Raw genomic sequence first — 40,427 nt, 5'->3', positions numbered from 1 at the left:
CAAAAAATATTAACGGCTATTCATTTATTTAATTTTATTTCCAGTGTTACCTTGCTCACGATATGAAGAATGTCTGCGTTTACTTGCGGAACTATTTGGCTAATATTTATTAGCTTCTGAGGCGTGAGAAACCAAATCAATGGGATTGATGCTGTAATGTGATTTTGCGCCCGGCTGCTCTACTAAAACTATATTCATCAAGTTTATATAAAAAAGATGAATAAGATCGCGCAGAGTTTTGCTAATTATTAGTTATCTCAAGGAAAGCGAATAATGAAGAAAACAACATTATCTATCGCCATTGGTTTGTTGTTAGTGGCAAACACCGGTGTTGCAAAACCTAGAACAATGACGTTAGAACAGCGTCTGGAAATGCTTGAAAATCGTCTGGAAGCTGCGGAAAACCGCGCGACTCAGGCAGAGCGTAAAGTTCAGCAGCTTCAGGTTGAACAGGCCGCGGAAATTAAAGAAATTAAGGCCGCGCAAGGTAATACAGCGGTGAACGGGCAACAATCTACGGATGAAACCCGTAAAAATGTCACTATGCCGACGTTAAATCTTTCTGGCTATGGCGATATCAAATTCTACGGCGACGTGGAATTCAATATGGATGCGGAAAGTAAGCACGGTATGCTGGCCGCCACCAATGCAAGCTTAAGCAGTGACCCTACAAACGAACAGTGGAATATCAATGGTCGTGTAGCACTGGGCTTTGACGGCATTCGTAAAATGAATAACGGCTACTATGCCGGTTTCTCTGTCCAGCCGCTGGGTGATTTGAACGGTACGGTCAACCTTGATGATGCGATGTTCTACTTTGGCCAGGAAAATGACTGGAAAATCAAAGTGGGTCGCTTCGAAGCATACGATATGTTCCCGCTTAATCAGGATACCTTCGTAGAGCATTCCGGTAACACCGCGAATGACCTCTATGATGACGGTAGCGGCTATATCTATATGATGAAAGAAGGTCGCGGTCGTTCCGATGCGGGCGGTAACTTCTTGTTAAGTAAACAAGTTGATAACTGGTATTTCGAAGTGAACAGCCTTCTGGAAGATGGTACTTCCTTGTATCAGGATGGCGAATTCCACGGCCGTGATATGGAGCAGCAGAAAAACGTAATTTATCTGCGTCCCGTTATTGCTTACTCCCAGGATGAGTTCTCTATTTCTGCGGCAATGGAATCGAACGTCATTAATAATGCGTACGGTTACACCAACAGCAACGGTAAATTTATTGATCAGTCCGACCGTACCGGTTACGGCTTAACCATGACCTGGAACGGCCAGAAAACCGATCCGGAAAACGGAATTGTGGTTAACCTGAACACCGCGTATCTGGATGCCAATAACGAAAAAGACTTTACCGCGGCAGCAAACGCCTTGTGGAAAAACTTCGAACTCGGCTATATCTACGCGCATAACACTATCGATGATTATGCTGGCCTGATTAAGCATGACGACGACGACTGGATTTATAACGAAGGTACTTACGATATTCATACCATCCATGCTTCTTATTTGATTCCGGATGTAATGAATATGAAGAACTTCAATATTTACCTGGGCGCGTACTACTCTATGATTAACAGCGATAACGATAACGCGAAGAATCATACGGATAACGATGACCGCTACGGTGCTCGCGTTCGCTTCAAATATTACTTCTAAGGTTTATTCAAACCGACATCATAAAAAAGCCTGCATCGCAGGCTTTTTTATGTGAGAGAAATACTTAATCAAGATAAAAAACGTTTTTCAATTCTGCGCTTATCGGGCTGTTATCCGGATTAGCCGGCATAACCTCGGTCATGTACTTCCACCAACGCTGGCACACATCGGTGTTTGCCACTGCGTTCCAGCGCTCTTCTGATTCAATTTCTACTGTAGCGAACAGCAGGTTACGCTCTTTATCAAGATAAATGGCGTAATGGTGCGCACCGTGGGACTTTAGCGTGGCTTCCAGTTCCGGCCAGATAGGATTATGACGGCGCTGATACTCTTCATGCGCGTCGGCATGCACCTGCATCACAAAGGCTTTGCGGATCATAACGCCTCCAGATACAGCTCGCGAACTTCATCACGGCTGGCGGTACGCGGGTTGCACGGCGCGCAAGGGTCAGCCAACGCTTTGTCCAGCCAGCCTTCGATATCTACTTTCGTTACGCCCAGCTTGCTGAAACCTTCCGGAATACCTACGCGGGCGCTCAGTTTACGAATCGCGTTGATAGCTTCCATGCTGGCCGCTTCGTCGCTCATACCCTGGGTATTGACGCCCATGGCCTGCGCGACGCGTGCAAAACGCGCGACGGCGTTCGGGCGGTTAAAGTTTTCGATGATCGGCAGCAGGATGGCATTGCACACGCCGTGCGGCAGATTGTGCGTTGCGCCCGGTTGGTGCGCCAGTGCGTGTACCAGGCCAAGACCGGCGCTGTTGAACGCCATTCCTGCCAGATACTGACCAAACGCCATCTGCTCGCGGGCTTCCAGATTATGGCCCTCATCAACCGCTTTAGGCAGCCACAGGGTGATCAGACGAATGGCTTCCAGCGCGTTGGCGTCAGTTAGCGGATGTGCGCCAACGAAAACGTAAGCTTCAATCGCGTGGGTCAGCGCATCCATACCGGTGGCCGCGGTGACGGACGCCGGAATGTCCAGCATCACGCTGGCGTCATCTACGGCGATATCCGGAATAATGTTGGAATCGATAATGACTTCTTTCACCTGGCGCGCGGTATCGATGATCACTGCGTTGCTGGTCATCTCGGCGGCGGTGCCTGCGGTGGTGTTAATGGCAACCAGCGGCACGCCGGCATTGTTGACTTTGCCCACGCCGGAGTAAGCGGTAGATGGGCCAGGGTTGGCGGTCAGAATTTTGATCGCTTTAGCGGTGTCGATCGGGCTGCCGCCGCCAAAGGCGATGATGAAATCGCAGTTTGCGTCCTGATACGCCGCAAAGCCTTTTTGCACCAGTTCTTCGGTGGGGTTAGGAAACACCTCATCAAAAAGATGGTAAGACATATTCTGCGCATCGAGTGCGGTAAACAGGCTATCCAGCAGACCCAGCTTCACCAGTTGCCCGTCGGTGACCACCAGCGCTTTGCCCCACTGTTTGTTCGCAACAAGGTTGACCATATCGGCAATCGCGCCCGCGCCGTGCAGGCTGATTTTGGGAAGCGCCAACATAAAGCTCATGATATTTCTCCTTAAATTAAAAGCCCTATGTCCGGCGGCAACCGTTGTCGCCGGGCGTGAGCGGATAGGTTAGAGCGCGAGGGCGCTGGCGAGCGGGGTAACACCAAAGCGTTTGCCAAGCGCAATCAGCTCTTCACGCGTGATGGTCTGTTTCATGCCGCCCATGGAGTAGACTTTCACCAGCACTTCTGCGGATTTCTCGGCGGTATCGATCAAACCAAACGCCTCGTCCAGCGTCGGCCCGCTGCCGAATACTCCGTGGAACGGCCACAGCACCAGCGAGTGTTTCTGCATTTCCACAGCGGTCGCCTGGCCGATTTCGTCCGTGCCCGGCACCATCCACGGCAGAATGCCGACGCCGTCCGGGAACACCACCAGACATTCGGTGCTGCCTTCCCATAACTGGCGGGTGATCACGTCGGTGCGATTTTCCAGCACGTAGGTCAGGGCAATCAGGTTGGTGGCGTGGCAGTGCATGATCACGCGATCTTTACCGTTGGTTGCCTTGATGCGTTCGCAGTGCGACAGGAAGTGGGCTGGTAATTCAGACGTCGGCACCGCCTCATGGGATAAGCCCCACAGGATGTGATAGCCTGCGCCGTCGCTGTCCACTTTAACGACGCCGATGTTTGCGGCGGTATCGAGCTGAACGTTGCGGAAGAATTTCCCGGAGCCGGTGACGATGAACGGGGTGTTCGCCAGCAGCGGCATCGGCTGGCTGAGTGCGATATAGCGTGGTTCTTTGTGGAAATCAGCCTCGTAAGGAGCGATGTCGGCTTCGTCCAGACGTAGCGTCAGGTTACCGCCGTTACGTTCATCCCAGCCTTTCAGCCAGGCGTCAGAGGTGGCTTTGATCATGCCCTGGACGAACCAGGATTGAGTGATGGATTGCATAGTATTCGAGTTCCTGTTTGGGCGGTGCGGGGGTTACCCCTCACCCTAACCCTCTCCCACAGGGAGAGGGGATTGTCTGGTTTTGATTTCACCCTCTCCCTCAGGGAGAGGGCTGGGGTGAGGGTTGTTTACCCGCGTTTACTCAAAATATCTTTTTCATACGCGCGTACGTTCTCCAGCCACTGGCTGCCCGCAGGCGTGTCGTGGCGCTGGCAATACATTTCCCACACCGCCTGCCATGGCAGAGATTTCTGCTCTTCCAGCAGCGCCAGGCGTGCGGTGTAATCGCCATCCGCTTCCAGCTTACGCAGCTCATCGACGGGTTCGAGCAGGGCGCGCAGCAGGGCTTTCTTCATGTTGCGGGTACCGATAACCCACGCCGCGATGCGGTTGATGGAAGCATCGAAGAAGTCGAGGCCAATGTGTACGCGGTCGAACAGATCGTTGCGCACAATTTCGCTCGCGATGGCCTGAGTTTCGTCATCCAGCAGCACCACGTGGTCACTGTCCCAGCGCACCGGGCGGCTGACGTGCAGCAGCAGACGCGGAACGTACAACATGGCGGAGGAGATTTTGTCGGAGATCACTTCCGTCGGGTGGAAGTGGCCCGCATCCAGGCACAGCGCGGTCTGGCGGCTGGCGGCGTAGCCCATATAGAATTCGTTAGAGCCCACGGTGTAACTTTCTGCGCCAATACCGAACAGCTTGCTCTCCACCGCATCAATGTGGTGCGCCGGGTTCAGTTTTTCGCTAATGACTTCATCCAGTGCATTGAGCAGACGCTGGCGCGGCGCCAGGCGGTCGACGGTGATATCTTTCATGCCGTCCGGGATCCAGATATTCATCACCGACGGCGTGCCCAGTTGCTCACCGAAGTAAGCGGAGATGCGGCGGCTGGCCTTGCAGTGATCAATCCAGAACTGACGAATTTTTGCGTCCGGGTGGGAGAGGGTAAAACCATCGGCGCTCAGCGGATGCGAGAAGCAGGACGGGTTGAAATCGAGACCCAGTTGATTCGCTTTCGCCCATTCCACCCAGTTTTTAAAGTGCTCAGGTTTAATCTGATCGCGGGAAACCGGCGTCTCAGATTCGAGGTAAATGGCGTGCAGATTCAGACGTTTGGGCCCGGGTATCAGGCTCAGAGCCTGTTCCAGATCGGCACGTAGTTCAGTCGCGTTGCGCGCTTTTCCTGGGTAATTCCCTGTCGCCTGAATGCCGCCAGTCAGGTTGCCTTCCGGGTTTTCAAAACCGGCGACGTCATCGCCCTGCCAGCAGTGCATGGATACCGGTAGGCGATCGAGCTGACGCAGGGTCTCTTCGACGTCGATGCCAATGGCGGAATAACGCTGTTTCGCCAGTTCCCAGGCTTGTTCAAGTTGAGTGGTCATGCGCAAAGCTCCTTTGTCAGTCGTTTTTGCTGAAACTGCGCAACGTAGCGGGCAATTTCATTTTCAGGATGAGGGGTGAAGGTGGTCAGGCCGTAGTTGTCGGTCACCACCTGACGGAAATCATCAACGGTGCCCAGTTCTTCCAGCGTCATCAGCTGAACACCGATATTGCCGAGCGTGGAGGCCTCAATCGGGCCCGCCACCACCGTCACGCCGCAGGCGTCGGCACAAAGCTGGTTGAGTAAGTGGTTCTGGCAACCGCCACCGACAACATGCAGCTGGCTGAACGGTTTTCCGCGCAGGTGTGCCAGTTCGTGCAGAATGTCGGCGTAAAGCAGGGCAAGGCTGTCGAAAATACAGCGCGCCAGTTCGGCAGGGCGCTGCGGCACCGGCTGCGAGGTCTCGCGGCAGGCGGCCTGAATTTCAGCGCTCATGTTGTCCGGGTTAATAAAACGGTCTTCATTGGGGTTGATCAGGAAACGGCAGGCGCTGAGTTGTTCCGTTTCGGCAATCAATGCAGGCAGGTCAGTGATGTTCTGCTCTTTAATCACACGCTGAAGTAGCCACAGCCCCATGATGTTTTTCAGCACCCGATAACGCCCCTCTGCACCGCCTTCATTGGTGATATTGGCTGCCAGGGCATATTCGCTGGTGTATGGCGTAGTGCTTTCAAAGCCCATCAATGACCAGGTACCGGATGAGAGATAAGCGGCGTCTTTGTTCGCCAGCGGCGAAGCAATGACTGCGCTTGCCGTATCATGGCTCGCGACGGCCACCACCGGGATTTTGTTGCCCAGCGGGCAAATCCAGTGGCCAATCACGTTGCCAGGATGCGTTGGCGTTCCGAACCATTTCGGCGATGCGCCGGTCCAGTTCAGCAGGTCTTCATCCCAGTTATCAGTCTGAATATTGACCAACTGCGTGGTGGTGGCGTTGGTATATTCCCAGTTCATTTTGCCGGTCAGGCGATAGCTGAAGTAATCGGGGATCAGCAGGGCATGGGCCGCCTCGGCGGCGATTTCCGGCTGCTGTTCAACCAGCGCGCGTAGCTGATAGAGCGTATTAAACGGCAGGAACTGAATACCGCTGCGGCGATAGATTTGCGCTTTCCCGAGCTGTTCAATCGCCCGAGCCATCACACCGTCGGTGCGGCTATCACGGTAGGAGACCGGCAGGCCTAAGCGCTGACCGTCGCGATTAAGCAGAACGTAATCCACGCCCCAGGTGTCGATACCGATGCTGTCGATCAGGATGCCCTGTTCGCACACCTTGTTCAGGCCGATGCGGATCTCCGCCTCAAGCCCGTCGATATCCCAGGTATCAAATCCATCCTGTTTTTGCAGGCAGTTCACGAAACGGTGGATTTCGTGCAGAGAGAGTGTGTGTTGCCCGGTATCGTAGCGGGCAAGCATCACGCGTCCGCTGGATGCCCCTAAATCGACGGCCACACAATGGCGAAGAGTCATGGCTGGAGTCCTTCTTAATGTCATTGGACCCAGTCTAAGAAGCGCGTTCGAGCGTGACCTTCTCATCACTGACAGCAAAATGGACGGCTGGCAAGAAAGCAAAGGTAGACGTGAGAGAGCTCACAATTTCCGCCAATCGCCCCGTATTGCGCGGGTGTGACGCTCTCCGCAATTCCCGATCTTTCCCGGCCTTTCTTGAAAAAACGACCAGGTTTGCGCCCTTTGGTGTCGAAACTTTAAGGTGAGGTTAGCCACCCCCGATTACTATCCTGATAACTTTTCTCATTGAGTGGGGGCGTTATGACCGTATTGCACAGTGTGGATTTTTTCCGTTCAGGGCGATTACCTGTAGCGATTGAACCGCGACTTCCGCAGCCCGCTTTTCCTGAGCATCATCATGATTTTCATGAGATTGTGATTGTTGAGCAGGGGACCGGTATTCATGTTTTCAATGGTCAGCCGCATACTATTTGCGGGGGTACGGTCTGTTTTGTTCGCGATACGGATCGCCATCTTTATGAGCACACCGATAACCTTTGTCTGACCAATGTCCTTTATCGCTCGCCGGAAGCGTTCCAGTTTCTTTCCGGGCTCGATCAACTGCTGCCGCAAGAGAAAGAGGGTAATTATCCTTCCCACTGGCGCGTAAGCCAGAGCACCCTGCAACAGGTGCGCTTTATCCTCGAGCAAATGGCGCAGGTGGAGGACAACATGGATGCAGCAACGCTCGCCAACCGCGAAATTCTCTTTATGCAACTGCTGGTGTTGCTGCGTCGTGGAACCCAGGTTGCGGGCAGTGTTGATAACGACGCACGCCTGAACCAGTTGATGGCCTGGCTGGAAGATCATTTTGCGGAAGATGTCTGCTGGGAAGCGCTGGCCGAGCAGTTTTCGCTGTCGCTGCGCACGCTCCATCGCCAGCTTAAACACTCGACGGGCCTGACGCCGCAGCGTTATCTCAATCGCCTGCGTTTGATTAAGGCCCGCCATCTGCTGCGCCACAGCGACGAAAGCGTAACGGATATTGCCTACCACTGTGGCTTTGGCGACAGCAACCACTTTTCCACCCTGTTCCGCCGGGAATTCGACTGGTCACCGCGCGATATTCGCCAGGGCCGTGATGCCACCTTGCAGTAACGCGGCGGCTATCAACGTTTTTTCAGCGTAGAACTGCGACAATAGTGCGTTATAAGTCGTGAGGTATGGCTGTGTCGGGTCACTTAGTTCTGCGAAAAGAGGAATTCTTTGCTCGCCCCGGGCAAGCGGTGGCGGTCGCCGATCGTTATCCGCAAAACGTCTTTGCGGAGCATACTCATGAATTTTGCGAGCTGGTGCTGGTCTGGCGCGGAAACGGCCTGCATATGCTCAACGATCGCCCATATCGCATTACGCGGGGCGATCTCTTCTACATTCGCGCGGAAGATAAACACTCCTACGCCTCGGTTAACGATCTGGTTTTACAGAATATTATCTACTGCCCCGAGCGGCTGAAGCTTAATCTGGACTGGCAAAACTACCTGCCTGGACTGAACGGCAGCGCCTGGACGCCGCACTGGCGCATTGGCAGCAACGGAATGACCCAGACGCGGCAAATTATCACTCAACTGGAGCATGAAAGCCGTAAAGATGAACCGCTGGCGAATGAAATGGCCGAGTTGCTTTTTGCCCAACTGGCGGTCTCTTTCAAACGTTATCGCTACGCTACCGATAATCTGGAAGCGACGCAAAGCGAAGCATTGCTCGACCGATTGCTGAGTGCGCTTGCCGGAAGCCTGAATCGTCCTTTTTCTCTCGATCTGTTTTGTTCGCAGGAAGGTTGTAGCGAACGTGCGCTGCGTCAGCAGTTTCGCCAACAGACGGGCATGACGGTGAATCACTATCTGCGCCAGCTGCGTATCTGCCACGCGCAGTATTTGTTGCAGCATACCGATTTAATGATCGGAGAGGTGGCGATGCAGTGCGGTTTTGAGGACAGTAACTACTTTTCGGTGGTGTTTAATCGTGAAGTGGGGATGACGCCTGGTCAGTGGCGTCATCGCACCGGAGTGGTTGCCTGATTAACTCGCCATACCCAGCCCAACAATATTCGCCGCGATGATAATCACCACGCAGCCGACGCTCAGCACGCCGACCGGACGGCGACCGGCATTGGCCCACTCTTTCAGCACCAGACCAACCAGACCACCGCACAGCACGTAGAAGCTCATGTGCAGCATCCAACTGATGTATTCATACTGCGCCGGAATTTTGGCGTGGCCCCAGGCGTAGAAGAAGAACTGCAAATACCACATCAGGCCGCCCAACGCGGAGAGCAGTACGTTGGTGATGATCAGCGGTTTTGCCAGCGAGAAGTCCGCTTTTACTGACAATGTTTTCACTTTTGCCAGACGAATAAAGCAGAAACCGAGGTTAATCAGCGCGCCACCGCCCATGATAACGACATAGCTAGGCAGTGCGACGTAGAGGGGGTCAACGCCCAGCGCAGCCGCCGCTTCGTGCATCGGTTTTGCAGCACTCATCGCGAATGACATTCCCGCTGAGAAGATGCCGCACATCACCGCCAGCAACAGCCCTTTCTTGAGGTTAAAGTCTTCCGCTTTAATGCCCATGTTGCGCTCTTTCAACTGGCCCGCGCGGGTGACGATGCCCACGCCGATCAGCGCAACCAGCACGCCCAGCAGCGTCATGCGGCCGCCTTTGGTGTTGATCAGCACATCAAAGTTACCGTTCAGAATCGGCGTCATTAGCGTGCCGACAATCAGCGTAATGCCAATCGCAATCCCAATGCCCATCGACATGCCGAGATAGCGCATCGTCAGGCCATAGTTGATATTGCCGATGCCCCACATCGCGCCGAAGAGAAAGACCGGCATCAGGGTTGAGGCGCTAAATGAGCCGTAGTAGGCCCAGAAATTGGGTAACAGCAGGGCACTGATTGTCCAGGGGAGAATAAGCCACGATACGGTGCCGCCAACGGACCACATCGTCTCCCAGGACCAGTGTTTGACCTTCTTGAAGGGGGCATAGAAACAGGCTGCACTGGCTGCGCCTATCAAATGCCAGAAAATGCCCATCATAATCGCATTATTCATTATTGTTTCCTCAACGGGTTGTTGTTGGTTCAGGCTTCCTGCCAACTCGTTGAGCTTAAAAAGTATGCGATTTATTAACCTTCCATTAATTGCCACCGTGAATCAAATAATGACCATCAGAGCAATGTCGTGGTGAGTGGCTTCACACTTTTACATTCTGCGTAAAAAGCCAGGCGGTTGTGCCTTTCACATTGATAGGCAAGGTATTTCTGGCTTGTAAGCCTCGTAAAATCAGGCACATAACAGAAAGTTATAACCTTATAAAAACTACGGCATTGATAATCATTTTCAATATCATTTAATTAACTATAATGAACCAACTGCTTACGCGGCGTTAACACTTTGCCGCCCGACAATAATGGAGAAGATTATGAGCTATACCCTGCCATCACTGCCTTATGCATACGATGCCCTGGAACCGCACTTCGATAAGCAGACGATGGAAATCCATCACACTAAACACCACCAGACCTACGTGAATAATGCGAATACCGCGCTGGAAAGCCTGCCGGAGTTCGCTTCCCTGTCTGCTGAAGAACTGATCACCAAACTGGACCAGATCCCGGCTGAGAAAAGAACCTTCCTGCGTAACAACGCCGGCGGCCACGCTAACCACAGCCTGTTCTGGAAAGGCCTGAAAAAAGGCACCACCCTGCAGGGTGACCTGAAAGCAGCTATCGAGCGCGATTTCGGTTCCGTTGACAAATTCAAAGAAGAATTCGAAAAAGCGGCTGCGACCCGTTTCGGTTCCGGTTGGGCATGGCTGGTGCTGAAAGGCGACAAACTGGCTGTTGTTTCTACCGCTAACCAGGATTCCCCGCTGATGGGTGAAGCTATCTCTGGCGCATCCGGCTTCCCAATTGTGGGCCTGGACGTTTGGGAACACGCTTACTACCTGAAATTCCAGAACCGCCGCCCGGACTACATCAAAGAGTTCTGGAACGTTGTGAACTGGGACGAAGCTGCTGCACGTTTCGCAGCTAAAAAATAAGTTTGTATCCATAGCCTTGCCGTAAGGTGAGGTATGAAAGCCCCCGCAGGGTTAGGCTGCGGGGGCTTTTTTTATTTAACGTCTGACTGTTAGGGCGGTGCTTTTAAAAATATGCCTGTGTTAGTTTTATGGATTCAGATTGCGCTAACATATTTTTAGCATGTTTGCCTTTGTCAGAATGCCATAGATTATTAGTACATGGCACTCCAGCCAGGATAATCGCTAATTGCATCGCTAATAGCTAAATAGCGAGATTATATTTGTGTTGGTAATGGCTAATATTTATTAACTCACTAACTGAATAATTGTAAGAAAACCTTTTTATTCATTTGCTTACATTCTTTTTTGCCGGATAATACATTCATTCAAAAGTCTATTTTTATTATTTTCTTTATTTTATGAATATATTTTTCATAAATTTATTGCGTATTTTTGAATTTGCGCTCAAATTTAATTAAAAAATCACAATGATATTGAATCATTTTTATATGGATATTAACGTTAGCGACAGTGCCTATGGCATATGTTGATATTAATTAATATGGATATTATTTTATGAAAAAAGCGCTTCTTCTTTTGTTGCCTCTGGTTACCACCAGCGCCCATGCGGTCTATGTTGATGTTCGTCATGAGTTTCTTGATGATAGTAAAGCAAATTATGACCGTGCTTATATATCTCATCGATTTGGTAACGGTTTCGGTTTTGCCATTGAAGCTATTTCAAAATCAGGCGGCGACGATACCGATCGTCCATTCAATGATATGGAAGTACAGGGTAATGAATATACGGTAAGTTATCAGTTCAAAACTGGAGACGTTGCATGGCAACCGGGTTTTGTACTCGAAGCGGGTAATGGCTACTCAACATACAAGCCCTATTTGCGAGCAACCTGGACATTAAATGAAAGCTGGTGGGTAGGTGCGCGTTACCGTTTTGAATATGTACGTCGCTCTTCTGATGATCGCGATGATGATAAAATAAATCGTATGGATGTCTGGGCTGGATATAAATGGAATAATTTTGACTGGACTCTGGAAGGGATTTACAAGAAAGCTAATAAGTATGATCAGTTTGATAATGGTAAGGATAACTACGAATTCAATTTCAGAACGGCTTACCTGATAGGCCAATGGTCTCCGTTTGTTGAAGTTGGTAACGTTTCTGTAAGAAGCACTAGTGATGAGCGCCAAACACGTTTCCGTGTTGGTGTCGGTTATACGTTTTAATCATTAATTCCTCTGCCTTTGCTTTTCTTTTGTCGGTTATCCTTACGGATAACCGATTTTTTTTTACATCCCCCTCTTTCATACGAGAAAGAGGGGGAATGTTTTACATAACACCGAGCAGACGCGGCAGGAATAACGTTAACTCAGGCAGATAGGTAATCAGTAAAAGTACACTGATGATCGCCATATAAAAAGGCATCAACGGTTTTAAAACTTCTTCTACTTTAACCTTGCCGACACTTGCGCCAACGTATAACCCACTGCCGACAGGAGGAGTGATTGTACCAATTGCCAGGTTATAGATCATGATGATGCCAAAATGCACGGGATCAACACCCAGTTTAACCATTATTGGCAGTAAAATAGGGGTGAATATCAGAATTGCAGGGCCAATGTCCATAAATGCGCCGATAATTAACAAAAATACCGTAATCACCAGCAAAATGAGCGCCTTGCTGTCAGAAATGCTCAGAATCATTTCGCTCAGCGCGGTGGGAATATTGGTTATCGACATCGAGAATGACATTGCGGAGGACGTGGCCAAAAGAAACATAATGATACCCGTCATCACGGTTGTCTGAATAAATACAGACGGCATATCCTTTATTTTCAGTGTCTTATAGCATATCAATGTCAGGAAAAGGGTATAGACGACGGCAATAGCAGAGGCCTCAATGGCCGTAAATATACCTTTTACGATGCCACCCACGATAATCACGATCAATAGCAGGCTCGGGACTGCTTCGAGGGTTACCTTAAGCGCCATTCCTTTTTGCAGCGCAAAAAAGACGCGATAATTATGTCGCTTTGCCACAAACCAGGTGACGAGCATGCAGCCTACCCCCCACAGTACGCCAGCGACCATTCCTCCTGCAAATAGTGCTGCAATGGATGTACCGCCACTGGCCAGTGCATACAGAATAAAGGCTGTGGTCGGGGGAATGAGCATGCCGGTAGGAGCAGAAGCAATGTTAACGGCGGCAGCAAAGCTGCGGCTGTATCCTTCTTTTGCACTCATCGGTACCAGCACGCCGCCAATCGATGTTGATGCTGCAATTGCTGAGCCGGAAATAGCACCGAACATCATATTACCGACGATGTTAGTGTAAGACAGTGCGCCGGGCAGGCGGCCGGTAAACAGTTTGGCAAAATTGACCAGTCGGGTAGCTATCCCCCCACTGTTCATTATCACACCAGATAAAACAAAGAAGGGGACAGCCAGAAGAGCAAAGCTATCGAGGCTGGAGAACATTTTTTGCGCGGTCGCAAACATTGAAATATCGAACGGCAGCGCCAGCATCATCGTGCAGGTAGAGGCGATTACGATACAAATACCAATTGGCGCTCCCATTGCCAGGAGCACAACAAATACGCCAATCAGAGTCAGTGAGGCTGAAATAGGATCAATCATGTCATTTCTCCGCATGCTGTGAGTAAGGAGAGGAGAGGGCTTTTAGCGCATCGATAATGTTCATTACGCTGTAAATGATGATGAGCACTCCCGCAATCGGTAGTGCGTAATAGACTTGCCCCATCGGAATCCCTAATGCGGGCGAAACCTGTAGCATTGATATGGATGAAATTTTCAGACCGCCGATAATTAAAATCCAAACGGAGAATGCAACGAACGTTAGCTGTAGAATGATCAGCCAAATACTACGCAACCGTGGCGATACTTTGTCGACGAGGATGGTCAAGCTGATATGTTGTTGTTTACCCGCGACATAGGCCATCCCCAGCATGGAAATCCAGACCAGTGAGAAGCGCAGAAGTTCTTCGGTAATGGTACTGGGCTGGCCAACAATGTAACGACTGATAACCTGCCAGCACGAGACCGCGACCATCATTGCCAGCACCAGACAGCAAACCACCTCCAGTACACGGTCAAGCCACTTCCTTATTAATTCCATTTTTTTCCCTTACGTGTCAGTGTTTAGCCGCTTGTATTTTTTGATAGAGTGCATCCAGTTCAGGGCGGTTTTTCAAACTGGCATAAATAGGTTGCACTGCCTGCTGGAACGGCTTGATATCAATATCAAAAAATTCAACATTGAAGTCTTTAATGGCCTGCTGTCTTGTCTTTTCGATTTCGGCATCCCACGCTGATTTCTCAAATGCAATCGATGCCTTAACTGCGTCTTTAACAATTTGCTGCTGCTCTGGCGTCAGTTTTTCTAGTGTCAGCGAGCTCATCACCAAAATATCGGGAATGCGAGTATGCATGTCATAGGTATAGAACCTGGCGACTTCGCCATGTCTGGCAATGGTCAACGCAAACTCGTTATTTTCAGCACCATCGAGAATGCCTTGTTGAAGCGAGGTATAGACTTCCGCCTGGCTCATGGCGATTGGCGATGCGCCTAGCAGCTTTAACGTCCGTATTGCCGTTTCGCTTTGCATTACGCGGATCTTTTTACCTTTAAGGTCTGCGATGCTGCGCACGGGCGCTTTGCTCATATAAAAATTACGTGCGCCGGAATCGTACCAACCGATGCCGATAAACCCTTGCGCCTCAGTCGATTGATAAACTGATGTCATGACCTCAGGGTTATCCATCACTTTGTAATATTCATCACGGTCTGCAAAAAGATAGGGAAGGGAGAAAACGCCGTACATCGGGGAAAAGCTTTCCATCAGTCCTGATGACACTTTGGTGATGTCCACCACGCCAACCTGTGTCAGCTCAACCAGTTCGCGTTCACCTCCCAGCTGCCCGTCGGGGAAATACATCACTTTGATTTCACCGTGCGTTTTTTCTTCTATCTGGTCACCAAGATAGCGAAGTGCGTCTTTCACGGGCTGACTATTTTCTGCATAAGCAAGACGTAGCACCGTTCCTGCATGGGATATCGCGGGGAGTGAAAGGCAGCACATCAATAGTATTTTGACTGTCCGTAGTAATTTCATAGGGCCCTCAACGTTATGTAGTTTCGCCGCGAAATTACCTGCAAATACCGTTAATAACCTTGTGACTACTGCCATACCAAATCGAAATGTGGCAAAAAAAGCGTAATGACACGACAGAGCGCTAATAAGGGTGATTTTAGGAATCCATTTAGTTACATACTTATAAATAAGTAAAAAATATCAATTGGATAAATAGTTTCCTGAAGATCCCGAATCCCCAACAAACGCCCACTCCACATGCAAAGCGCGTTTGGACTCATGAACCTATATGGCAAAAAAAGATTGTATTTCCCCCTGCGACCAGCGAGCCTTTAGGCAGTGATTTCCGTGAAACAGGGTGACGAGATGCATTATCCGGTTGAGGTTTTTATTGGCACAATCCGCGACTACGAGGGTAGCCGCCCAAGTGCGATTGCTAAGGTGCAGGTAGACGGCGAGCTGACGCTGACCGAACTGGGGCTGGCGGGTGATGAGCAGGCAGAGAAAAAAATCCACGGTGGCCCGGAACGCGCACTGTGCCACTATCCTCGCGAGCATTACGCAGAGTGGATGCGCGAATTTCCAGACCAGGCCGATCTCTTCTATGCGCCCGCATTTGGCGAAAATCTTTCAACGCACGGTTTAAACGAAAAAGAGGCCTTTATCGGCGATATCTTCCGTTGGGGCGAGGCGTTGATTCAAATTAGCCAGCCGCGTTCACCCTGCTTCAAGCTGAACGACCATTTTGGCATTGCCGATATGTCTTCACAGATGCAAAGCCGTGGCAAAGTGGGCTGGTTGTATCGCGTGGTCGCGCCGGGGCAGGTGTCGAGCGACGCGCCGCTGGAGCTGGTTTCGCGGCTGAGCGAGGTGTCCGTGCAGGAGGCTGCTGCGATTGCCTGGCATATGCCGTTCGATGAAGAGCAGTATCATCGGTTGATGTCGGCGGCAGGGCTATCTACAAGCTGGACGAGAACGATGCAGAAGCGGGTACTTAGCGGCAAGATTGAAGATAATTCGCGAAGATTGTGGGGTAAGTCGAGGGGCGTTAGTGCGGTTTGATGCCCTTACCCCGGCCCTCTCCCACAGGGAGAGGGGGAGAATCACACAAGCTTGAGCATTGGCTCGATCGGTTCCCTCTCCCTGCGGGAGAGGGTTAGGGTGAGGGGGCCCTCATCCCTACGTCCGCTTATACAACGGCAACCAAATCGTTAACCGCAACCCGCCAAGCGGGCTGTCATCGGCCTTGACCCAGCCGCGATGCTGCTGAATAGCGGCTTCAACAATCGCTAAGCCAAGCCCGGTGCCGCCGGATTCACGGTCACGGGCTTCATCGGTGCGATAGAACGGACGGAAGATTTGCTCTCTGTCCTCCGGGCTGACACCCGGACCATCATCGTCAACGTTTACGGTGATGCCGTCTTTATCGACCGAAAACGCCACCGCGATTTTGGTGTGTGAGTAACGCAGAGCATTGCGCACGATGTTTTCCAGCGCGCTTTCCAGCGCATTCGGGTTACCGTACAACGGCCACGGACCTGGCGGGTAATCGATGCTAAAGGATTTGCCCATCTGCTCGGCTTCGAAGGCGGCGTTATCCAGCACTTCGCCCCACAGTTGGTTGGCCTTCATCGTCTCGCTGACCAGCGCGTTATTTGCCTGATTACGCGACATCACCAGCAGATCGTTAATCATGCTGTCCAGACGCTGCGCTTCGGTTTCAATGCGCTCCAGTTCTTTGCTCTCGCCGCTGCGGCGACGCAACAGTGCGGTGCCTAGCTGCAAACGCGTTAACGGCGTGCGCAACTCGTGAGAGATATCAGAAAGCAGACGTTGCTGCGCCGTCATCATGCGCTCCAGCGCCGTCACCATCTGGTTAAAGCTGGTGCCTGCGGCTAAAAACTCCTGCGGGCCGGCTTCCAGTTCAGGATGCTGACGCAGGTTCCCCTGGGCGACTTCATCGGCGGCGTTTTTCAACTTACGCGCCGGCTTTGCCAGACTCCACGCCAGCCATAACAACAGCGGCGAACTGACTAACATTGTCACGATGAGCAGCAATAACGGGCGGTCAAACAGCAGGTTGATAAAATCTGATTGTGAACTGCTGGCAGGTCGAATCAGGTATAACTGGTAGTTATCTTCCCCATCGCGGATGGAGAAAGGGCCTACCAGCTCAACGCGGCCATACTTCTTCTTCTGGGGGTGATCTGAGTTATCTGATTGCCCAATAAAGTTACGAATGATCTGCATTTCGCTGCGTTCTGCGCCGATCACGCGGCCTTCGCTGGTCACCAGCAGAAGACGTTGACCGGGCGGCGCCCACTTATCAATGGCACGGAACAGACGACGCCACCACATCAAATCGTTCGGTGGATCTGCCGCCAGTTCTTCTTCAACGTGCTGTTCGATCATCATGCCCTGGCGCTGTTCGCTGTCCAGCAGCTCGGTCATCTGACGAGAGTCGAGCTTCGGTAGCATCAGAACCAGCATCAGCACCAGTGCCAGCGTTAACCAGAAAATGGCGAAGATGCGAGCGGTCAAACTTCCTATCATGAAGCCGATACCATCAGATAACCGCGACCACGCAGGGTTTTAAACCACGGATGCCCATCTTTACGCTCCGGCAGTTTGCGGCGCAGGTTCGAGATGTGCATGTCGATAGCGCGATCAAACGGGGTCAGGCGCTTGCCCAGCACTTCCTGGCTAAGATGTTCACGAGAAACAACCTGGCCGAGATGCTGCGCCAACAAATAAAGCAGGGTGAATTCAGTGCCGGTCAGCTCAAGAACCTGCCCATCAAAGCTGGCTTCCTGACGGCCCGGGTTCAGGCTCAGGGAATCGACTTCAACGGTCGGGGAACCGACGTCGCTGCTTTGCTGCTGTTCGCTCCAGTGGGAACGACGCAGAATCGCGCGTATACGCGCAACCAGTTCACGATCGTTGAACGGCTTAGGCAAGTAGTCATCTGCGCCCAGTTCAAGGCCCAGAACGCGATCCAGCTCGCTTCCGCGCGCGGTAAGCATAATAACGGGGGTCTGGTGTGTCTGACGAAGCTCTTTAAGCGTGTCGATACCGTTTTTCTTCGGCATCATCACATCGAGCAAAAGCAGGTCGATGCTGTCGTCCAGAAGTGCCAGTGCCTGTTCACCGTCATGGGCTACCAGGACGTTGAACCCTTCCATGTCGAGCAACTCCTTTAACAAGGAAGTGAGCTCGCGGTCATCATCAACTAATAAAATTTTATTCATATTTTAAATACCTCCGAGGCAGAAATTACGTCATCAAGGCCCGCTAATCCATGACTTTACGTTGTTTTACACCCCCTGACGCATGTTTGCAGCCTGAATCGTAAACTGTCTCTCGTTGAATCGCGACACAAAAGTTTTTGGGAGCAAGTGATGCGCAATGTTATCGCTGCCGTCATGGCCTCAACACTGGCGCTAAGTGCTACTAGCCAGGCAGCTGAAGTCGTCACCAGCGTTAACTGGCACCCCGCTGAGGGTAGCACGCAGCGTAGCAGTCAGGGTCATATGTTTGACGGCATAAGTTTAACCGAACATCAACGTCAGCAGATGCGAGATCTGATGCAACGAGCCCGGCATGACCAGCCGCCCGTTAATGTTAGCGAAGTAGAGACGATGCATCGTCTCATCACAGCAGAAAAATTTGATGAAGCCGCTGTACGCGCTCAGGCCGAAAAAATGGCCAAAGAGCAAGTTGCCCGCCAGGTAGAAATGGCGAAAGTGCGCAACCAGATGTATCGCCTGCTCACGCCAGAGCAGCAAGCGGCTCTAAATGAGAAACACCAGCAACGTATGGACCAGTTGCGTGAGGTTGCCGGGATGCAAAAAAACCCAACGACAATGTTATTTAGTAGTACCCGTAGCAACCAGTAACAAACCCTGTTTTTCCTTGCCATAGACACCATCCCTGTCTTCCCCCACATGATGTGGGGGTCTTTTTTTTCAACGACTTACAAACTTTTCAGGCCAATTTTACCGTCCACACTGTCCACACTTCCGTTTCAGGGGGTTTCAGGCAGTCCCGAAACGGAAAAATGCGTCCACATGTGGACGGAATCATCAGACCCCCAGCCCCCCTTTCAGCGGATTCAGCGCGATCGCGTTCTGGAGATAATCCGGTGCCAGATGTGCGTACGCCATCGTCTGCTGAATGCTGGCGTGGCCAAGTATCTGCTGAAGCGCAATGATATTCCCGCCGTTCATCATAAAGTGGCTTGCGAACGTGTGGCGCAGAATGTGGGTGGCCTGGCCGCGTGGCAGGTCGTGTTTGACCCTCCGCAGCTTCCGGCAGAAGTTTTCATAGTCCACCCGGAACAGCCCCGCGCTGGCGTTGGCCATGACTTCTTCCTCCAGTTCGGCAGAGATGGGAACCACGCGCTTTTTGCCGTTCTTCGTTTCCAGGAAGACGACACGGCCGTGCATAATCTGCGATTCCGTCAGCGTGCTGACCTCTCCCCAGCGTCCGCCTGTGCTGAGGCACAGCAGGGCAACCAGCCGGTAATCGCCCGTCAGCGTGTCCAGCAGGCAGCTAATTTCGGGTTTTGTGAGGAAGGTCATGCCGGGATTTTTCTCTTTCAGGGGAGGCAGGCCGCGCAGCGGGTTTTCCCCCTCAAACTCATCCAGCTTAATCAGGGCGCTGAACATGCCGGACAACCGGTAAATATCACGGTTGATGGTGGATGCGCTTATTCCCTGCGCCAGCCTGCGGCTGCGGTGGACTATCAGCATTCGTTTGTTTACTTCTCCTACCTGCGGATTATCCAGCGCGGTGATGGTTTTGATGAGATGCCTGTTTTCAATCTCGCCATTCTTCTGCGTCTGGCCGTGGTAGAGCCACCACAGTTCCCTGATATCGTCCAGCGTGCGCCTGTCAATCTGTGCGGCCGGATCCCATTCCTTACGCTGAAACTTACCCAGCATGTACCGTTCATACGCAACAGCATCAGCCCGCCTGTTGAATATTTTGCGGACTCGCTTACTGGTGCGTCCGCCCGTTCTTGTGTCCAGTTCATAACGTCCATCATCGAGCTTCTTAATCGCCATAGCGAAGCCCTCCGATGTAGCTTCCGGCCTGCGACCACAGGCAGTCAGCAAATTCAAAATACAGGTCTAACCAATTTTCAGCTTTTAACGGTGTGATTTTGCTGCTTTGTGGGTTAAATCCGGAACATCCTCCGGTTGTTCTGACCCATTAAGAGAGAGAGCCGGGGATATCTGGCCAATCTCCGGGGCGGTTTCGTCGGTGGTTAACCACAGGGCATATTTTTTAAAACGCGGATTCGTGGTTATCTGCAAAAGCGCTTTAACACTAGGCTCTGATTTTCCCCCTTCATATCTTTTCAGTGTCCCCATTGCTAACTGCGTGATTTCGCAGAATTTAATTTGTGTTAGATCCTCAGAAATTCTAATCAAGCGTATTTTTTCAGAAAGCTGCATTTGACAAGGTCTCACTTGTGATCCTATTATCTCGTCATTGGTCTCACATGTGAGACCAAACCAAAGAAAACCAGTCCTGAACGGTCTGGGATTTACTTCAAAGCGAGGATAACACATGAACCTTGATGATTTGCTTATCAAGTACCCGCTCGAAGGGGTGACAACTGAGAAGTTTGCGGAGCTGTTGGGTAAGTCTAAAAATGCCGTGGATATGATGGTTAAAGCGGACAAAATTCCCTTTATTGAAATTCAGGATCCGGAGAAGCCTGGGGCACGTACGGAGAAACTTATTTGTATTGAGGAATTTAATAAAGGCATCCGGCTTGCATTTGCAAAAAAACCAAAAGCACAACGCGATGCGTGGCTAATGTGGTTAGGGCTTTAATTATGAAAACTAAATACGCGACCCTGATTCGTAGCCTTTTGCAAAATTACCATGCACAGGCAAACGCTATTGAAAAAGAAACATTCTCTGTCCATAGCGACGGATTACAATTAATGGAATTGAATATCCAATTGGCTAAATGTCTTGAGGGAATAACTTCCACTGCTCGCTTTAATAATGACGGTGAAGATTTTGAGGAACTTCATAAAATTACACTTATGGTGTTCGGTGGAAACATACCAACTGAAAATAATATTTCAGGTCTTATGTCTCTGGCTACTACCGCATTAAAAAGTAATAACTCACATCTTAAATCTGTTGCATCTTCCCAGCGCTAAGGAACCAACATGAAACATTTAATGATTGACCTCGAAACTATGGATAACAAACCGACTTCTGCGATTGCTTCTATCGGTGCTGTATTCTTTGACCCTGAAACTGGCGAAATGGGTGAGCAGTTTTATCAGCGCGTTAGCCTGGGTAGTTGTGTCGGCCATGGCCTAACTATGGGTTCAGAAACCGTATTATGGTGGATGCGCCAGGATGCCGAAGCGCGTAGCGAGCTGCTTAATGACGATTGCCTGGACTTGCCTCTGGCGTTAGCGAATCTGGAAGCCTTCATTACTGAGCATTCTGACCCGTCTAAAGTGCAGGCATGGGGGAATGGTGCGGCGTTCGACAATGTGATTTTACGTAATGCATTGGATAAATGCGGGTTTGCCGATCCACTATGGCACTACTGGAATGACCGTGATGTAAGAACGGTTGTTGAACTGTCAAAAACGCTTGGGCTGAATGTTCGTAATATTATTAAATTTGAAGGTGTTAAACATCACGCCTTATATGATGCCATTCATCAGGCTAAAGTCGTTTCTTACGTCTGGATGTATCTCGTAAAAATAGCCAGTGTGAAATAAATATGCTGACAGTGACCTCTCATGCAAGTGAAAGTGTCATATGTAAGGCATTTTCTGTGCTGACGGAATATTACAACGGCAAAAAGGTATATCAGGTTATAAAACCACATCATTATTTTTCTGTTCATGTTTCTTATCGTTGGCGGTTACTGAGTAAAGATAAAGGCAGGCATTGGGAATTAATGACGCATGAGCGATATAACAAACAATACCGAATATAGTTTTTTTGCCTTTCACACCTTTCTACATCTGGATTAATTATGAATGCCACAATACAGCAGGACGTTGTGCGCCGGCTCGTTCAGGATTTTGAATTTAAGGAACGGGATAAATATTTGCAGCAGGGTGTTTGCCCTAAATGCCATAAACGCGAACTGTTCACCAGCATAGATAAGCCCTGGATCCTGAAGTGTGGCCGCGAAAACAACTGCGGCCATCAGGTTGTTGTCAAAGAGCAGTACCCTGAAATCTTTGAGGACTGGTCTAAGCGGTACCAGGATACCCCCGAAACCCCGCACGCCGCTGCTGAGGCGTATCTGCGCGAGGCTCGGGGGCTGGATACTGAACCGCTGAAAGGTTGCTTTACTCAGGGCGCATTTGCTAAAGAGGGGATGGGGTCGGCAACCGTCAGATTTAAGCTGGCCTGTGGTGCGACGTGGGAGCGCATCATTGACCAGCCGCAGCGTTTCGGTAAGCAGAAAGCGAACATCAGAGGAAGCTACGTTGGCCACTGGTGGGTTCCGCCGTCTGTAAACCTGCTGGAAGTGAATGAAATCTGGATCACCGAGGGCATATTTAACGCGCTGAGTTTGTGCCAGGCGGGTCTACCTGCCGTGGCCACACTGAGCAGCAACAATTACCCACTGGCGGCGCTGGATACCCTGGCGAAAGAGCTGGGCGAGAAACCCCGCCCACGTCTGATATGGGCGTTTGATGGCGACAAAGCCGGCACTAAGCACACGCTGGCCTTTGCTGCACGTAGCGAGGAAGCCGGCTGGAAGGTTCGCGCGGCGCAGCCGGTGAAATCATCCTCCAGTCTGGACTGGAATGACCTGCTTTTACGTGGTCGGTTCAGCAAATCGGACATCAAAAATTATCGCTACTATGGCGATATCCTGCTGGCGAAAAGCCCGACTGAAAAAGCGCTGCTCATGCATCAGCATAACGAATGGCATTCGTTCTACTTTGAACATAATTCCCGCATGTACTGGTTTGAACTGGATCTGGACAGGTATATGCGAGCCTATGAACGCATCACCAATACCGGTACCGAAGTGGTGATGGAGTGGGAGGCCAAAGAACGGGCGGTTAAAGAGTCAGGTGGCGTGACCGAAATCGCCAACTGCTGGCTGACGCCGCTTTACTTTCAACGGTCTGAACCTACGGACGAGTCCTGGTATTACGTGAAGGTCAATATGCCAAACCGACCAGCCGTGAAAGACACCTTCACGGCCAATCAGCTCACCAGCTCCGCCGAGTTCAAAAAGCGTCTGCTGCACATTGCCAAAGGGGCGGTTTACACCGGCAGTACCAAACAGCTGGATAAGTTCATCCAGATGCGCCTCCCGGAAATCAAAGAGGTCAAGACGCAGAATTTTATTGGTTACAACAAAGATTATGCCGCCTGGCTGTTTAATCGTGTGGCCGTGTGTGATGGCCGGTTGTATGAGATGAACGACGAGGATTATTTCGAAATCAACAGCGCCAGCGTCAAGAGCCTGAGCCTCACACCTTCGCTGGATCTGAATCCGAAGCTCAACGAATTCACCACGGGCTGGGTTGACGATATCTGGACGGCATTTGGTGAAAAAGGGTATGTGGCGCTGGCGTTCTGGCTGGGGTCGCTGTTTGCTGAACAAATCCGGGAGCGTGATAAGTCTTTCCCGTTCCTTGAAATCGTGGGTGAACCCGGAACAGGTAAATCAACGCTGATTGAATTTCTGTGGAAGCTCGCCGGCCGTGAAGAGTATGAAGGGTTTGACCCGTCAAAATCGACCGCTGCCGCGCGCGGCCGTAACTTTGCACAGGTCGGCAACTTGCCGGTGGTCTTAATCGAAGGCGACCGTACCACGGATAACGCCAAACAACGCGCTTTTGACTGGGACGAACTTAAATCACTGTACAACGGTCGTGCTTCCCGCGCCGTGGGTATCAAATCGAACAATAACGAGACCTACGAGCCGCCATTCAGAGGCAGCATAGTGATAGCGCAGAACGCAGACACAGACGGTAGCAAGGCGTTTCTGGAGCGTATCATCCATATCTATACCGACAAGCGCGGCCAGTCCATCCAGACCCGCTACGCTGCCGAACGGCTTGAACAGATACCCGTTAGTCAGGTATCCGGGTTCACACTGCTGGCCACCATGCGTGAAAAAGAAATCATGAAGGTGTTCGGCCAGGGTTACGAACGCGCTCGTAGTGAGCTGGAGTCCAATACCAATATTCGGCATATTCGTATCGCCAAAAATCACGCGCAGCTGGTTGGTTTGCTGGAAGCGCTGGCGCTGGTTGTGCCGGTACCAGTGGAACGTATTGAGAAGACCCGCGAGGCCATCACCGCGCTGGCTGTGGAACGTTGCCAGGCACTTAAAAAGGATCACCCTCTGGTACAGGAGTTCTGGGAGCTGTTTGATTACCTTGACGAGCTGGCACCGCACGGTATTAACCATTCATCGGATGAAGGGGAAATTGCGGTCAACTTTAACCATCTTGAGGAAGTCGCCGCCGCCCACCGGCAGCGTATTCCGTTTACTTTAACCGAGATTAAAAAGCTGCTTAAAAACGGCAATGAGCGCCGTTTTATCGACACCAAAACCACGCGCAGCGCAGTGAGTGAACGCCATAACCGTGGCAAAGGTGAAATGCAACGCATGCCGGATACATTCCGTTGCTGGATATTCCGTAGGGAAAAATAAGGGGAAAAGAATGACAAATATCAAAAGATATACCGTGGATTATGACTGGAAAGCGGAGATTGATATTGAAATTGACCACAATGTAATGACAGAAGAAAAATTACATGAAATTAATAATTTCTGGTCGGAAGCTAAATACCGTCTCATGAAGCATGAATCTGTACTTAATGCCGTCTTAATTATGCTGGCACAACATGCGATGCTCATTGCACTTGAGAATAACTTTAATACATATGGTGTTGTATGTGAATTTGACTGGAAAGAAGGTAACGGGCAGGAGGGATGGCCTCCAATGGACGGTTCTGAGGGAATCAAAATTACAGGGGTTGATGTGTCCGGCGTTTTTGATTCGGATGATATGACCATTAAGATTATTGATTAGCGAATAATTATAGGGTGAATAAATGAAGCAAAATTATTTTTCGTATGAGGAATTGCTGATGGGAATTTTTAATATCAGCGATGAACTATATGAAACGACTGATTTTGATGAGCTGACAATGGAGCACTTCGATATCAGTTTTGAGCAATTTGCTAACGTTGTTGATGTTTTGTTGCCGCTTACTGCTGTGGTTCACTCCCCTTTGAGTGGGAGAAACTATCACGCATTCCTTAAAGATGGCATTGCCTTTATCAAGACTGAGGCAAGTGCGTAAAAGTAAGGCACCTGTCGGTGCCTTTTTCTATGCAGCCATTCCGGCTTTCAATAAATCCAGCGTCATTTGCTTCTGTTCTGGTGAGAAGGAATTGAGGATCGTCTGCACCATCAAGTCCCCGGTCTTGGCACTGGGGCTTAACGTGTGGGAGAACGTCAGGTTAAGCACGAAGGTATGGCCACACTCCACGTCTGAACAGGCGCAGTAGATATCTGAAATATGCGGGTGCTTGGGATTTGTCTTTTTGATGATCGCCTTTGCTCCGCACTCCGGACATTTTACTTTTAGTACCCGCATATTCCGCGCTCCATGACCCTGAAAACGCCTATATTTTAGCCTTTTTGAGGGTATTAATCACCTTCCAGCTCGCTGTCTTTCATGTAATTCAGGTATAAATGTTGTGGAATATCGGGCTGATTCGCTACTGCTGCGGCAAACATGCGCTGGATTGGCAGAATTTCAGCTTTACGGTAGGTTTTAGCCGCTTTCTCAATATCTCCCATTACTGCGCCGTTCGTCGGGATAATCCCCGCCAGCCCTGCCGGGAAGCGATGCGCGGTCAGCACGTCCTGGGCGCTGATGCTCTTGATGTTCTGAAACTCATCTTTGGCGCTGATATCGCCAATCGGGATAAATTTAATGCCATCCGGATCGCCTTTGGGGATGTTCACAAACATGGTGCTGAAGTTCCCGATCCCCTTCGACTGTTCCAGCTTGCTGATAATCTCTTCTTCCACTTCGTCGGTCATGTTCGGGTCATTGGAATAGATAATGCCCCCCGTGTGAGCGCCGTTGTGGTAGTAACGGCGGCGGAAGATAGTCGCCTCACCGTTCAGCAGTGCGGAATGAATGCCGCTGATGTAGTCCGGGAGGCCATAAACCGCCTGCTGCGGGTCGTACTGCTTCAGGAAGATGATATCTTCAGGGGGGTAAATCATTGGTTCAGCCTGTTGCAGCACGACGAATTCTCCAGTTTTGCGCTGCCGGGTGTACAGCGCCGGCAGCGGATACAGCGCCACCACATCCCCCCATCCATTGCGCACCTTCAGAATGGCCACATCACCGAACGTCAGCCAGTCGAATACTGCCGCCCCCAGCTGTTCATGCGTAAGCCCGCCATTTTCATAGTTTGCCGTCACCATATTGCGACGGGCATACAGCACGCCGCCGTGCTGTGCATTGAGGTTCACCAGTTGCGCGAGTGCCAGCCGGTCAATCGGTAGCGTCCAGTGCTCTGCCTCGTTGTCGTACCAGACATCGGTATAGTTTGTGCCGGTGGTCAGAATGGGTTCAGGTTTACCCAGGCTGATAAGGCTCATATGGCGCGGTTTTGGGGCGCTGCGACGCTCCCGGAATTTGCGTTTCTTCATGCTGCTTTCCCTAAGTTTCCCCAGCGTGATTTACGCTGGTTTCCGTAATTGAGTGGTTCATTGTCGATAGCGTGGGCGATAGCCCAGAAACTGTCTGCGTGGCCTGTTTCTGCGGTGCGATCGGCAACGAACGTCATCGCGTTGCCGCTGGCCGTGGACGTGCGCCGGATGGTCATAAAGCTGGCGGCGATTTCGGTCTTCTCCTTATCCCATTCCACGCGGCCGTCTTCGATTACGTCAATCATCTTCATCACCAGACGATTTTTGGTCTCGACGCCGTAGCGGATCGCGACTGCCTGGCGCATGGCAAAGTGCTGAACGTCTTCAAAGACACCGCTTCCCAGCCCGGTGATATCAATACCGATGTAGGTCATGTTGTACTGGCCAAACAGCTTCTTAATCTGTGCCGCCTGCCATTTCCAGTTCATCCCCTGCCAGTGGAAAACGCGCAGTACGCGAAACTTTTCGACGGCCAGTATCGGCGGCGCGATAATCACAAAGGTGGACGTATCGCCGCTGCGGGCGGGGTCATAGCCTGCCCATACCTCTCTGTTACCGAACGGACGGGGAAGGTCTTCGTCATGGTCTTCCCACGTATCCGGATCGACACAGCATTTTTCGACGCGGGAGAACGAAAATACGCTGTCTTTACTGTCCACGAATACGCACATATAGAGCATGTTGAACGTGTCGCGGTTGTAGCGGTTGCGTAGCTTCTCGATGCTGGCCAGGTTAAAGCCACCGGCGATCGCATCTTCCAGCGTGATGATGTAGCGCCACTGGCCATCGGGGCAGAGTCGCCCACCGTTGCGCAGCTCCTTTTCTGTTGGAAACTGCACCCGCGCGCGTTTTTTGTCGCCGCGCTTCCATTCTTCCCCCGTCCAGAACGGGTATGCCTGGTGGGTTTTGCTGCTGGGCGTGGAAAAGTAGGTGGTACGCCATTTGTCGTGCGTGGCCATCGCACTGGCCACTTCATTCAGTTTTGCGAAGTTCGGTACCCAGAAATATTCATCGCAGTACAGATGGCCGCTGTAGGACTGGGCGGTATTCTTGTTGGTGGACAGGAAGCGCAGCTCCGCGCCGTTGGACAGGCGGATGGGGTTGCCCGTGAGTTCCACGCCGAAATACTGCTCTGCGATGTTCACGATGTAGCTTCGGAAGACTTCCGCCTGGGCTTTGGATGCCGAGAGGAATATTTGCGGATCGCCCGTCATCACCGCATTTTCAAAGGCTTCTATCGAAAAATACCAGGTCGCGCCAATCTGACGGCTCTTGAGGATATTCCTGATCTGTTGGTGAAGATTGGCTCGCAGGTGTTTCTGGTACCCGAAAAGATGCTCCAGCGCGAACCGGTCAAAATCCTCCTGGGTGAGATGGCTGATATCGTTCTTTTTGTATTTTCCGCGTTTACGCGATTTCTCCCCGTCGCCAGGCTGGCGCGGTGCAGCTGCATCGCCGTCGCCACGGTGTTTAATTTCAGCCAGCTTTTCCTGATGCTTGTTATTCTGCGCACGGAGTTTCACCAGGTGGGCGACAAGACTGTCCAGCTCGCGCAGCTCCAGCTCTGATTTGCCCTCACGTAGCGTCAGTGACTGCACGCGGCGATTCAGCGCGTCTTCTGTAGATTCATGGCTGAGCAGTTCCGCCCAGCAATATTTCTCCGCCCAGTAATAAACGATTCGCCGGTTGGGTAAATTAAGTTCGCTGGCAATTTCCTGCGGTGTATAGCGCTTCAGGTATAGCGCCCTTGCCACTCCTTTTAGTTCTTCACTGTATTTTGCCATCGGCTTCCTTGCCATAATTCATCTTTTTATTAATAAGCGAATTATTCAGCAAATTACCCTCAATTTTTGAAAATTAATTCTGCTTTGTTCGGTTATTGCTTATATCCGAATTTCTCCGAAATAATTGGAGTGCGTGAGAGTCTTTTATTGTTAATACTGAAACTCGCAGAATGAACGGAGGCAATATGTCAGGTTCACAACTGGCAACAAACTGGATTTGTATCGCCACTGCGGGTGAAACAGTCGATAAAAGAACCATTGAAGAACAATGGTTACTCGATGCCGCTGAATTATATGACCCCAATTTATATACCGCGCTGTTATGGCCGGAGCATACCCGTAATTTCGGGAATATGGGGGAAGTGCTGGAAGTAAAAGCCGAGCGGGATGATGAAGGTATTCTTCGTTTATATGCCCGACTCTGTCCGGCTATTGCATTGCTTCAGGCTAATGCGAAAGGACAACTTTTATTTTTATCACCGGAGTTTACACCGGACGGGAATTTCAGAAATACCGGCAAAACCTATCTCGAAGGTCTGGCCATTACTGACAGTCCGGCCGGGGTAAGCACCACACGGCTACGTTTCAGCCGCACGAAAGGAAAACGTATCGGGCCATATAAGCCGCTGGCGTTTGATGAAGTCAGGGAATTTAAAAAGGAAAAGGGAATGTCTAAAGCGAAAAAAGGCTGGCGTCATTTTTTCAGTATTGAAGAACCGGAACAAACTACTGAACCGGATCCGGTGCCGTCTGATGCCATGCAGGCGATGGCTGATGCGCTGGCCGCACTGGAAGACCGTGTGACGGCGATTGAAACGCGTCTTGATACTGCTGAAGAAGCCGTATCCGATGTGCAGGACGATGTAGAAACCGTGAAAGAGGTGGTGGATACCGAAGATTTTGCGCGTCTGGTTGGCAATCTGCCGGAGCTGGTGAAGGGCTTCAGCAAGCTGAATGAGAAAGTTACCAAATTGCCGAACAAGCAGTTCAGCAAGGGCAAAAAAGGCTTCAACTTCCTGTAAGGGATGATGCTGATTTTCTTTAAGGAAAATGAATATGCAATTGAATGCAAAAGCCCGTCAGTTTCTGCGTCAGTACCATACGGGGCTGCGTGAATCCTACGGTGCTACTGAAGAAGACCGCTGGTTTGCGCTGACCGACCCGAAAGAAACCCAGATGCGTAATGCATTGCTGGAAGAGTCTTCCTTCCTGAATTTCCTGACGGTCGCTGATGTTGACCAGTTACAGGGGCAGGTTGTGCCGGTCGGCAGTTCGGGGCTGTATACCGGTCGTGTGCTGGATGGTCGCTTCCGTAAAAAAGTGGGTGTAAGCGGTAATGACTACAAGCTGGTCGAAACCGATTCCTGTGCCGCGCTGACCTGGCAACTGCTTTCTGTCTGGGCGAATGCCGGCGATGAAAACGAGTTCTTCCAGCGTGTCCAGGAGTTCACCAATCAGGCGTTTGCGCTGGATATGCTGCGTATCGGCTTTAACGGTAAGTCTGTTGCGGAAACTACAGACGCCGAGAAGAATCCGAACGACGAAGATGTGAACAAGGGCTGGCACCAGATCGTCAAAGAGTGGAAGGATGGCCAGCAGATCATCACCGATGCGGTTGTGCTCGATGGCGACGGTAAAGGCGATTATGTGTCACTCGATGCGATGGCTTCCGACCTTATTAACGCCAAAATTCCGGCACAGTTCCGCAATGACCCGCGTCTGGTGGTGCTGGTTGGCGCTGACCTTGTGGCGGCTGAATCTTTCCGCCTGTACCAGAAAGCGGATAAGCCGACCGAGAAGATTGCCGCACAGCTGCTGTCTGACAGTATCGCCGGTCGCACGGCTTACGTTCCGCCGTTTATGCCGGGCAAACGTATGATCGTCACCACGCTGCCGAACCTGCACATCTACACCCAGCGCGGCACGCGCCAGCGTAAGGCGGAGTTTGTGGAAGACCGTAAACAGTACGAAAACAAATACCTGCGTAACGAAGGTTATGCGGTTGAGTATCCGGAACTGTACGCCGCGTTTGATGAAAGTGCGGTAACTATCGGGGCACCTGTCGCGCCTCCGGCAGGCGAGTAAGGGGAATTTGATGCAACTGTCACCGGCACAGCGCCACAGCGCACGAATTGAAGCAGAGCGGTTACTGCGACAACAGCAGTCTCTGGACACGGAAACCAGCCTGCACATTCAGATTGTCGCGCTGGAGAAAGATGTTGCCGCGGCCGCAGCGATTGAAAGCCGCGCTGAGCGCATGGAGTTTAAGCGTGATGTGCTGCTACCGCGCTGGATGCCTACCGCGCAATCCTGGCTGGAGGGTGACAGTGTGCAGCAGAATCCTGTTTTTGCCTGGTGTGTCGTCTGGCTGTTTGATACAGGCCAGTTTGACCAGGCGCTGGACTGGGCGGATGTGGCCATCCAACGGGGGCAGGAAACCCCGGCCGCGTTCGGCAGTGCGTTCCCGGTGTTTGTGGCGGATACGGTGTTGTCCTGGGCGGAAGCGGAAGCCGTTGAGGGACATGATGTAGAGCCGTATTTCGGCCGCACGCTGGGGAACGTGATGCAGCACTGGAATGTGTATGAGGTCATAAAGGCCAAATACGTGAAGTTTGCCGGTCTGCACCTGCTACGCGATGAAAACGGAGAGCCACGCGCAGCGGCAACGGAAGACAGGGAAGTATTGCTCCGGGCTAAGGAACTGCTGGAGCAGGCGAAGGGATTCGACCCTAAATGTGGTGTCGGCACGATGTTGCAGCGTATAGCTGCACGTCTGCGGGTACTTAACAAGTAAAAGGCTACCGACCCGAAAGCGGGCGCGGTGGAGGGGATCGCATAAGCGTATCGCCCGTGGAAACCGGCCAGCCCGCTTTTTTCCGGAGAAACAGGATGTTCAGCGGAACCTCTATTGATTTTGATGACGCCATTCTGACGAATGACGGCTTCTGGCCAGACCTCAGCGTGAGGGATTTTCAGTCCCAGCGCACCATTCCGGCCGATATCGACGCAGCCACCATTCGCCAGGCGCTGCTGACCGCAGCCGGCGAAATCAATGACGATCTCGTTAAGGTCGCCGCGAAATATCAGGACGATGGCCACACGAGCGCGGAGAACGTGCCAGGAGTGGAAATCGACGGCGAAAATCTGCTGTGCGCCCGCTACCGCAAGGCGGTGTATGCCCGCGCCAAAGCTGACCTGATGGGGGAATTTGCTTCTGTTGGGCGGCGTGAGAGCCATCCGGGGCAGGAGAGTGACGAAACCCGCTCCAGCCTGATTGCCGAATCCACACTGACAGTACGGCGTATCAAGGGGCTGAAACGTATTACGGTGGCCATGATATGAGCCAGCTGAAGCAACTGACCGATTTTCTCATTGCAAACATGCCGAAGCGTGCCATGCAGGGTTTTGACAGCCAGATGGACGAAATCACGTTCATTCCGGCACAGCGGGATAACGGGCTGGGGCAGTATCGCCTTGCCATCATCCGCTATAACGCCGTCCTGACGTGGGAGCGTTATCCCTACCGTGAGTACGATCCCAAAATCCTGATGGCGCTGTTTATGTCATGGCTGACGCAGGATGAGCGGGGACTGCTGGAGGAAACCGGCATTGACAGCGAGCTGCCGGAGTTCGATATCGAAACCATCGACCAGGAGACGGCCATCATGGTGGTGACGCTCCCGATGGCGGAAGAACTGAATATGATCCCCGACCCCAAAGGTGAAATCCCCTTCGATGGTCAGCGCTGGCGACTGGCTGAGCCGGACATCTGGACGGCAGAGGAAGTGACGATTATCCCGCTGACTGAGGGGCAGCAATGATTCAGGGAGAGCTGAATCAGGAGCAGTTCCGGCAGCTTCAGGCAGCGCTGGCCAGCCTGGAGCTACCGCCGCCGAAGCGCCGTCGCCTGTTGTGGCGAATGGCTAAATATGGCGTAGAGGCTGCGTCTAAGCGCAATGTGCGTAATCAGCAGTCACCGGAAGGGGGGAAGTGGCCGGCAAGGCAGACGCGGCGTAAGGGCAAGATGCTGCGCAACATGCCAAAACTTATCCGCATCCGGGAGATGCCGGAAACCGAGTCCGTCAGGCTCTACCTTGCCGGCGGTCATTACCGCAACGCAAAAGGGAAACTCTCTGCCGGCGTCGTGGGATATGTGCAGCAAAACGGGATGAGCGTCACCGTCAACCGTAAGCAGGTGGCAGGCCGTGAGCAGGGGGATAAGCCTGCCTCACTGCGACAGGCGAAGCGCCTGCGCAAAGCCGGGTACAAAGTCAGGCGCGGTAAGCGCTGGCGTAAACCCGGTTATAAGGAAATACAGGAAAAAATGACCGCCCGTCAGGCTGGTCTGCTTATCCGGACACTGGAGGATAAGCCGGTCAAAACCTCCTGGCAGATTGATTTACCTGCCAGGGCGTTTCTGGGGATTGGTCAGGACGATTTTAACAAAGCGCTGGCGCGACAGCTTCAGGCTGTCGGGTTCGGTCTGGATGTTAACGCGCAGGATATCAGGGGGAGAGCATGACCTGGCCAAACGTAACCGTTAATCAGGTAAACCAGCTGCTTGGCGAAACCAACGAGGTGGAGCGCACGCTGCTGTTTATCGGTACCGGTAAAACAAATGTAGGGAAGACGCTGGCCGTCAACGCGCAGAGCGATTTTGACTCGCTCCTGGGCGAAGACGACAGCCCGTTAAAGAACGATGTACTGGCCGCGCTGGCTAATGCCGGCCAGAACTGGTGGGGATTTGTCCACGTGCTGGCCGCAGACAGCGAGCCGGATGCCTGGGTGGCGGCGGTAAAAGCGGCGCAGGTGTCCTGTTCGGTGGAAGGTGTTGTGCTGTCGGATGATGTTTCCGCTAAAGCCACCATTAACCAGGCGGCAACGCTGCGATCGGAACTGACGGCGAAATATGGCCGCTGGGTCTGGTTCATTCTGGCAGTACAGGGGATGCAGGATGAGGAGGCGCAGGCCGACTATCTGACCCGCCTGTCCACGCTTCAGGAAGGTATTGCCGAGAAATCTGTACAGCTGGTTCCCCGTCTCTGGGGTAACGAACCGGGCGTTCTTGCCGGCCGTCTGTGTAACCGTGCTGTCACTATTGCCGACAGCCCGGCTAGGGTGAAGACCGGGGCGCTGCTGAGCATGGGGAGCGATGAGCTGCCGAAGGATGGTACTGGCGCGGTACTGGAACTGGCCACGCTTCAGGCACTGGAAGCACAGCGCTACAGCGTGCCGATGTGGTATCCGGACTATGACGGTTACTACTGGTCTGACGGCCGTACGCTGGACGTTGAGGGTGGAGATTATCAGTCCATTGAAACGCTGCGTATTGTGGATAAAGCCGCGCGTCGTGTGCGTTTGCTGGCCATCGGCAAGATTGCCGACCGTTCGCTAAACAGTACACCGGGCAGCATTGCCGCACACCAGACGCTGTTTGCGCGTCCGCTGCGCGAAATGTCCACAGCGGCGAACATTAACGGCGTGTCCTTCCCCGGCGAAGTGAAGCCGCCACAGGACGGCGATATCACGATCGTCTGGAAGACCAAAAAGGCGGTGGATATTTACATGGTGGTGCGTACGTATGAAGTACCGCTGCAAATCACGATCAGCCTGTTGCTGGATGCCAGCCTGGAGACAAATTCATGACCAGACGTATTTCGGGCATGTCCTTCGACTTCTATATGGATGGCGAACTGGTACATGCGGAGAAAATTTCGCTCGATATCACCGACAACACCGCAGCAGCGCAGACGCGCGGCGTGCCGGATGGCTGGGTGGATGGTGATGTGTCCGCCGAAGGTGAGCTGGAACTGGCCACTAAGGCGCTGGCCTCCATCAAAGCCCGCGCACAATCTGCCGGGTCATGGCGCGGCATTCCTGAGCTGGATTTTCTCTTCTATGCCAAAGCCGGCAACGAAGAAACCAAAGTTGAGGCGTTCGGCTGCAAGCTGCTGCTGAACAACCTTCTGGATCTCGATCCCAAAGGCGGAGCGCTGTCCACGCGAAAAATTAAGTTTCTCGTGACCAGCCCTAAATTTATCAACATTGACGGCATTCCGTATCTGGAAGCGGAAGCCACGGAAAACCTGATTGGATAAGAGGCAGGGATGCAGGATTACGAAAAGGGATTTATTGCGCTGGCCATCATGGGCGCGTTGATTGCGCTGGGAAAGATGCTGAACAGCGATGAGCCGATTACCGTTCGCTTACTGGCTGGCCGTCTGATTGTCGGCAGTGCATTGTCACTGCTGGCCGGCGTGGCGCTGTATGTGGTACCGGATATTCATCCGCTGGCGCTGGTCGGCATTGGGTCGGGGCTGGGTATTCTGGGGTTGAATGGGGTGGAAGCCTGGCTGCGTAAAAAAGGAATTGGCGGTTTTTTGAACAAAGGGACAGGGAAATGACACTGAGCGAAAAACAGCAGCTTTTCACCGTGATGGTGGCAAATCTGATCCAGTGGTCTGAATCACACGGCTACCGCCTGACGTTCGGTGAAGCGTACCGCACGCCGGAGCAGGCTGCGCTGAACGCGAAAAAAGGCAGTGGTATCACCAACAGCCTGCATACACAGCGTCTGGCCGTGGACTTCAATTTGTTCATTAACGGCCAGTACCAGACCGACAGCACGGCATATCTGCCGCTGGGCGAGTACTGGGAGTCACTGGGCGGAACGTGGGGCGGTCGCTTCAAATCCCGTCCGGACGGTAATCACTTCAGCCTGGAACACAACGGGGTTCGCTGATGAGCCGTATCACGGTGATTATCGTTCCGCTGGCGCTGTCTTTTCTGTTGGGCTGGAAAGTGGCGCTCTGGCAGCGGGACAGTATCGACCTGACTATCCGGAATACCGCCGCCGCCACGGGCAAAGAGCTGGCAGGTATCGCCAGCTCATCCAGTCGCCAGCTGGAAGGTAAGCTGGAGGCGTTGAAGGAGGCACAACCGCGTGAAATTCGTACCGAAGTGGTTAAGCCGGTGTTTACCAATGTGTGCATGTCTGCTGATTTTGTCCGCATGTACAACGAGGCCGCAGCCGGCACCGAACGTGCGTTATCAGGAAAATCTGCTGACTAAATGCACCACGCAGCTGCCGCGCCTGAAAGGTACCCAGGGTAAAGACGCGGCGGAAATTTTAACAATTTACCCTGAACTGTATGGCCAGTGTGCCGCACGGCATAACCAGCTTGTTGATGAAATTAATTTAAGAGAGAGCGTTATTTATGGAAAAGATTAATCTTACTGTTTGTGGTCAGGATATTACCTTTGAGCCTAATCAGACGGCTTATAACAAGTTCATTAATGAAATGGCGATGGATAATAAAGTCGTGCCGGCGCACAATTATCTGACGCGTATTGTGGCGACAGAAAGCAAAGAAGCACTGGCCGATATTTTGAAACGTCCGGGCGCTGCACTTCAGCTCGCAGGTAAGGTTAACGAACTTTACGCGCCAGAACTGGAAATTGAAGTAAAAAACTAACCCGACGAGTCCAGGCTATTGAAGAGAATGGGCTCGAACAATATCTGATATTGCGTCGTTATTATCTCCCGAACGGGGAAGATACCGTGGATGATATTTCCGCTGCTGTCTGGCTGGATAATCGCCACTGGGAATATATGCGCGTTGCAGTGGCTAACGGAATTAGCACGGCATTTAAAGGCACGGAATGAAACAATTAGATTTTACATTAAGCCTGATTGATAAACTGACCCGCCCGTTAAAACAGGCGCAGGGCAGCGTGTCCGGCTTTGCGGAAAAATCAAAAAATGCCTTTAAGCAGATTGGTGCCGGTTCTCTGGCCATGTGGGGTGTTGCTCAGGCCATTCAGGGGGCATTGTCGCCGGCCATCGAGATGTATGACGCGCTGAACGATGCCGCCGCGAAAGGGATTGATGATACCTCGATGAAGACCGTGCAGCGTGATGCGCTGCGCTTCAGCATGACCTACGGTGCCAGTGCCGTGGAGTTCGTGAAGTCAACGGAAGACATTAACGCCTCTATTGCCGGCCTGAGCAATACCGAGCTGCCAAAGGTGACGAAAGTCGCGAATACGCTGGCGTTTGCCATGAAATCCACCGCTGCCGAAACCACGGAATTTATGGGGCAGATGTTCGGCAACTTTTCCTCTGAGGCGGCGAGGCTGGGGAAAGTCCCGTTTGCCGAGCAGCTGGCGGGCAAGATGGTGTACATGCGCAAAACCTTCGGTACTGAGATGGGAACTATCAAAGACCTGATGGAAGGTGCGCGAGGCGTCGGGACTAACTACGGCGTCGGGATGGACGAACAGCTTGCGGTGCTGGGGCAGCTGCAACGCACGCTGGGAACGGAGGCCAGCAGCGCCTACGAGGGCTTTATGACCGGCGCGATTGATGGCGCTAAAAAGCTCGGACTTTCGTTTACCGACGTGAACGGCAAAATGCTGTCCATGCCGGATATGTTAACTAAGCTCCAGAACAAATACGGCAAAAGTCTGGATGGCAACCTGAAAGCTCAGGCCGAGCTGGATGCCGCCTTTGGCGACAGTTCCGCCGTGGTCAAGCAGCTGTATGGCAATGTTGCCTTACTGCAACGCAATATCACCGAGCTGGGCGGTGCTGACGGACTGAAGCGCACGCAGGAAATGGCGGCAAAAATGGTGAAGCCGTGGGATCGCTTTGTGCAAATCCTGAAAGCCATTCAGACGGTGATTGGCCTGACGTTAATCCCCGTGCTGTATCCGGTGCTGAACCGGCTGGCCGACATGGGGCAGACCTTTGCCCGCTGGATGCAGATGTTTCCCAATATCGCGCGCGTTATCGGGTATGCCACGCTGGCATTGCTGGGCTTTGCTGCCGTGGGCGCAAGCGCCAATATCGTGATGGGGGTCTCTAAATTCATTATTATGGGGCTGACCGGCGTATGGCGCTTGCTGGTCGCTGTCGTGAAGTCATACACCCTTGTTATCTGGCTGGCACAGAAAGCCGTTCTGGCCTGGAACATTGTGCTGAAGACTCTGCGTGGCGTCCTGCTGGCGGTGCGCATGGCCGCGATGCTGGCCGGTATCAGTATCAACCTAATGAGCTGGCCGGTGCTGCTGGTCATAGCGGCCATTGCGGCGCTGGTCGTGGGCTGTTACCTGCTGGTTAAGCACTGGGGCGCTATTAAATCTGCCGTCATGGACAGCACTGCCTTTAAGGCTGCTGCGGAGGTCGTGAAATGGCTGGCGGGCGTGTTCAGTTCAGCCTGGGATTCGATTGTCGCCGGCTGGAACAGCTTTATCGCGCTGCTCACCGGTTTTTCTCCGTCAAAAGCGTTAAGCGGTATGGCCAGCGGTATTGTGACGATGTTTGACAATATCTGGCAGACCATAAAAGGCGGGTTCCTGAAGTCCTGGAACTGGATAGTCGGGAAGCTCAATAAAATACCCGGTGTGGATATTAAGCTATCACCTGTCGTTACCCCCGAAAACAATAAAACAGCGGGCGGGGTAATGCCGCCAGTGATGCAGAATAATTTTGCAAATAATACTCAGCAGTCACTGACAACTAACACCCTCTCAACCGGGGGGCAACTAAAAGGTGTTGACCGGGGCGGTATCAGCAGCACTATCAGTAAGAATTCAAAAGCTGTAACGGATAACAGTAAGACGATTGGTGAAGTGCATTTCCATACTAAAGAGGCACTTTCACCGGCTCAGCTAATGGAATGGCAGGAGCTTAATTAATGAGTGATGTGCTTTATATCGACCTGCTTATTGAGGGGCGTAATTTTGTGCTTAATACAGGTAGCGAACCTGAATTATGCAATAACCGCAAAAGTATCGGGCAGGATGTTGTGCATTCAATCATCGAAAGCGGGCTGGCCACGCAGCTTATTGCCGAACGCAGCCCGACCTTACGCGCAGATATTTTTACCCGGCTGGAACTGCTTGTTGAAAGCGACGATCGCATTGTGCCGGGTACGGTGGAAATCAGCGAGGAAAACGCAAAACGGCTGTGGGTGACAGCCGGTACGTATGACTTTGGCAGCATTACATATCAGGTGAATCTATGACGGAAAAGCCGCAGGTTGATTTTGAAGATGTGGTAAAAGCCAGCGGGATGCCGACCACGGAAGACGAGGTACGCAGCCGGTTTAATATCGTTGTGGCCGATGAAGGGATGATTACCAATACGTCCCGAATGTCACCATTCTGGCGTCTGATTTCGGCGATTGTGACCGCGCCGGTGATGTGGCTGAAAGATGCGCTGATAGCTGTGGTGCTGCCTGGTATGTTTGTGGCCACGGCTACCGGTCAGATGTTGCGCCTGCTGGCATGGGCGGTAAATGTTACGCCGAAGCCGGCCAGCGCTGCCGAGGGTGTAATCCGATTCTTCAAAGAGGATGTTAAGCAGGCTGTGACGGTGAAAACCGGCACGGTAGTACAGACGGAGCGTATCAACGGGAAAGTCTATGCCTTATCGACTGTTGCGGATGTGACGATCCCTTCCGGTACGGCCAGCGCTCTGCTGGCGGTAAAAGCGACGGGTACGGGCGGTGCATACAACCTTGCGCCGGGATATTACCGTATTCTGCCTGTGGCGGCGGACGGTATCAGCCACGTCGCCAGTGAAGAAAACTGGCTGACGGTGCCGGGTGCCGACGAGGAGAGCGACGACGAGCTGCGCGAACGCTGCCGCAATCAGTTCAACCTGGTGGGGAATTACCATACCGACGCGGTTTATCGTTCGATGATTGCCGGCGTGGCCGGCCTGAGTATCGACAGGATTTTTTTTGAGCATGACGCACCGCGCGGCCCCGGTACCGCCAATGCGTATTTACTGCTGGATAGCGGGGTCGCGTCAGACCCGTTTATTGATGCCGTCAATGACTATATCAATACCCAGGGTCATCACGGACACGGTGATGATATGCAGTGCTTTGCCATGCCAGAAACCCGTCACGATCTGGTTGTCACGGTCTGGGTTAAAAATCTGAGCAACCTGGAACAGGAGCAGCGCGACAGCCTGCAAGCGGGGGTTGAAAACCTTATCCGCTGCGCTTTTCGTGAAAATACGGACTATGACGTGAAGAAGACGTGGCCATACTCGCGTTTTTCCTTCTCACAGCTGGGGCGGGAGATCCATAAGACGTTCCCGGACACGGATTCGCTGGAATTTTCACTGAAAGATATCACCAGTGAGCTCAGCGTACCGCGACTTAACGCGCTGACGGTGGAACTGAAAGATGAATGATTTTCTGAAAAAACTGGCCAGCATGGTGCTGCCGTCCTGGATGGATAAAGGCGAGCCGCAAAAACTCCTTAAAGCGGCGCAGACCTTCTGGGCGGAGGTTTACAACTGGATTACGTGGCCATTGCGCCAGTTTGACCCGCTGACCTGCAACGAATCTATACTGGGTCTCATCGCATGGGACAGGGATATCAGCCGTTTTAACGGCGAACCGCTAAGCCTTTTTCGCCGGCGTGTTGCTTTCGCTTTTGTGAATGCGGCTGATGCCGGATCCGTTGAGGGATTTATCAATATCTTTGACCGGCTGGGGATTGGGTATGTTGAGTTAATGGAGCGCCAGCCGGGTATTGACTGGGACGTGATACTGGTTCGCGTCACCGACAGCCAGATATCGGATAACACCGAGATGATGATCCAGATTATCCGGCAGTATGGCCGCACATGCCGACGCTACCAGTTTGAGGTTATCACCTCTGAAAATTTATCCATCCGTGCAGGATGGGATCAGGGTGAATATGTGGTTTATCCGGCGAAGATTGCCGGCGCGGAAACCAGCAGCGCGACATTCAGCGCGAGCTTACAGGGAGAGTAGT

At 52.1% G+C, this 40,427-nt stretch carries 47 protein-coding genes and 1 pseudogene; 32 read left to right on the top strand and 16 right to left on the bottom strand.

The features are described 5' to 3' along the window. The first annotated feature begins 273 nt into the window (after positions 1-273). On the top strand, positions 274-1,671 hold the full coding sequence (locus NMC31_RS17810; protein ID WP_253898689.1) for a carbohydrate porin: 1,398 nt from the start codon (positions 274-276) through the stop codon (positions 1,669-1,671). A gap of 64 nt (positions 1,672-1,735) precedes the next feature. On the opposite strand, the gene rhaM is transcribed toward NMC31_RS17810, so the two are convergent. The 5 genes from rhaM to rhaB form a co-directional block, all read right to left on the bottom strand. Then, a complete protein-coding gene (gene rhaM / locus NMC31_RS17805) occupies positions 1,736-2,050 on the bottom strand; it encodes an L-rhamnose mutarotase (protein WP_253898688.1) in 315 nt (104 codons plus the stop codon). Next, positions 2,047-3,195: a lactaldehyde reductase gene (gene fucO / locus NMC31_RS17800; RefSeq protein ID WP_253898687.1), complete on the bottom strand. Its 1,149-nt coding sequence runs from the start codon at positions 3,193-3,195 to the stop codon at positions 2,047-2,049. The genes rhaM and fucO overlap by 4 nt, the downstream gene beginning before the upstream one ends. A gap of 69 nt (positions 3,196-3,264) precedes the next feature. Beyond that, positions 3,265-4,089 carry a rhamnulose-1-phosphate aldolase gene (rhaD, locus tag NMC31_RS17795; protein WP_253898686.1) on the bottom strand — a complete coding sequence of 275 codons (825 nt, stop codon included), beginning with the start codon at positions 4,087-4,089 and terminating at the stop codon, positions 3,265-3,267. Positions 4,090-4,217: 128 nt separating this feature from the next. After that, positions 4,218-5,477, bottom strand: coding sequence for an L-rhamnose isomerase (gene rhaA / locus NMC31_RS17790; RefSeq protein WP_149464237.1), 1,260 nt, complete (start codon positions 5,475-5,477; stop codon positions 4,218-4,220). Further along, the gene (gene rhaB, locus NMC31_RS17785; RefSeq protein ID WP_253898685.1) at positions 5,474-6,943 is read right to left on the bottom strand and encodes a rhamnulokinase; all 1,470 of its coding nucleotides are present in this window, start codon (positions 6,941-6,943) and stop codon (positions 5,474-5,476) included. The genes rhaA and rhaB overlap by 4 nt, the downstream gene beginning before the upstream one ends. A 300-nt stretch (positions 6,944-7,243) precedes the next feature. Between rhaB and rhaS the strand changes: the two genes are divergently transcribed. Together rhaS and rhaR are read left to right on the top strand one after the other, a co-directional pair. Continuing rightward, the gene (rhaS, locus tag NMC31_RS17780) at positions 7,244-8,080 is read left to right on the top strand and encodes an HTH-type transcriptional activator RhaS (protein WP_253898684.1); all 837 of its coding nucleotides are present in this window, start codon (positions 7,244-7,246) and stop codon (positions 8,078-8,080) included. A 71-nt stretch (positions 8,081-8,151) separates the two neighbouring features. Then, positions 8,152-9,000 carry an HTH-type transcriptional activator RhaR gene (gene rhaR / locus NMC31_RS17775; RefSeq protein ID WP_253898683.1) on the top strand — a complete coding sequence of 283 codons (849 nt, stop codon included), beginning with the start codon at positions 8,152-8,154 and terminating at the stop codon, positions 8,998-9,000. On the opposite strand, the gene rhaT is transcribed toward rhaR, so the two are convergent. Beyond that, complete coding sequence (rhaT, locus tag NMC31_RS17770; RefSeq protein ID WP_253898682.1) at positions 9,001-10,035, bottom strand: L-rhamnose/proton symporter RhaT; 1,035 nt, start codon at positions 10,033-10,035, stop codon at positions 9,001-9,003. A 370-nt stretch (positions 10,036-10,405) separates the two neighbouring features. Between rhaT and sodA the strand changes: the two genes are divergently transcribed. Then, positions 10,406-11,026 carry a superoxide dismutase [Mn] gene (gene sodA / locus NMC31_RS17765; protein ID WP_015966516.1) on the top strand — a complete coding sequence of 207 codons (621 nt, stop codon included), beginning with the start codon at positions 10,406-10,408 and terminating at the stop codon, positions 11,024-11,026. 555 nt (positions 11,027-11,581) lie between these two features. Next, positions 11,582-12,253, top strand: a complete 672-nt coding sequence (locus tag NMC31_RS17760; RefSeq protein WP_253898681.1) for an oligogalacturonate-specific porin KdgM family protein — start codon at positions 11,582-11,584, stop codon at positions 12,251-12,253. Positions 12,254-12,356: 103 nt separating this feature from the next. Here the strand turns inward: NMC31_RS17760 and NMC31_RS17755 are convergent, their stop codons facing one another. From NMC31_RS17755 to NMC31_RS17745, 3 genes and pseudogenes are all read right to left on the bottom strand, one after another. After that, the gene (locus tag NMC31_RS17755; protein ID WP_149464231.1) at positions 12,357-13,664 is read right to left on the bottom strand and encodes a TRAP transporter large permease; all 1,308 of its coding nucleotides are present in this window, start codon (positions 13,662-13,664) and stop codon (positions 12,357-12,359) included. Between the two features lies 1 nt (position 13,665). Next, complete coding sequence (locus tag NMC31_RS17750) at positions 13,666-14,163, bottom strand: TRAP transporter small permease (protein ID WP_253898680.1); 498 nt, start codon at positions 14,161-14,163, stop codon at positions 13,666-13,668. A 16-nt stretch (positions 14,164-14,179) separates the two neighbouring features. Continuing rightward, positions 14,180-15,100: pseudogene (locus NMC31_RS17745) on the bottom strand (TRAP transporter substrate-binding protein); the annotation flags it as partial. Positions 15,101-15,505: 405 nt separating this feature from the next. On the opposite strand from NMC31_RS17745, the gene yiiM reads away from it, so the two are divergent. Next, positions 15,506-16,201, top strand: a complete 696-nt coding sequence (yiiM, locus tag NMC31_RS17740; protein WP_253898679.1) for a 6-hydroxyaminopurine reductase — start codon at positions 15,506-15,508, stop codon at positions 16,199-16,201. 117 nt (positions 16,202-16,318) lie between these two features. On the opposite strand, the gene cpxA is transcribed toward yiiM, so the two are convergent. Next, positions 16,319-17,692, bottom strand: a complete 1,374-nt coding sequence (gene cpxA / locus NMC31_RS17735; protein ID WP_149464227.1) for an envelope stress sensor histidine kinase CpxA — start codon at positions 17,690-17,692, stop codon at positions 16,319-16,321. Further along, a complete protein-coding gene (gene cpxR, locus NMC31_RS17730) occupies positions 17,689-18,387 on the bottom strand; it encodes an envelope stress response regulator transcription factor CpxR (protein ID WP_253898678.1) in 699 nt (232 codons plus the stop codon). The genes cpxA and cpxR overlap by 4 nt, the downstream gene beginning before the upstream one ends. Positions 18,388-18,537: 150 nt before the next feature. Between cpxR and cpxP the strand changes: the two genes are divergently transcribed. Continuing rightward, positions 18,538-19,035 (top strand): cell-envelope stress modulator CpxP, encoded by a 498-nt coding sequence (cpxP, locus tag NMC31_RS17725; RefSeq protein ID WP_149464226.1) that lies wholly within the window; start codon positions 18,538-18,540, stop codon positions 19,033-19,035. Positions 19,036-19,221: 186 nt separating this feature from the next. Here the strand turns inward: cpxP and NMC31_RS17720 are convergent, their stop codons facing one another. Together NMC31_RS17720 and NMC31_RS17715 are read right to left on the bottom strand one after the other, a co-directional pair. Then, positions 19,222-20,205 (bottom strand): phage integrase, encoded by a 984-nt coding sequence (locus tag NMC31_RS17720; protein WP_253898677.1) that lies wholly within the window; start codon positions 20,203-20,205, stop codon positions 19,222-19,224. Positions 20,206-20,289: 84 nt separating this feature from the next. Next, positions 20,290-20,598 (bottom strand): helix-turn-helix domain-containing protein, encoded by a 309-nt coding sequence (locus tag NMC31_RS17715; protein WP_253898676.1) that lies wholly within the window; start codon positions 20,596-20,598, stop codon positions 20,290-20,292. Positions 20,599-20,713: 115 nt separating this feature from the next. Between NMC31_RS17715 and NMC31_RS17710 the strand changes: the two genes are divergently transcribed. Genes NMC31_RS17710 through NMC31_RS17685 form a run of 7 tightly spaced genes read left to right on the top strand, consistent with a single transcriptional unit; the run spans position 20,714 to position 25,474 of the window. Continuing rightward, positions 20,714-20,983, top strand: a complete 270-nt coding sequence (locus tag NMC31_RS17710) for a Cox family DNA-binding protein (RefSeq protein WP_061069464.1) — start codon at positions 20,714-20,716, stop codon at positions 20,981-20,983. 2 nt (positions 20,984-20,985) lie between these two features. After that, positions 20,986-21,321, top strand: a complete 336-nt coding sequence (locus tag NMC31_RS17705) for a hypothetical protein (RefSeq protein WP_253898675.1) — start codon at positions 20,986-20,988, stop codon at positions 21,319-21,321. Positions 21,322-21,330: 9 nt separating this feature from the next. After that, positions 21,331-21,900: a 3'-5' exonuclease gene (locus NMC31_RS17700; RefSeq protein WP_253898674.1), complete on the top strand. Its 570-nt coding sequence runs from the start codon at positions 21,331-21,333 to the stop codon at positions 21,898-21,900. A gap of 2 nt (positions 21,901-21,902) precedes the next feature. Beyond that, on the top strand, positions 21,903-22,121 hold the full coding sequence (locus tag NMC31_RS26305) for a ParE family toxin-like protein (protein ID WP_436650623.1): 219 nt from the start codon (positions 21,903-21,905) through the stop codon (positions 22,119-22,121). A gap of 39 nt (positions 22,122-22,160) precedes the next feature. Then, the gene (locus NMC31_RS17695) at positions 22,161-24,818 is read left to right on the top strand and encodes a toprim domain-containing protein (protein WP_253898673.1); all 2,658 of its coding nucleotides are present in this window, start codon (positions 22,161-22,163) and stop codon (positions 24,816-24,818) included. A 10-nt stretch (positions 24,819-24,828) separates the two neighbouring features. Beyond that, positions 24,829-25,200: a DUF2528 family protein gene (locus NMC31_RS17690; protein ID WP_253898672.1), complete on the top strand. Its 372-nt coding sequence runs from the start codon at positions 24,829-24,831 to the stop codon at positions 25,198-25,200. A 22-nt stretch (positions 25,201-25,222) separates the two neighbouring features. Next, positions 25,223-25,474, top strand: coding sequence for a hypothetical protein (locus NMC31_RS17685; protein ID WP_253898671.1), 252 nt, complete (start codon positions 25,223-25,225; stop codon positions 25,472-25,474). A gap of 27 nt (positions 25,475-25,501) precedes the next feature. On the opposite strand, the gene NMC31_RS17680 is transcribed toward NMC31_RS17685, so the two are convergent. The 3 genes from NMC31_RS17680 to NMC31_RS17670 are packed head-to-tail and all read right to left on the bottom strand — an operon-like array spanning position 25,502 to position 28,628. Beyond that, positions 25,502-25,771: an Ogr/Delta-like zinc finger protein gene (locus NMC31_RS17680; protein ID WP_241297874.1), complete on the bottom strand. Its 270-nt coding sequence runs from the start codon at positions 25,769-25,771 to the stop codon at positions 25,502-25,504. Between the two features lie 53 nt (positions 25,772-25,824). Further along, entirely contained in the window at positions 25,825-26,844 is a 1,020-nt protein-coding gene (locus tag NMC31_RS17675) for a phage portal protein (RefSeq protein ID WP_253898670.1), read from the bottom strand. Beyond that, complete coding sequence (locus tag NMC31_RS17670) at positions 26,841-28,628, bottom strand: terminase large subunit domain-containing protein (protein WP_253898669.1); 1,788 nt, start codon at positions 28,626-28,628, stop codon at positions 26,841-26,843. The genes NMC31_RS17675 and NMC31_RS17670 overlap by 4 nt, the downstream gene beginning before the upstream one ends. Positions 28,629-28,813: 185 nt before the next feature. On the opposite strand from NMC31_RS17670, the gene NMC31_RS17665 reads away from it, so the two are divergent. From NMC31_RS17665 to NMC31_RS17585, 18 genes are all read left to right on the top strand, one after another. Continuing rightward, positions 28,814-29,650: a GPO family capsid scaffolding protein gene (locus NMC31_RS17665; RefSeq protein ID WP_253898668.1), complete on the top strand. Its 837-nt coding sequence runs from the start codon at positions 28,814-28,816 to the stop codon at positions 29,648-29,650. A gap of 34 nt (positions 29,651-29,684) precedes the next feature. Further along, on the top strand, positions 29,685-30,713 hold the full coding sequence (locus NMC31_RS17660; RefSeq protein ID WP_253898667.1) for a phage major capsid protein, P2 family: 1,029 nt from the start codon (positions 29,685-29,687) through the stop codon (positions 30,711-30,713). Between the two features lie 10 nt (positions 30,714-30,723). Next, entirely contained in the window at positions 30,724-31,422 is a 699-nt protein-coding gene (gene gpM, locus NMC31_RS17655) for a phage terminase small subunit (RefSeq protein WP_253898666.1), read from the top strand. Between the two features lie 95 nt (positions 31,423-31,517). Then, positions 31,518-31,970 (top strand): head completion/stabilization protein, encoded by a 453-nt coding sequence (locus NMC31_RS17650; protein WP_253898665.1) that lies wholly within the window; start codon positions 31,518-31,520, stop codon positions 31,968-31,970. Then, entirely contained in the window at positions 31,967-32,449 is a 483-nt protein-coding gene (locus NMC31_RS17645; protein ID WP_253898664.1) for a phage tail protein, read from the top strand. Before NMC31_RS17650 ends, NMC31_RS17645 begins: the two co-directional genes overlap by 4 nt. Beyond that, positions 32,446-33,150 carry a hypothetical protein gene (locus NMC31_RS17640; protein WP_253898663.1) on the top strand — a complete coding sequence of 235 codons (705 nt, stop codon included), beginning with the start codon at positions 32,446-32,448 and terminating at the stop codon, positions 33,148-33,150. The genes NMC31_RS17645 and NMC31_RS17640 overlap by 4 nt, the downstream gene beginning before the upstream one ends. Next, positions 33,147-34,274 carry a DUF2586 domain-containing protein gene (locus NMC31_RS17635; protein WP_253898662.1) on the top strand — a complete coding sequence of 376 codons (1,128 nt, stop codon included), beginning with the start codon at positions 33,147-33,149 and terminating at the stop codon, positions 34,272-34,274. Before NMC31_RS17640 ends, NMC31_RS17635 begins: the two co-directional genes overlap by 4 nt. Further along, the gene (locus NMC31_RS17630; protein WP_148244191.1) at positions 34,271-34,726 is read left to right on the top strand and encodes a phage protein; all 456 of its coding nucleotides are present in this window, start codon (positions 34,271-34,273) and stop codon (positions 34,724-34,726) included. The genes NMC31_RS17635 and NMC31_RS17630 overlap by 4 nt, the downstream gene beginning before the upstream one ends. A 9-nt stretch (positions 34,727-34,735) precedes the next feature. After that, positions 34,736-35,032: a phage holin family protein gene (locus NMC31_RS17625; protein ID WP_253898661.1), complete on the top strand. Its 297-nt coding sequence runs from the start codon at positions 34,736-34,738 to the stop codon at positions 35,030-35,032. After that, positions 35,029-35,370 carry a M15 family metallopeptidase gene (locus tag NMC31_RS17620; RefSeq protein ID WP_253898660.1) on the top strand — a complete coding sequence of 114 codons (342 nt, stop codon included), beginning with the start codon at positions 35,029-35,031 and terminating at the stop codon, positions 35,368-35,370. The genes NMC31_RS17625 and NMC31_RS17620 overlap by 4 nt, the downstream gene beginning before the upstream one ends. Further along, positions 35,370-35,699, top strand: a complete 330-nt coding sequence (locus NMC31_RS17615; protein ID WP_253898659.1) for a hypothetical protein — start codon at positions 35,370-35,372, stop codon at positions 35,697-35,699. Before NMC31_RS17620 ends, NMC31_RS17615 begins: the two co-directional genes overlap by 1 nt. Then, positions 35,671-35,859: a hypothetical protein gene (locus NMC31_RS17610; RefSeq protein WP_253898658.1), complete on the top strand. Its 189-nt coding sequence runs from the start codon at positions 35,671-35,673 to the stop codon at positions 35,857-35,859. Before NMC31_RS17615 ends, NMC31_RS17610 begins: the two co-directional genes overlap by 29 nt. Continuing rightward, entirely contained in the window at positions 35,846-36,103 is a 258-nt protein-coding gene (locus NMC31_RS17605; RefSeq protein WP_202560984.1) for a putative phage tail assembly chaperone, read from the top strand. The genes NMC31_RS17610 and NMC31_RS17605 overlap by 14 nt, the downstream gene beginning before the upstream one ends. A gap of 50 nt (positions 36,104-36,153) precedes the next feature. Continuing rightward, complete coding sequence (locus tag NMC31_RS26300; RefSeq protein WP_436650616.1) at positions 36,154-36,294, top strand: DUF6890 family protein; 141 nt, start codon at positions 36,154-36,156, stop codon at positions 36,292-36,294. Further along, positions 36,291-38,327 (top strand): phage tail tape measure protein, encoded by a 2,037-nt coding sequence (locus tag NMC31_RS17600; protein WP_253898657.1) that lies wholly within the window; start codon positions 36,291-36,293, stop codon positions 38,325-38,327. The genes NMC31_RS26300 and NMC31_RS17600 overlap by 4 nt, the downstream gene beginning before the upstream one ends. Further along, positions 38,327-38,656: a DUF2590 family protein gene (locus NMC31_RS17595; protein ID WP_253898656.1), complete on the top strand. Its 330-nt coding sequence runs from the start codon at positions 38,327-38,329 to the stop codon at positions 38,654-38,656. Before NMC31_RS17600 ends, NMC31_RS17595 begins: the two co-directional genes overlap by 1 nt. Then, a complete protein-coding gene (locus NMC31_RS17590) occupies positions 38,653-39,837 on the top strand; it encodes a baseplate J/gp47 family protein (RefSeq protein ID WP_253898655.1) in 1,185 nt (394 codons plus the stop codon). The genes NMC31_RS17595 and NMC31_RS17590 overlap by 4 nt, the downstream gene beginning before the upstream one ends. Next, the gene (locus NMC31_RS17585) at positions 39,830-40,426 is read left to right on the top strand and encodes a hypothetical protein (RefSeq protein WP_253898654.1); all 597 of its coding nucleotides are present in this window, start codon (positions 39,830-39,832) and stop codon (positions 40,424-40,426) included. The genes NMC31_RS17590 and NMC31_RS17585 overlap by 8 nt, the downstream gene beginning before the upstream one ends. Position 40,427 lies beyond the last annotated feature (1 nt).

Origin of the sequence: Pseudocitrobacter vendiensis, assembly GCF_943590815.1 — a bacterium.
GTDB classification, from domain to species: Bacteria; Pseudomonadota; Gammaproteobacteria; order Enterobacterales; family Enterobacteriaceae; genus Pseudocitrobacter; species Pseudocitrobacter vendiensis.
Note: the sequence above shows the minus strand (reverse complement) of the source record. Positions and strands in the feature narration are given on the sequence as shown.

Bases quoted from the DNA above. Each gene is read 5' to 3' on its own strand.
- NMC31_RS17810 (WP_253898689.1), top strand. From the start codon at position 274: ATGAAGAAAACAACATTATCTATCGCCATTGGTTTGTTGTTAGTGGCA.
- rhaM (WP_253898688.1), bottom strand. From the start codon at position 2,050: ATGATCCGCAAAGCCTTTGTGATGCAGGTGCATGCCGACGCGCATGAA.
- fucO (WP_253898687.1), bottom strand. From the start codon at position 3,195: ATGAGCTTTATGTTGGCGCTTCCCAAAATCAGCCTGCACGGCGCGGGC.
- rhaD (WP_253898686.1), bottom strand. From the start codon at position 4,089: ATGCAATCCATCACTCAATCCTGGTTCGTCCAGGGCATGATCAAAGCC.
- rhaA (WP_149464237.1), bottom strand. From the start codon at position 5,477: ATGACCACTCAACTTGAACAAGCCTGGGAACTGGCGAAACAGCGTTAT.
- rhaB (WP_253898685.1), bottom strand. From the start codon at position 6,943: ATGACTCTTCGCCATTGTGTGGCCGTCGATTTAGGGGCATCCAGCGGA.
- rhaS (WP_253898684.1), top strand. From the start codon at position 7,244: ATGACCGTATTGCACAGTGTGGATTTTTTCCGTTCAGGGCGATTACCT.
- rhaT (WP_253898682.1), bottom strand. From the start codon at position 10,035: ATGAATAATGCGATTATGATGGGCATTTTCTGGCATTTGATAGGCGCA.
- sodA (WP_015966516.1), top strand. From the start codon at position 10,406: ATGAGCTATACCCTGCCATCACTGCCTTATGCATACGATGCCCTGGAA.
- NMC31_RS17760 (WP_253898681.1), top strand. From the start codon at position 11,582: ATGAAAAAAGCGCTTCTTCTTTTGTTGCCTCTGGTTACCACCAGCGCC.
- NMC31_RS17755 (WP_149464231.1), bottom strand. From the start codon at position 13,664: ATGATTGATCCTATTTCAGCCTCACTGACTCTGATTGGCGTATTTGTT.
- NMC31_RS17750 (WP_253898680.1), bottom strand. From the start codon at position 14,163: ATGGAATTAATAAGGAAGTGGCTTGACCGTGTACTGGAGGTGGTTTGC.
- yiiM (WP_253898679.1), top strand. From the start codon at position 15,506: ATGCATTATCCGGTTGAGGTTTTTATTGGCACAATCCGCGACTACGAG.
- cpxA (WP_149464227.1), bottom strand. From the start codon at position 17,692: ATGATAGGAAGTTTGACCGCTCGCATCTTCGCCATTTTCTGGTTAACG.
- cpxR (WP_253898678.1), bottom strand. From the start codon at position 18,387: ATGAATAAAATTTTATTAGTTGATGATGACCGCGAGCTCACTTCCTTG.
- cpxP (WP_149464226.1), top strand. From the start codon at position 18,538: ATGCGCAATGTTATCGCTGCCGTCATGGCCTCAACACTGGCGCTAAGT.
- NMC31_RS17720 (WP_253898677.1), bottom strand. From the start codon at position 20,205: ATGGCGATTAAGAAGCTCGATGATGGACGTTATGAACTGGACACAAGA.
- NMC31_RS17715 (WP_253898676.1), bottom strand. From the start codon at position 20,598: ATGCAGCTTTCTGAAAAAATACGCTTGATTAGAATTTCTGAGGATCTA.
- NMC31_RS17710 (WP_061069464.1), top strand. From the start codon at position 20,714: ATGAACCTTGATGATTTGCTTATCAAGTACCCGCTCGAAGGGGTGACA.
- NMC31_RS17705 (WP_253898675.1), top strand. From the start codon at position 20,986: ATGAAAACTAAATACGCGACCCTGATTCGTAGCCTTTTGCAAAATTAC.
- NMC31_RS17700 (WP_253898674.1), top strand. From the start codon at position 21,331: ATGAAACATTTAATGATTGACCTCGAAACTATGGATAACAAACCGACT.
- NMC31_RS26305 (WP_436650623.1), top strand. From the start codon at position 21,903: ATGCTGACAGTGACCTCTCATGCAAGTGAAAGTGTCATATGTAAGGCA.
- NMC31_RS17695 (WP_253898673.1), top strand. From the start codon at position 22,161: ATGAATGCCACAATACAGCAGGACGTTGTGCGCCGGCTCGTTCAGGAT.
- NMC31_RS17690 (WP_253898672.1), top strand. From the start codon at position 24,829: ATGACAAATATCAAAAGATATACCGTGGATTATGACTGGAAAGCGGAG.
- NMC31_RS17685 (WP_253898671.1), top strand. From the start codon at position 25,223: ATGAAGCAAAATTATTTTTCGTATGAGGAATTGCTGATGGGAATTTTT.
- NMC31_RS17680 (WP_241297874.1), bottom strand. From the start codon at position 25,771: ATGCGGGTACTAAAAGTAAAATGTCCGGAGTGCGGAGCAAAGGCGATC.
- NMC31_RS17675 (WP_253898670.1), bottom strand. From the start codon at position 26,844: ATGAAGAAACGCAAATTCCGGGAGCGTCGCAGCGCCCCAAAACCGCGC.
- NMC31_RS17670 (WP_253898669.1), bottom strand. From the start codon at position 28,628: ATGGCAAAATACAGTGAAGAACTAAAAGGAGTGGCAAGGGCGCTATAC.
- NMC31_RS17665 (WP_253898668.1), top strand. From the start codon at position 28,814: ATGTCAGGTTCACAACTGGCAACAAACTGGATTTGTATCGCCACTGCG.
- NMC31_RS17660 (WP_253898667.1), top strand. From the start codon at position 29,685: ATGCAATTGAATGCAAAAGCCCGTCAGTTTCTGCGTCAGTACCATACG.
- gpM (WP_253898666.1), top strand. From the start codon at position 30,724: ATGCAACTGTCACCGGCACAGCGCCACAGCGCACGAATTGAAGCAGAG.
- NMC31_RS17650 (WP_253898665.1), top strand. From the start codon at position 31,518: ATGTTCAGCGGAACCTCTATTGATTTTGATGACGCCATTCTGACGAAT.
- NMC31_RS17645 (WP_253898664.1), top strand. From the start codon at position 31,967: ATGAGCCAGCTGAAGCAACTGACCGATTTTCTCATTGCAAACATGCCG.
- NMC31_RS17640 (WP_253898663.1), top strand. From the start codon at position 32,446: ATGATTCAGGGAGAGCTGAATCAGGAGCAGTTCCGGCAGCTTCAGGCA.
- NMC31_RS17635 (WP_253898662.1), top strand. From the start codon at position 33,147: ATGACCTGGCCAAACGTAACCGTTAATCAGGTAAACCAGCTGCTTGGC.
- NMC31_RS17630 (WP_148244191.1), top strand. From the start codon at position 34,271: ATGACCAGACGTATTTCGGGCATGTCCTTCGACTTCTATATGGATGGC.
- NMC31_RS17625 (WP_253898661.1), top strand. From the start codon at position 34,736: ATGCAGGATTACGAAAAGGGATTTATTGCGCTGGCCATCATGGGCGCG.
- NMC31_RS17620 (WP_253898660.1), top strand. From the start codon at position 35,029: ATGACACTGAGCGAAAAACAGCAGCTTTTCACCGTGATGGTGGCAAAT.
- NMC31_RS17615 (WP_253898659.1), top strand. From the start codon at position 35,370: ATGAGCCGTATCACGGTGATTATCGTTCCGCTGGCGCTGTCTTTTCTG.
- NMC31_RS17605 (WP_202560984.1), top strand. From the start codon at position 35,846: ATGGAAAAGATTAATCTTACTGTTTGTGGTCAGGATATTACCTTTGAG.
- NMC31_RS17600 (WP_253898657.1), top strand. From the start codon at position 36,291: ATGAAACAATTAGATTTTACATTAAGCCTGATTGATAAACTGACCCGC.
- NMC31_RS17595 (WP_253898656.1), top strand. From the start codon at position 38,327: ATGAGTGATGTGCTTTATATCGACCTGCTTATTGAGGGGCGTAATTTT.
- NMC31_RS17590 (WP_253898655.1), top strand. From the start codon at position 38,653: ATGACGGAAAAGCCGCAGGTTGATTTTGAAGATGTGGTAAAAGCCAGC.
- NMC31_RS17585 (WP_253898654.1), top strand. From the start codon at position 39,830: ATGAATGATTTTCTGAAAAAACTGGCCAGCATGGTGCTGCCGTCCTGG.